This is a genomic window from Kordiimonas lipolytica, assembly GCF_042651265.1.
Lineage (GTDB): Bacteria > Pseudomonadota > Alphaproteobacteria > Sphingomonadales > Kordiimonadaceae > Kordiimonas > Kordiimonas lipolytica.
Window position 1 is genome coordinate 567,743 of the sequence record NZ_JBHSCR010000001.1, and the last position, 55,431, is coordinate 623,173.

The window sequence follows — 55,431 nt, forward strand, 5'->3', positions numbered from 1 at the left end:
CTTGGTCAAAAAACATTGCTGTCAGGCTTTGCCACTTTTTGATTGGGCATTCTGGTGCTGACATGGCGCGAGTCCCCTTTTTATTGTCCCCCCACAGGTAGCTCTTTGTTGCGCAAAAATTCTATTCCCGCAAGTCTGAACGGCCTCACATCGGCGTCAGAACAGAAGTGACAGCGTTGGCAAGCGGGCTGTTAACGAATAATCTACGAAAAAGTCGTCTACTGAGTCCGATCTTCCTTGCCAGCACAGATTTTGGGTGCCATTAGGGAGGGAACGGGCCGCTGCATATTGCAGGCGGTTTACCTTACGGTTTAGCGAATTGTTGGCCATGAACGGCACACGAAACGACATATCCGATAACGAGCCCAGCGATGCTGGCGTCCAAGACGACTTTCATGGTGAAAAGGGAGCCGATGGCGACGAGCGCCGTCTGCACCTCCGGGCGTTTGACTATTGGCATTCGCTGAAAGGCGATAGTGAGTTTCCCCTGTTCTCGCAGCTGACGCCGGAAGGCCTTGCCCCATACCGCAACAACAGTCTGCTTCTGGAATTTACCGAAGGCGGCGCCACCGTGCGCTATATCGGCAATAACGTGGGCCTGCTTTTGGAAGAACCTATCCTGAAGGGCACCAACCTGAACGCCTTCCCGGATTCCGCTTTTGCAAGCGCGCTTCTTGGCCAGTTCGAAACGGAAGAAGGCCGCACCCGCGCTGCTGAGTTTGAGTTCATCGAAGATCTTCTGGACTGCCGCGGCATCATGCTGCCTTTCAGCCATTCCGGCGATGTGGCGCATTTCGCCATGGTGGTGGTGAACTTCCGCCGCCGCGAAGGCGTGGAGCACGGCGAAACCTATGACATGAGCGAAGCTGTGGGTGCATGCGAGCGCGCAGCCAGCAGCGTCGCGCACCTGGATGGTGGCAGCCGTTCCAGCCTTTATGAAGCGCTTGCGGCCGCGCTCAAGCTCTATGAAGAAGGTCAGGCGCATCCGGATGCTTATACTGCCCTTCTGCGAGAGGCGGGCCTGAAGGCGCAGAAACGTGCGCCCTATACGCCGGCGCTCAAGATCACCTTCGGCAAGGACTATGACAAAACCCGGCTGACGGAATATGCTTCTGCGCTGGCTTATGCCGTGCGCCAGGGTGAAACGTCAGAAACCGTCGCAGCGTTCCTTGAGAATGAGCCCGGCGGCATCAAAGGATGTGTGCGGCGGGAACGTTCTGCCCGGCGCGGCCAGGTTGGCAGTGCCGCAGAGCGTAGGCAGGCGGAGGCCGCAGCCCTGGTGAGTAACGTCCGGGGGGTATCGCTTGATGACCTCTCTTCAGATAAAGAATTCAGCCTTGTGATAGCACGCCCAAAAGAAGGCGGCGGTCTAGAGGCGGTGGGCCTGGCGGATGTCGGGCAAAATACGGTGGACGCCATTATCAGGCGTTTTGCCGACAAAATAAAATAAGACCATGAAACCAGGCCCGGTAGGGTTGTGAAGGGACCAATATAGTGACTACGGATGAGCAACGCGCACAAGTCATGGCGGAGATCGGCCGTTTGGCCATGGAAACCATGCCCGGCGAATCCTTTGAAGAGTTTGAGAAATTTCTGACGGGCTTTTATGCCCAGGGTCCCGACGACCTGATGAGCGCGGATCCGGAGACGCTTTTTGCCATTGCCCACAGCATGTGGGACATGGCAGCGAAGCGCCCCTCAGGCACGCCGCTGATCAAGGTTCTGAACCCGCGCGGCAAGAAGGGCTCCTGGTCCAGCCGCAACACGGTGCTACAGATCGTCAATGATGACATGCCTTTCCTTGTGGATTCGATCACCGGTTGCCTTGCGGTTACGCTTCATTACCGCATCCATATGATGCATCACCCGATCCTGCAGGTTGCCCGCGACGATAAGGGCGTGCGCCTAGCGTCTGGCGAAGATGCTGCCAATGAATCCTACATGTTCATTGAGATCGACGCCCAATCGGATAAAGCTGCGCTGCAGGAAATTGAAGATACGCTCAAAGCCACACTCGCGGACGTGCGGGCGGCAGTGAGCGACTGGCGTGCGATGCTGGCGAAAATCGACGAGACGGTCGCCAGCCTGACGGTGAACCCGCCACCGATTGACAATGAAGAGGTCGAGGAAACTATCCGCTTGCTGCGCTGGCTTGGGTCAGACCATTTCACCTTCCTCGGTTTCCGCGAATACCGGTTTGACGGTGACCCTGCCACCTTCGACTTCAACCGGGTGGATGGGTCAGGCCTTGGTATCCTGCGTGACCCGGCGCGGAATGTCCTGCGCGACAAGGACGGCTTGACGCCTATGTCACCGGAAATCCGGCACTTCCTGACGCATCCTGAGCCGCTCATCATCACCAAGGCGAACGTGAAATCCACGGTGCACCGCCAGTCCCATATGGACTATATCGGTGTGAAAATCTTTGACAGCGAAGGCAGGGCCATTGGCGAACGCCGCTTTGTCGGTCTCTTCACTTCGCTCTCCTATAACCAGTTCACCACCGATGTGCCGATCGTGCGCAAGAAGGTTGCGAATGTGCTGGAGCGGTCCAAGTTTGCCCAGCGGTCCTATGCCGGCAAGGCGCTTGCCCATATCCTTGAGACATTCCCGCGGGACGAACTGTTCCAGGTGTCTGAAGACTGGCTGTTTGAAACATCCATGGGCATCCTGCAGCTGACAGAACGCCCCCGCCCGCGCACCTTTGTGCGCCCGGACAGGTTCGAACGCTTTGTCTCGGCGCTCGTCTATGTGCCGCGTGAAAACTATAACTCCGGCCTGAGGATCGCGATCGAGGAAATCCTGTGCAAGGCCTATAACGGTGAAGTCTCGGTTTATTATGCCAACCTCTCTGAGGAAGCACTGGCGCGCTGGCACTTCATTATCCGGACCCGCCCGGGCGAGGTGCTGAAGCCTTCCGAGGAAGACATCAACGCTGCGATCGCAGAGGCAGCACAAGGCTGGATGGACCGCCTTCATTCCGAGCTTGCGAACCGGATCGGTGAAGAGCAAGGGAACAAGCTGCATCACGAATATAAGAACCGCTTCACCGTTGCCTACATCGAGGCCTTCACGCCGGCACAGGCGGCTTATGACGTTCAGAAGCTCGAAGACGTGCGCGGCAAGGATGATGTGCGGGTTGATTTCTACCGTCACCTTGATGACGGCGCCAATCACTACCGACTGAAAATCTATCACGGCAGCCAGTTGATCGCGCTTTCAAGCTGTATGCCGGTGTTGGAAAACATGGGCTTCAAGGTGCTATCCGAGCACTCCTATGAAGTGTCTGGCAAGGTCACGAGCTATATTCATGATTTCGCGCTCGACCGCCCGGAAGGCAGCCCGTTCGGGCTTGAGCGCCTCAAGCCGCTGGTGGAAGACCTGTTCATCAAGGTTTGGCACGGCACCATCGAGGACGACGGCTTCAATGAACTGGTGTTGACCGCCGGCATGCGCTGGGACGAGATTGTGATCCTGCGGGCTTACGGCAAATATCTGCGCCAGCTCGGCATGGGCTATACCCCGGAATATATCGCTGACACGATGGTGGCCAATGCCGAAATTTCGGCTCAGCTAGTGGCGCTTTTCAAGGTGCAGTTCGACCCGGCTTACGAAGGCGCGGACCGCGAAACCATGGCCCAGAATATCGTGACCGACCTCAGGTCTTTGCTAGAGGCCGTCACGAGCCTGGACGCTGACCGCATCCTCAGGGCCTACGGCAATGTGATCCGGGCCACGCAGCGCACCAACTTCTATCAGGAAGGCGTTGTGGACCGTCAGGACGAGCGCGCGCTTGCTTTCAAGATCCGCTCGCGCGAGGTCAATGAGATGCCGAAGCCGAAGCCTTTTGCCGAAATCTGGGTTTATTCGCCCCAGGTGGAAGGGGTGCACTTGCGTGGTGGCCCAGTGGCCCGCGGCGGCCTTCGCTGGTCTGACCGGCGCGAGGATTTCCGCACCGAGGTGCTTGGTCTTGTGAAAGCGCAGCAGGTGAAGAATGCCGTGATCGTGCCGCAGGGCGCGAAGGGTGGCTTCTTCCCGAAACAGTTGCCGCCGATGAGCGACCGGGAAGCCTTCATGGCGGAAGGTGTGGCCTCATACCGGTCCTTCATTTCAAGCCTTCTTTCGGTCACCGACAACCTGAAGGGCGCCAAGGTGAAGCCGCCGAAAAGCGTGGTGCGCCGCGATGGTGACGACCCATACCTGGTGGTGGCGGCCGACAAGGGTACCGCGACTTTCTCTGATATTTCGAACGGCATTTCCGAAGGCCAGGGCTTCTGGCTTGGGGATGCTTTCGCGTCCGGTGGTTCGAACGGCTATGACCACAAGAAGATGGGCATCACCGCCAAGGGGGCCTGGGAAAGCGTGAAACGCCATTTCCGCGAACTGGGTGTCAACACCCAGAAGGATGAGTTCACGGTTATTGGTGTGGGCGATATGGCGGGTGACGTATTCGGCAACGGCATGCTGCTGTCGAAAACCATTCGCCTGCAGGCGGCCTTCAACCATATGCATATCTTCCTGGACCCCAACCCGGGTGACGCGAAGGCCAACTGGAAAGAGCGCAAGCGTCTGTTTGACCTGCCGCGCTCAAGCTGGGCGGATTACGATACGAAGCTTATTTCCAAGGGCGGCGGCATTTTTGAGCGATCGGCCAAGTCCATCTCCCTGTCACCAGAGGTGAAAGAGTGGCTGGGCGTTGAAGCGGACGCCATGACGCCGACCGACCTGATCAACCGTATCCTGAAGGCGGAAGCCGACCTTCTGTGGTTCGGTGGGATCGGCACGTATGTGCGTGCCACGACCGAGAACAACGCCCAGGTGGGCGACCGCGCGAACGACGGGCTCCGCGTTTCAGCGGATGAGCTAAAGGTGCGGGTGATCGGCGAAGGCGGCAACCTGGGCATGACCCAGAAAGCCCGGATCGAATTTGGTCACAAGGGCGGCCGCCTTAACACCGACTTTATCGACAACTCGGCTGGTGTGGACTGTTCGGACAAAGAGGTGAACATCAAGATCCTTCTGGCCGATGCGATCGCCCGCGGCAACCTGACCCGCGAAGATCGTGACGACCTCTTGGTTTCCATGACCGACGAAGTGTCAGACATTGTCCTCTCGGACAACTATTTGCAGACTCAGGCTATTTCGCTTGCGGAAGTGAATGCCCGCAATGCCCGCGAATATCATCTGGGCCTCATTCGGGCGCTTGAGCGCGATGGTGGGTTGGACCGCGAGATCGAAGTGCTGCCGTCCGACGAGGGCTTTGCGGAACTGGCCGCCAACGACCGCGGCCTGACCCGACCCGAGATTTCGACCCTGATGGCTTACGCCAAGATGTCACTCTTCGATATCCTGGTGAAATCCAAGCTGATTGACGACCCAGTGATGCAGCCAGAGCTTGAGTGGGGTTTCCCGACTGTGCTGCGCGACAGGTTCGCCACCGAGCTCAGTGAACATCGCCTGCGCCGCGAGATTATCGCAACCGTGCTGGCAAACGAAGTGGTCAACTGGGCGGGCCTGACCTTCGTTTACGAAGTGAAGGAAGAAACAGGCCTGGGTGTGGAAGATATCGTTGCCGCCTTTGTGGTGGTGCGCGAAATTTTCGGCCTCAGGGATCAGTGGGAAGCCATCAATGACCTGGACTATAAGGTTACGGCAGGCACGCAGTATGACATGCACCAATCGGTGTCCGACAGCCTGAAGACACAGGTAATGTGGGTGCTCAGGAACATGCCGCGGCCAATCAACATCAGCGAAATGGTTGAAGCCTTCAGGGAGCCGGTCAAGGACCTGTTTGCGATCAACCAGTCGATCCTTTCTGAACCTGCACAGGAAGCTTTTGTCTACCGCCGCGATGCCCTGAAGGCCATGAAGGTGGGTCACGATCTGGCGACCTTCGTGTCCGGTTTTGAGGTGCTGGTGTCTGGCCCGGATATCATCCAAGTGGCCAAGAAGGCCAAGAAGCCGGTTGATTATGTGGCTGCGGTTCACTTCGCGCTCGGTGATGAGCTTGGCTTCGATTGGCTTCGCCAGCGGGCTGACCGTATCACGCCGGAAGATCACTGGGACCTCTTGTCCATCCGGTCCGAGCTTGAAGACCTGTCTGACCAGCAGCGTGATCTGGTGAATGCTGTTTGCATGGGTGCGGGCGATATGACAGCCAAGCAGGCCACCAAGGCCTGGGCCAAGGATCAGCAGACCCGGATCATCCGCGCCAAGCGCCTGGTGGAAGATCTCAGCTCATCTGGTGGCCTGACGGTTGCGAAACTCAGCTTCGCGACCCGTCACCTGCGCTCGATCCTCAGGTAACAGGGCACATAGAGAAGCAAGAAAAAGGGGCTGCCGGTTGTTCCGGCGGCCCCTTAGTTTTCAGCGGGGATATCAGCAGCCTTTGAAGGAAGCGGTGCTGACCTGCTGAGGGAAGTGGTATCAATTGGGGTTCAGGAATCGTCCTTTTCCCCAATCCTCCAAAGTATTCAGGATTTCTTCACGCGTGGTCATCACGAACGGGCCATAGCGCGCAATGGGTTCCCCAATGGGGGCGCCTGCAATCATCAGGAAACGGGCACCCGGCCGGCCTTTAACTGTGACGCTGTCGCCGTCCGATAGGATCGCAAGCGTGCGCGTGGGGAACGATTGCCCTTTGACCGACAAACCACCCTGGATGCCATAGAGAAAGGCTGTGTGGCCCTTTGGCACGGGCAGGGTTGCCTCTTCGCCGGTCAGTGTGATGTCCCCGTAAAAAGGCTTAACCGCAATATCGCGCACGGGGCCCTCATGGCCGTTCAGGTCGCCGGCAATCAGGTGGGCTTCATAGCCGTCGCCAGATACAGTCGGGATCTCGTTCTTCGAGACATCCTGATACCGAGGCGGGATCATTTTTTTCGCCCCCGGCAGGTTGACCCACAGCTGGAAGCCGCGCACGTCCTCGCCGCTTGCCACAGGCATCTCCGAATGGACAATGCCGCGACCGGCGGTCATCCATTGGGCATCGCCCGGGCCGATGACGCCGCTGTTACCGCTTGTGTCGCCATGCCTCATCTTGCCCGACAGCATGTAGGTAACTGTCTCGAAACCCCGATGGGGGTGTTCGGGGAAGCCCGCACCCCGCGCGTCTTTCGGCAATTCCATTTCATCAAGCAGAAGGAAAGGGTCCAGGTTCATCAGACCCTTGCGGCCGATGCTCCGGTGAACTGTCACGCCCTGGCCTTCAGCCATGGCCACGGCCTCAAATAGTGTTTTGATCTTGCGATTCATCGCTTGTCTCCCAGGCCTTCGTTATAATCAGGCCTTCGTTATAGCCAGTCACGGCCATGAGGGGCCGAGAGGTCAATTTCGGGGCCCACGGGCACGATGCCAGTGGGGTTGATGGTTTTATGGCTGGCGTAATAGTGGGTCTTGATATGATCCATATGCACGGTCTCGCGCACGCCTGGCATCTGGTAGATCTCCCGTACATAGGCGGACAGCTCCGGGTATTCCTTCAGCGTGCGGATGTTGCATTTGAAATGCCCCACATAGACGGGGTCGAACCTTACCAGCGTGGTAAAGAGGCGAATGTCAGCCTCGGTAAAGCTGTCGCCGGCCAGATAGCGGTTCTCCGCAAGATGGCCTTCAAGCCAGTCCAGTGTCTCAAACAGCGGTACCACAGCCTCTTCATAGGCTTTCTGCGTTGTGGCGAACCCGGCCTTGTAGACGCCGTTGTTGACTGTGTCATAGATGCGGTCGTTGAGGCTGTCGATCTCGGTCCGTAATGCATCTGGGTAATAGTCGCCTTCCGCCGCACCAAGGCCGTCGAACGCGGTTGAGAACATGCGGATGATATCAGCGCTTTCGTTCGATACGATGGTCTCATTCTTCTTGTCCCACAGCACAGGGACCGTCACCCGGCCGCTGTAGGCAGCGTCGGCGCGGGTATAGATCTGGTGCAGGAAGTCTGCGCCATAAAGCGCGTCGCCCGTGCTGCCGTCACTTCCATCAAACGTCCAGCCGTTCTCCAGCATGGTCATGCCCACAACGGACACGTCGATCATGTCTTCAAGGCCTTTGAGTGCGCGAACAATCAGCGTCCTGTGCGCCCACGGGCAGGCGTAGGATACGTAAAGATGATAGCGCCCGGCCTCTGCCTTAAAGCCGCTATCGCCGGTGGGGCCTGCGGCACCGTCGCTGGTGACCCAGTTCCGGAACTGGCTCTCGCTGCGCTTGAATTTGCCGCCCGTTGATTTGGTATCATACCATTTGTCGTGCCATTCGCCGTCGATCAGAAGTCCCATTTTGTGCCTCCATTGTTGTTAGGGCAAAGATAGGGTTTTCGGTGCATGCCTTGTAGGAGGCTATCGCCCAAGGCAGCGTTGCAAAATTGCGAACGCCGCTGAGGTTGAATCACGGGGTTTAATCATGGGGTTTAACCATGTTCAAAGGATTGCCTGTTAGGTTATGCTGCTGTGATCACATGATAGGGAAGGATGCCTGTGGCCGCATTGTGCCGAAATCTGATCCTGGTGCTGTTGGCCTGGGCCTTTTGTATGCCTTTGGCTTCGGGCGCGGCGCAGGCAGACACTTCTTGTCTGCGCATGGGCGTGATCTTCAGGGCGGAAACGGTCTTGCAGGTCAAACAGGCGGCCCAGCGAATTTTCGACAAGGCAGGCCTGTGCCTGGAGCTGGTTGAAATGCCGGTACGGCGTGCCGAACAGATGGTCCTGCATGGAGGACTGGACGGCGAAATACTGCGCACCGCCCTGTGGGTAGAGCAGCACAAGGAAGATGTTATTGCCGTCCCGACACCGTTTTTCGAAGACCATATGATGGCAATAAGCCTTGAGGCGCGGCAGCTTCAAATTCAGGAGATGAATGACCTGCGGCCCTACAAGGTGGTGATTGCGGGTGGTCATCGCTGGGCGGAAGCAAAGCTGGCGGCGCTGGGCATTGAGCCGGTGAAAACAAGTTCCGCCAGCCGGTATCTGGAGCTTTTGCACATTGGCCGTGTAGATGTAGGCTTGATGGAAGAAAGCCTCGTGGCGCTCATTTCCAATAAGCAGGGCATTGCCCTGCAGCGTCTGGAGCGTCTGCCCTACTATACGGTGCTGCGCCGCGACCATGAGGCATTGGTGCCCCGGCTCGATGCGGCGCTCAGGTGGGCGCGGGGGACCTCACAGTCTGATGCGCGGGATCAAACCTCGCAGTGATTTTCAGGGTCGGCGAACCAATCGGCCATGAAGTCGATGAACAGCCGCACCTTGAGCGGTAGCAGGCGGCGTTCGGGGTAGAGTGCGTAAAGGAATGATGGGGCCCTTGGGACGTCCTCAAAGAGTTTGACCACCTTGCCGTCCCGGACGGCGTCTTCAAGGAAGAAATCCGGCAGGGTTGCGATCGCCACACCTTCAATCGCCGCCGCGAGTTGCATGAGGCCGGAATTCGATGTCACCTGCCCGGTAACGCGTACGGCGCGGGCATCACTGCCTGTGCCGAACCGCCACTGTTTGGCCGCCTCCACGTTCGAATAGAAGACACAGTTATGGTCCTTCAGGTCTTCGGGTGTTTTGGGCGTGCCGTGTGCCTCAAGATACGCGGGGCTTGCCACCACATGATGGCGAATATCGCAGATATTGCGGGCGATCAGGCTGGTGTCTGAAAGCTCTGGCGCGATCCTGAGGCCAAGATCAAACCCGCCCCCAATGATATCCACCCGTTCGTCGGTCAGGCTCATCTCAAGCTTCAGGCCCGGATGCTGCCGGGCAAAAGCCATCAGCGGGGAACCCAGCTTGAGGTCGGCGAAACTTCTGGGGGCTGTGAAGCGGAGCGTCCCCACCAGATTGTCGCTGGTGTGCTTCACCGCCTGGGCGGCGTCTTCCACATCATCCAATATTCGGATGCCGCGTTCATAGAACAGAGCGCCCTCGTCTGTGGGCGTCACGCCCTTTGTGTTGCGCGCCAACAGCTTGACGCCAAGCCCGTCCTCAAGCGACTGGATGCGCCGGCTCGCGACCGATTTGGTGATATGCAGCGCCTTGGCGGCGGCCGTCAGGTTACCTGCCTCAACGGCGCGGCAGAAGGTGCGGATGGCTTGCAGGTCCATGATGGTCTCGTTTGTTATTGCGAAACGATTTGCTTCTGATGGTGCAGAAATGTTGCGTACGGCGCAACAACAAACCCGGTTGTCGGGGAAGAATTATTGAGAGGCTTTCTTGCTGCTATAGATCGCAAGACCTGCAAACAGGCCAGCGACCCCAAGTGCCGCGAGGGCCGCACCGATGCCCACCAACATCTGATTGCGGTTGCCGAGCCTCTCCGTGCTCTCGTGGGTGAAATCATATCGCCGTCTGCCACCTTCCACGGGGACTACAAACATCGTGCCGCGCCGCTCGATTGTTTTGATGAAATCATAGTCGAGGCGTGCCGATATTTCCGAAATGTTATAGACGGTTTGGTCTTGATCCCGAAAAGCATAGTCGAACAGATTGAGCGACTCCCCGTCCCGGATAACGCCGTAGGACCGGTAGTGTTGGTAATGATAGGTAATTGTCTCAGGCGCTATCAGTTCATGGGTGATGAGCCCGGTGCCAATGGCTAGTGCTGCAGAGGCTGCAATAGCAACATGCATGGCCAGCTTGGATTTGCGTCTTGTGTGCTGCGCTAATCTGTCCCGTACCTGCTTGATCTCTTTCAGGCGCAACAGCTCTGCATCATCGACCTCACTACACAGGGTGGAAAGATCGATAGCGTAGACCTTTAGGATGGCATCGAAGACATCCTCTGCTGGATAGTTCCGGCCATTCTCCAGTTTAGACAGATAGGACTGTTCCACACCGATCGCTTTGGCAGCCTCCGGCTGGGTCCAGTTCAGCCGATCCCGTGCGACTTTGATATAAGCACCGAATTTCATTGTTTCCCCCAATCGATAACATCATGAAAATACGGCCTTATTCTTCCGCAGTCGTTCCATGAATGCGAGGCGAATATAGACGAATTACCATGCATAATCCAAGAAAGCTGACGGCTATCCGGGGCGGGATACAAAAAAACCGCCCCGGATGAGGGCGGTTTTCTGAATTCTTGGGACTGGAAGGTGCGCTTACTTGGGCGCGATCACCATGATCATCTGACGGCCTTCCATTTTTGGCCGCGCCTCGATCTTGGCTTCTTCTTCCATCTCACCGGCTACCTTGTTGAGGACTTGCATCCCCAACTCCTGGTGCGCCATCTCACGGCCACGGAACCGGATGGTTACTTTCACCTTGTCGCCCTTGGCGATAAACTGGTGAATCTTCTTCATCTTGGTTTCATAGTCATGGACATCGATGCCGGGACGCATCTTGATTTCCTTGACTTCCTGGGTCTTCTGGTTCTTCCGTGCAGCGTTAGCTTTCTTCTGCTGCTCGTACTTGAACTTGCCGTAGTCGAGAACCTTACATACAGGGGGTTCCGCATTTGGCGAGATTTCAACCAGGTCAAGCCCGCTGTCGCGCGCGATATCCATCGCCTGCGCTGTTGAAACAACACCGTGGTTTTCACCTTCTGCTCCGATCAAGCGTACTTCGCGTACCCGGATTTGATCGTTCACGCGCGGCCCTTCCTGTTTGGGTGGCGCCGCAAATTGCCCTCTACGTATGGTCAGTTCTCCTATATCTCGTTAACCATTCATGTAACTTTGGCGAGCCAGGATGACTCGCCAATGTCGCTATTATAGCTCTTCTTTTATGTCCTGCAAAGCCTTGAAACGCTTAGCGTTTGCTAATCAGGCCTTGCCAGACGGCATTTCTGCCTCTGCCGTCAGGCCTGCGACAACTTCCGCAAGCGGTGCAACCGACTGATCGTTCGACCCAAGGCGCCGCACGCTGACGGTCTTCTGTTCCGCCTCGCGGCCACCAACAACAAGGATTGCAGGCACTTTTGCGTGGCTGTGCTCGCGGACCTTATAGTTGATCTTCTCGTTCCTCAGATCCAGCTTTGCGCGGAGACCTGCAGCTTCGAGCGCATCAAACACTTCTTTTGCATAGTCGTCTGCATCGGACGTGATCGGCGTCACTACAGCCTGCGTTGGCGCGAGCCAGAGCGGCATCCGGCCGGCGTAATGCTCGATCATGATGCCGATGAAACGCTCCAGCGTGCCAAGGATCGCGCGGTGCAGCATCACAGGACGGTGCTTGTTGCCGTCTTCGCCAACGAAGCTTGCGTCCAGGCGCTCAGGCAGCACGAAATCAAGCTGCAGCGTGCCGCACTGCCAGGTCCGGCCGATGGCGTCACTGAGGTGGAACTCAAGTTTCGGCCCATAGAAGGCGCCTTCGCCCGGTGCGTAATCATACTCAAGGCCTGCGGCCTTCAGCGCCGCCTCCAGCGCACCTTCGGCCTTGTCCCAGGTTTCGTCTGTGCCGGCGCGGGTTTCAGGCCTTGTCGCCAGCAGCACCTTGAATTCCGGGAAGCCGAGGTCGCGGTACACGCTTGCCAAGAGGTCACAGAAAGCCACGCTTTCAGACGTGATCTGGTCTTCGCGGCAGAAGATGTGCGCGTCATCCTGCGTCATCTGGCGCACGCGCATCAAGCCGTGCAGCGCACCGTGCGCTTCGTTCCGGTGGCAGCAGCCAAACTCGGCGAAGCGGATCGGCAGGTCGCGGTAGCTTTTGATGCCTTGCTTGAACACCTGCACGTGGGCTGGGCAGTTCATCGGCTTCAATGCCATCAGCCGCGCGTTTGCGGATACAACAGGCGCGTCTTCTTCCGTCGACGGGATCTCGTCCGGCACCACGAACATATTCTCGCGGAACTTGGACCAGTGGCCCGACTGTTCCCAGAACTTGCTGTCCAGAAGCTGTGGCGTCTTTATCTCGTTATAGCCCGCGCCCTGAAGGCGACTGCGGATGTATTTCTCCATCTGCAGCCAGATGGTGTAACCCTGCGGATGCCAGAAGACGCTGCCTTGCGCTTCTTCCTGCAGGTGGAACAGGTCCATCTCGCGCCCCAGCTTCCTATGGTCGCGTTTTTCCGCTTCCTCCAGCCTGTGCAGGTAGGCTTTCAGCTCTTTCTTGTCGGTCCAGCAGGTGCCGTAGATGCGTGTCAGCATGGCGTTCTTGCTGTCGCCGCGCCAGTATGCGCCCGCCACCTTCATCAGCTTGAAGGCATCGCCCAGTTTGCCGGTGGACGGCAGGTGCGGGCCACGGCACAGGTCAAGCCATTCGCCCTGGCGGTAAACCGTGATCGGCTCACCTTCCGGCAGGTCGGAAATAATCTCGGCCTTATAGTGCTCGCCAATCTTCTTGAAGTAGGCGATTGCCTCGTCACGGTCCCACACTTCGCGGGTGATGTCTTCATCGCGCGCCACAATCTCGTGCATGCGCTTCTCGATCACCGCCAGATCATCTTCGGTGAAGGGCTTGTCGCGCGCGAAATCATAGAAGAAGCCGTCCTGGATGTTCGGGCCGATGGTGACCTGGGTGCCGGGGAACAGTTCCTGCACGGCTTCGGCCATCACGTGCGCGCAGTCGTGGCGCAGGATGTCGAGCGCGTCTTCCGTGTCGCGCTTGGTCACGATGGAAACATCGGCGTCGGCTTCGATCTCGCGGGTCAGGTCCCACATCTCGCCATTCACTTTGATGGCAAGCGCGGCCTTCAGGAGACCAGGGCCGATATCGGCCGCGAGTGTGGTGCCGGTCACCGGGCCATCAAACGTGCGCACGCTGCCGTCTGGCAGGCGCAGGTTGACCGGGTTTTGGACACTCACATTCTCGTTCATTGTTCTGGTTTCCTTGAGATAAAAAAATAGTGAAGTGGCGAGTTAACTACGGTCCACGCGGAAGTCAAGCAAAGCCTAGGCTTTTGTGTACTTGAGCGCGAAAAAGAGGCCTGCTAGGGTCACCCAAACGTCACAGCGTCTTATCCGGGGGAAATTTTCCATGACACAGCCGTCCTTCCTGAAATCCGATCATGGCACCAGGATCGCCTATCACAAGAGCGCGGGCTTTGGCCCCGGCGTAGTGTTCCTGGGCGGCTTCATGAGCGATATGGAAGGCGGCAAGGCGCTCGAGCTTGAGGCCTACTGCCGCCGTGTGGGGCGGGCGTTCGTGCGCTTCGATTATCAGGGCCACGGCCAGTCGTCCGGCGAGTTTGCTGACGGCACCATCGGCCTGTGGCTCAAGGACGCGCTCGCGGTGATCGACTGGCTCACCGAAGGCCCGCAAATCTTGGTCGGCAGCTCCATGGGGGGCTGGATATCCTTGCTGGCGGCCAAGGCGCGCCCGGGGCGGGTGAAGGGGCTGGTGGGCATTGCCGCCGCACCGGATTTCACCGTCTGGCACTGGGACGCCATGACGGAAGAAGAGCAGAAAACCATCATCGAAGATGGCCGGCTGGAGGTCTATTCCGATTATGGGCCGGACCCCTATGTGTTTACCAAGGAGCTGTTCGACGACGGTTGGCAGAACCGCATCAACAACGGCCCGATCCATCTGGATATCCCCGTGCGGCTCATTCAGGGCACTGATGACGCGGACGTGCCGTGGCAGACAGCCATGAAGATCGCCGACAACATCACCGGCGAGGACACGGAAGTGATCCTGGTGCCGGGCGGTGACCACCGGCTGTCGCGCGACGTGGACCTGAAGCGCCTTGTGCGCGTGGTCGATAGCCTCGCGAGGGACATCTGATGGCCGGGAAATACAGCAAGCTGAATCGTCAGCAGATTTTCGAGTTTTTCGCACGATTGGCGGAAGACAACCCGAACCCTGAGGGCGAGCTTGAGTATGTGAATGACTTCACGCTGCTGGTTGCCGTGGTCTTATCCGCGCAGGCGACCGACGTGGGGGTGAACAAGGCCACGCGCAGCCTGTGGCCGGTGGCCGACACGCCGGAGAAGATGCTGGCGCTTGGCGTTGACGGCCTGAAGGAGCATATCAAGACCATCGGGCTTTATAACTCCAAGGCCGAAAATGTGATCAAGCTGTGCCGTGACCTGATCGACAAGCATGGCGGCAAGGTGCCCCAGACGCGGGAAGAACTGGTCGCGCTCGCGGGCGTGGGCCGCAAAACCGCCAATGTGGTGCTGAATATCGCTTTCGGTCAGCCCACCTGCGCGGTGGACACGCATATTTTCCGCGTGTCGAACCGCACCGGCCTCGCGCCCGGCAAGAATGTTGACAAGGTTGAGGAAGCGCTGATGAAGGTGATCCCCGATCCCTTCAAGCTGCACGCTCACCACTGGCTGATCCTGCTGGGCCGCTACATCTGCAAGGCCCGAAAACCCGACTGCGCCAAATGCAAACTGACGGATATTTGCCTTTATAAGGAGAAGACCCTGTGAGGTGGCTGATTCCAGTTCTGGCGATGCTGCTGTCCAGTTGTGCAGCCAAGCCGGCTTTGCTCTGGCAAGAAGCGATAGACGGCAGGGTAGGAGAGGAAGCAGATGGGCTTGCTCGATACTTCAGCGATGATGGGTATGGAAGTACTGCGGAGTTTCTATTCCCTGGCGGCAGAGGTGTCTCGCAATCCAGTTTTCCAATGCCATCCAAAGTCTGGAAGGCCAAGGATGCAAGCTTGTGGCAGGAAATTGCGGCAATTGTTCGCGAATTTGGCGGACAGAACATTGAAAAAACAGAGACATGTGGGCCGGAATTGCGCATGAGCCACGATTATTCAAACAGTTTGTACATCAAAGTTGGCGAGGGTCGGGGCTTTATCTCCAGTGGAGCATCTGGCGAATGCCATTTTGGCGAAAGCGACGAAGCAGGTCGAAGAGTGCAGGCCTTGCTACGCGAAAAGAAGTGGTAGGATTAGGCGCCACTAATTTGACGGGCGTAGAATGTGCTTTAGCTTCCATATGAAATTCGCAAGGGGGGAACGGTATGCGTATTTTGGGATATCTGGTTGTGGGCCTTGTGGGGCTCGTCATCTATATGGTGGCGAACACGATGGCGATGCTGCCGGCGGGAGAGGCAAAAAGCCTGAAGCCCGCTGAATATGACGCCGCAGACGCCCGGCGCATGGCGGAAAACCTGGCGGGCGCGGTGCGGTTCGAGACCGTGTCCTACAGCCTTGACCGAGCGCCCGATGACGCAGCCTTCAAGGGCTTCCACGATTATCTGGTGACCACTTACCCGAACGCCCATGCGGTGCTCGAGCGCGAAATCGTCTCGGATTACTCGCTGATGTACCGCTGGCCCGCAGCCTCAAGCACGGCCAAAAAGCCCATCGCGCTGGCGGCCCACATGGATGTGGTGCCGGTGCCCGAACGCGGGCTTGCTGATTGGCCGCAACCGCCGTTTGCAGGCGTGATTGACGATAACGGCATCCTGTGGGGGCGCGGTACGCTGGATGACAAGGGCATGCTGATCTCCATCATGGAAGCGGTGGAAAAGCTGGCGCGCGCGGGCTTCGCGCCTGACCGCGACATCTATTTTCTGTTCGGCCATGACGAAGAGCTCGGCGGTGATAACGGCGCTGCTGTTATGGCGGGAATCCTCAAGGATCGCGGCGTACAGCTTTCGTGGCTGATGGACGAAGGCTCCGCCATCCCTGACGGCATCATCCCCGGTGTGAAAAGCCCTGTGGCGCTGATCAGCCTTGGGGAGAAGGGCTCGGTCACGCTCCGCTTCTCCGCCACCGATGATGGCGGGCACTCATCCGCGCCCAAGGATTTCACCGCCGCCTCCCTCGCGGCCAAGGCAGGCGTTGCCGTCACGGAAAACCAGTATCCGCTGGTGCTGGATGAGCATCTGGAGGCCTTCCTCAAGGCCGTGGCACCAGAGCAGCCGTTCCTCAACCGTTTCATGATCGCCAACCTGTGGGCGACAAACGGCGTGATGGCGGGGGAGCTCGCCAAAAGCCCCACGGTGGCGGCCTTCATGCACACCACCACGGCTTTCACCATGATGCAGTCGGGCACCAAGACCAATATCCTGCCGCAGTATGGTGAGGCGGTGGTGAATTACCGCATTCACCCGCGCGATACGGTGCAAGGCGTGATCGACCGCGCGCGGGACGTTGTGGCCGATGACCGGATCAAGATCGAAAACCTGGGCGGCGGGCGCGAAGCCACCAGCCTGTCTGACCCATCGGGCGAAGGCTATCAGGCGATCGCACGCGCCGTGAAAGCCGAGTTCGGCGATATCCCCATCGCCCCCACGCTGACGGTGCAGGGCACCGACGCGCGGCATTATGACGGCGTCGCAGATGGCGTTTACCGCTTTATGCCGCTCGTGGTGGGCAAGGATACCCTCAAACAGATCCACGGCACGGCGGAGCATATTTCCATTGAAGCCCTCGCCCGGCAGGTGAGCTTCTTCGAGACGCTGATCAAAGGGACGGTAGGATGATCGACCAAGTTTGGCTCGTAACATCTCCGAAAAAGAAGACAATTTTCTGGATGTTGGTCGGCAATTTGGCTTTGGTGGTTTTTTTTCTATTCGGGTTTGTCTTCATCAATAGCAGTACTATTCACCATGGGGCACCGATGGGTATAGGTTATTCGCTCTTCTTGCGTTTGATGATGTTTGGGCTGATAAGTTACTTATTGTTTGGTAGTTGGCTTTTGCTGCGGAATTGGTTTCAACAAATTTCCGTTTGCATAACGCCTGAGGCGATCCGGATTAAGTCCCGCTCAGGTACACAGGTATTTCCATTTGATCAGATTGCCCGGATACATATTTACAGAGTTGGAAACCTTTTCTGGTCAGGGGCGCAGGTTTCGGACATGCGGTGTTTCGACCACTCAGGGATAAGGCTGACACTAAGGCACATGTGTTTAGCTTGTGGTACACCAATAGATGACGCACTCGCAGCTTCGGAAAAAGTGAAGCAGAGGTATCCTCATATCGAAGTTAAAGAGCCACTTATTTAGCGCGGCTGGTGACACTCCATGATTACCAGCCGTTCGCCGGGCACTTTCGCGAGGTCTTCGCCGACCTCTAGGAAGCCGAGCGTCCGGTAAACATGCCGGGCGCGGTCGTTCTTCTCGTAAACATCCAGCCACACCACCTCGGCCTTGTGCACAGTGAAGAAATAGTCGAGCACAGCGGCCATGAAGGCTTTGCCGATGCCATCGCCCCGGCGCGCCACGATGATGCGCCGCCACTCAACGCGGCCCGGTGTGTTGTCCATCAGGATCGCATAACCAAGCTGGTGGTCTTCAATGTCCACTGCGATGAAATAATGAAAGGCGGGGTCGGCAATATTCCGCCGGTGCGTGGCCTCGTCCCAGCTGTGCACGAAGGTGTTGGCTGGGTCCATCTCCAGCGAGCGGATGAAAAAGATGTCATCCTCGGTCGCTTTGCGAATATGATCGAACCTATAGATGGCCATGTCCCCCATAACCCAAGCTTGAGGCACCGAGTATGACAGACTTCACCCTGCACCCGCAACTGGCAAAGGACACGGTGTTCGTGACCAAGCTCAAGCTCTGCCGCGTGCTTCTGATCACAGATGCCACCTACCCCTGGCTGGTGCTGGTGCCAGAACGCAAAGATATCCGCGAAATCCACCAGCTGGATGACGACGACCAGCAAAACCTGATGCGGGAAATCACCCGTGTGGCCGAATGCCTGGAGGCGCTTGTGGGCGCCGACAAGATGAATGTGGCGGCGCTCGGGAACATGGTGCCGCAGCTGCATGTGCATATCATCGCGCGGTTCGAAGGCGACCCTGCCTGGCCCGGCCCCGTGTGGGGTGCGGTGCCCGCCACGCCTTATGAGCCACACCAGCTGGACGCCACCGTCTCCAGCATACGGGACGCGCTTGAGCACGGCTGATTGGGTTTGCAGCAGGGAAGTAAAAAGGCCGGAGCGGATGCCCTGGCCTTTTTTGGGCTGCAGCAGTCCGCGAGTTTGGCCGGCCTTGGAGGGTTACATAAACCCTGGCTTGCGCTATTCTGGGGGCACATCCTTGAAAGGGAGAAGCCTATATGATCTTGCGCAGGCTGGCGGAAGCCATAAGGGGGCAGAACTGGTTCACGGTTCTGATTGAGGTCGCCATCGTGGTTGTCGGTATCTTCATTGGTCTACAGGTCGACGACTGGAACGAGAACCGGAAGCAAAAAAATATCGAAGCTGAAGCATTGGCGCGGCTCCATTCAGAGGCCGTCGCCACGGTCGACTATTTCAAGCAACATGTAAGTTACCGCATGAAAGCCATTATGCGGGCCGACAAGGTTTTTCAGGTGTTGTTTTCAGGTGAGCCTATGGAATCATCGGAAGATACATCTGATGCCATAGCGAGCCTTAGGTTTTATCCGACCATTGCGCCACCCGTGACAGAATATGCAGATTTGCGTAGTGCCGGCGTTTTGTCCAAGATCACATCGCGGCCTGTTCGGCAGGCGATATCCGAATATCACCAAAGGCTGGCATACATCCAAGGGCAACTGCCAGGCTTCAAGGCTGATACCGACCAATTTCAACTGACGCCCGAAGAAGGGGAATATCGTGTCTATGATCCAACGTCTGCGGTGCGGTCAAGAATCGTGCTTGAAATCGAGAAGGCGTTTGGGAACAAGGCTTACCAGTCCGATATTCTTAGCGAGTACCGAAACTTTATACGCTTCACCCAATATTTCTTGAGAGTTTTGCAACATGCACACGAAATGTGCGTGGCATTGGAGCCATTCGGCACCGAAAAATGCCCGGGCATTGATGAAGAGTGGGCACTGTACCGCCAGTTTAATCCTGAGCGCACACAGCCTGCGGCGGCACCGAGAGATTAGGATAGCTGAAGGCAAAGAAGAAAAGGCCGGAGCAGATGCCCCGGCCTTTAAAGTGTCAGGTGTTCGCCTGCCTTAGTGGCGGAAGTGGCGCATGCCGGTGAAGACCATGGCAAGGCCTGCTTCATCGGCGGCTTTGATCACTTCATCGTCGCGCATGCTGCCGCCCGGCTGGATCACTGCCGTCGCACCCGCTTCGGCTGCGGCCAGCAGACCGTCCGCAAACGGGAAGAAGGCGTCACTTGCGACCACGCTGCCTTTCGCGAGGCTCTCGGCATCACCGGCCATTTCAGCCGCTTCACCCGCGCGGATCGCGGCGATCCGGCTGCTGTCCCGGCGGTTCATCTGCCCCGCGCCAATGCCCACGGTCATGCCGTCGCGCACATAAACAATGGCGTTTGATTTCACGTGCTTGCCAACCTGGAAGGCGAACAGCATGTCTTTGAGCTCCGCGTCGGATGGCGCGCGCTTGGTGACAACCTTCAGGTCATCCATTGTGATGCGACCGGTGTCGCGGTTCTGCACAAGGAAACCGCCCGCGACGGTTTTCACCATCTTGGCTGGCTGGCTTGGGTCAGCGAGGCCGCCGGTGGTCAGAAGGCGCAGGTTCTTCTTGGCGCCGATGATGGCTTTCGCCTCATCCGTCACGCTTGGGGCGATGATCACCTCAGTAAACACCTTGATGATCTCTTCCGCTGTCTCTGCGTCCACGGTGCCATTGAGGGCCACAATGCCGCCGAACGCGGAAACCGGGTCACACTTCAGCGCTTTTTCATACGCTTCCTTGAGCGTCGCGCCCTTGGCCACGCCGCACGGGTTGGCGTGCTTGATGATGGCAACGGTCGGAACCGATGGGTCGAACTCACTCACCAGCTCAAACGCTGCGTCAGTGTCGTTGAGGTTATTGTAGGAAAGTTCCTTGCCCTGGTGTTGCACGGCGGTGGCGATGCCCGGACGGTCCTCACCGTTTTTGTAGAAAGCGGCAACCTGGTGTGGGTTTTCGCCGTACCGGCACTCCTGAACCTTGGTGCCCGCGAACGTGCTGCGGTCAGCAAAGGTTACGCCGTTTTGTTCGGCGTACCACTGGCTGATCGCCGTGTCGTAAGCGGCGGTGCGGGCGTAGGCTTTTGCCGCCAGCTTCTTGCGCATCTCATGCGTGGTACCGCCTTCAGATTTGATCTGCTCGATAATTTCTCCATAATCGGCAGGGTCGGTCACGATGGTGACGAACGCGTGGTTCTTGGCTGCAGAGCGCACCATGGCGGGGCCGCCGATGTCGATATTCTCGATGCATGTGTCGAAGTCAGCGCCAGACGCCACGGTTGCTTCGAACGGATAGAGGTTCACTGCCACCAGGTCGATGCCGCCGATCTCATGCTCTTCCATTGCCTTCAAGTGCTCAGGGTTGTCGCGCAGCGCCAGGAAGCCGCCGTGGATTTTCGGGTGCAGCGTTTTCACGCGCCCGTCCATCATCTCGGGGAAGCCTGTGTGGTCTGCCACTTCCTTAACCGGGATGCCGGCGTCGCGGATTACCTTGGCGGAGCCGCCGGTTGACAGGATTTCAACGCCCTGATCCGCAAGCGCCTTTGCGAGATCAACCAGCCCGGCCTTGTCGGAAACCGACAGAAGGGCGCGTTTGATGGTGACTTTGGTCATAGTTCACTAGCCTTCAATTCGAAGCTTCCGCGCCCGCAACCCAACAGCAGGCTGGTCAGAAGCTCATTTCACTCAAAACCCAGTTTAAAGTGGGTTGCTCGTTCCCCTCCCGTGCCATCGTCACCACAATCTGGCGTGACGGCACCGGATGATCGGGGCGGCTGAGATAGAGGCTTTCCTCAATCTCGGCTTCCCCGCCATCAACATCGAAAATCCAGGTCTTGCCCGCCCGTGTCTCAAGCGTGATGCGGCCGTCCGAGGCCTTCAGCGCACTGATGTTCGGATGCAGGTGGAACCTGAGAAGTATTTCCTTGCCCGCAAGCTTCTTCATCTTGGGGCCAAACAGTTTGTCGCTGCCCTTCAGGCGCGTACCGTCGGCTGACAGATCAAGCGACCGCTCGTGCTTCACGCCGAAACGCTTCAGGTATCCGTTATGGCTGTGGCGAATGCGCGTGCCGTCTTCCGTTTTTTCACGGATGGTCAGCGTTTCCGATACGCCGGGGCCCATGCGGCCACCTTCAAGAAGGCGGCTTGAGTTGCGGTCAGCGATAATCAGGGTCGAATGCGCGGCTGTGGTGCGGGCCAGTTCCGCCAGCGCCGGGATAGGCCCGCGCTTTGAGGCGTGCCCCACATTGACGATCAGCCGCTCAAGCCCGGTGGAGAATTCAAAAGCCGCCGTGCCCGCGTGCGCCTTGCGGCTGTAGGCGGTGGGCGGCGGTGCGCCCGCATCCATGATCAGCACAGAACGGCCTGTTTCTATGCGCTGGAAGCCGCTGTGGGCAGCATTCTCGATCGGTTTTCCCTTGGCTTCGCTGGCGGCAAGGACGGCATTGGAGCCATGGCCGCCTTCGGCAGACGTGCCCCCGAACTGGGCGAAATTGCCGTCGCCGTGGCGCATGGCGCGCACGAACGGACCGATTTTGTCGAGCGTGATCTGTACCCAACCGGGCAGCTCTTCGCCGCGGGTGGTATAGGCGTCGCGCACCAGCACCAGAAGCTGCATGGTGCGGATGGCGTCAGACGTGTTGCGGCTTACTGGGCCGCCGTCAGCCAGAATGAAGGTGGAAAGCGTGCGTTCAAGCGCGCGCGATCCTTTGGCCAGCAGGGTATCGGACGACGGCAGCAAGAGGCCCGCGAGCGTCAGTGCCGCAGCGGTGTAGACGCGCGGCAGGCCTTCATCCGTATCGTTCAGAACACGGCTCAGGTGACGGGCCTGCTTGGCCAGCGAAGTCAAAACCTTGGACCGGTAAACCAGATCAGACGACGACAGGATGAGCGGTGCATGGGTAAACCAGTTGATGATGCGCCGCGCCAGCGTTTCAGCCGCCCAGACATCCTTGAACCAGTCTTCGCCAAAAGGCAGCCACCAGGAAAGAATAGTCTCTGCAGCATCGCGCGCCTTGGCCTGGTCATTCACCTGTGCCAGGTCCTGCAGCCAGTGGAAGCTGTGGGCATAGGCCTGAAACTCAGGGGACGCGTTCTCAAGCCGAACCCAGAAATCCTCGCTCAGGGCATGTTGTTCGCCTTCAAACAGCATGTCACCGCCAAAGATGGCGGATCCCATTGTTGCATTGCCGGGGGCAGGGTCGTCCGGGCTTCCCAGAAGCTGCATCGGGTGCCGACCCTTCAGCCGGTGCGCATAAAGCGGCGAGGCATAGCCCCACTCGCGGACTGTGCGACCCATTTTCCGGAGCGTGCGGCTCACAAGATGGCTGCTTTGATCGCGCCTCAGCGTTGAGCGCGACGTCGGCGCCGTGGCTGCATATTCGGCAATTTGATCAAAGGCCGCGTTCATCGCCGCCTGCTCCCTTGTGGTCTATAGGTTTTTCAGTGCCGCGATGTTCGGTGCGTACATGTCCGGGCCGCCTTTGAAGGTGGCGCTACCGGCCACCAGAAGGTCTGCGCCCGCGTCCACCACCCGGCGAACAGTTGCTGCATTCACGCCGCCGTCGACTTCAAGGTCGATATCAAGGCCCAGTGCATCAATGCGCTTGCGGATATTCTCGATTTTCTTCAGCTGGCTTTCGATAAAGCTCTGGCCGCCGAAGCCCGGGTTCACGGACATGACGAGGATCAGGTCCAGGTCTTCATAGAGATAGTCGATAACCGTCTCGGGCGTTGCCGGATTGAGCGAGATACCGGCCTTCACGCCTTGCGCGCGGATCGCCTGCAGCGTGCGGTGGATGTGCTTGCCCGCTTCGGCATGCGCCGTGATGATATCGGCACCAGCAGCGGCGAAAGCCTCAATATAGGGATCAACCGGGTCGATCATCAGGTGCACATCGAACGGCTTTTTTGTGTGGGGGCGAAGCGCCTTCACCACATCGGGGCCGATCGTGATATTGGGCACGAAATGACCATCCATCACATCAATATGGATCATGTCGGCGCCTGCGGCGTCAACGGCTCTGACTTCCTCACCCAGTTTGCTGAAATCTGCAGACAGGATTGAGGGGGCTATTCTGACTGGCTTTTGCATGGGGCCTCCATATCAGGTTGCCCCTTGTCCCGCAAGCGCCAGATGGCGCGGCATGCGAGGGAAGCGGGGCTTATTTTGTCTTTTTCAATCGGGCGGCGAAAAATCCGTCTATCCCGCCTTCATTTGCCCGTTTTGAGGGCAGGCACAGAAGGTCGCCTTTGTCGGTTACAAGTTCACTCATGCCGCCGACCTCTGTCGCATCCACGGGCACCCGTTCAGCAGTAGCTTCGCGGCTCAGGAAGGCTTCGACCTGATCAACCCCTTCACTGGCTTCAAGGGAGCATACACAGTAAACCATCACGCCGCCAGCAGGCAGTAATGAGAAAGCGTGGTCAAGAATGCGGGCCTGCAGGTTCGCGAGCTTTACCACGTCCTCGGGCGCTTTGGTCCAGGTGACATCCGGGTTGCGGCGGAGCGTGCCGGTGGCTGAGCACGGCGCGTCCAGAAGAATGGCATTCACAGGTTTGTCCGGCGTATAGGTCGCAGCGTCTGCCGTGATGACTGTGGCGTCAAGGCCCGTGCGCTCAAGGTTGGCGCTCAGGCGCTTTAACCGGTTCTTGTTGCGGTCAACGGCGGTCACCAGCGCGCCCCTTGAGGCCAGCTGCATGGTCTTGCCACCCGGGGCCGCGCACAGGTCAAGCACATGCTTGCCCTGAATGTCGCCCAGAAGCGCGACAGGCAGGCTGGCGGCGATATCCTGCACCCACCAGATGCCGTCCTCGTAGCCCGGAAGCTTGGTCACATCCGTGAGGCCGCGCCTCAGCGTGCCATTGGGCATGATTTTGGCGTCCAGACGGTCAGCCCACAGGTCGGGGTCTTCCCCCGGCTTGAGCGTGATATCAAGCGGCGGGCTCGACTGCAGCGCGCGGGCGATATGCTGCATCTCGTCATGACCATAGGTTTTGGTCCAGCTTTCAGCGAGCCAGGCGGGCAGGTCATCCTGCGGGGTGCTGTTCAGCCGCTCAAGGAGCGCGCCCTGTTCGCGCGCCGCGCGCCTCAGCACTGCGTTCACGAGGCCCGCGAACCCCTTTTCCTTGCCCGGCAGGTCCTTGATGAGCGTGACTGTCTCATTGACTGCGGCATGGTCTGCCGTGCGCATCAGGAGTATTTGTGCAAGCCCTGTCAGGATGGCAGCTTCGGTCCAGGTGGCGTTCCTGGGCAGGCCGCGGTCCAGGAGGCGGCCCATAAGCGCCTTCAGGCTGCCGAACCGGCGGAGCGTCAGCATCACCAGATTCATGACGAAGGCACGGTCGCGTACGTCAAGGTCTGCACCTTTGGTGATCTCATCCAGCGCCGCATCGAACGGTCGGTTTTTCAGCGTTACGGCCATCAGAATCCGGATGGCTGCCTTGCGGGCCTTGAGGCCTGTATTTTCGCTCTCGTTGCTCATGCCGCTTCATAGCCTTGTTCCTGCCCCAAAGGGAAGGGAAAACCATTCTTGGCCAACCAATGATGCGCTTGCGCGGGCGCCCATTGCCGCCTACTAAGGAATGAAACAAGGGGAGCAGAAGAGACATGATCGAGCAAGTAACGATCGACGCCCGCTATAAAGGCCCGCCAAACAGCGGTAACGGCGGCTATTCATGCGGTGTGATGGCGCGCCATCTGGATGGTATTGTTGAGGCCAGCCTGAGGTTGCCGCCACCCCTTGATACACCGCTTGAGATTGTCGCGACTGACGAGGGTGTTGTGATGCAGCACGGCGAGACGCTGGTGGGCATTGCAAAACCCGCGACGCTTGATCTGGACGTGCCTGTGCTTCCCGACCCGCTGGTGCTGGGGGGTGATCCGGTTGACGCGCCGGGCAGGCCCAAGAAATTCACGCCTTTCGGCACCTGTTTCGTTTGCGGCCATGACCGCACGCACCCTGACGGCCTGTGCATCCATTCCAAGCTTGTGGAGGGGCATGAGGGCCTGGTCGCGAGCCAGTGGGGCCTTGATGGGGATTATGCGGACGAGAGCGGCAATGTGGCACCGGAATTTATCTGGTCCGCCCTTGATTGCCCCGGCTACTTCGCTTGCGCGGCTGGGGAGGCGGCGCTCCTTGGCCGCCTGACGGCTGAAGTTTTGGCGCCTCTCAAGGCTGAAGGCGAAGCAACCGTGATCGCCTGGGATCTGGGCGGTACAGGGCGCAAGCGCAAGTGCGGCACGGCGATTTATGCATCTGATGGCACGCTTGTGGCCAAGGCCGAAGGGCTGTGGATCATTGTCGACCCAGAGAAGATCAAGGCATGACGGAAACCGTGCCAGCGCAGGCGCTGCCAATTGGCCAGCGAATTGGCCGTTTGTTTCTGACTTTTCTCAAGAAGCCGCTTCTTGGCGCTTTTCTTCTGGGCATGACGTCGGGGTTTCCGCTGACCATCATTCTCGGAATCATGACTACATGGCTCCGTGAATATGACATCGATAAGTCGACAATCGGCATCTTCACCTGGGCTACGCTGCCTTATGCGCTGAAGGTGCTTTGGGCACCGCTTCTGGACCGGTTGCAGCTTGGCGCTCTCTCGTCCCGTTTCGGTCGCAGACGTAGCTGGATTCTGTTGGTTTGTGCTGCAATGGCGCTTGCGATCTGGGGGATGTCACAGTTGACGCCCGAGAGCCATCTGGCCGCGATTGGGACTTTGTCTGTATCCATCGGTTTTCTGTCGGCCAGCCTCGATATCCTGATTGACGCCTACCGAATTGAAGTGACGGAAGAGAAAGACCTGGCGCACAGCGCGGGCATGTATCAATGGGGATACCGCATCGCAAACCTGATTGCGGGCGCTGGGGTGTTCCTGGTTGCCGATCAATTGGGCTGGTCTTTTGCTCTCTCGCTGTTGCCGCTTCTCGTGATACCGGGGCTGCTGGCGATCTTGTGGCTTGGCGAACCCAAAGTCTATGAAGATGAGTTCCTGCGCGACGAGCGTGCGGCCCACAGTCATTTGTCTCCCTATCAGCTGCAAATATATGAAGCTGTGGTTTTGCCGCTTAAGGAATTTATCCTGCGCCAGAACTGGTACTGGATTTTGCTGTTTGTCGTTCTGGTGAAATTCGGTGATGTGATGGCGTCGGTGATGACAGGGCCGTTCCTTGTTGATCTCGGGTTTACGCTGACAGAAATGGCCATCGCGAACAAGACAGTCGGTGCGATTGCCGCAGCTGCCGGTGGCGGCGCGGGGATTTTTGTCTGGTGGTGGTTTGATACCTTCAGGGCCCTTCTGATCAGTGTGATTTTCATGATGGTCACCAACCTTGGGTTTGTGGTGCTTAGCATGATTGGGCCGGACACTACTGCCCTTGCCGTAACCGTTGGACTGGAGAACTTCGCCACTGGTGTGGGTGGCACGGTCATGATCGCCTACTTCGGTAGTCTGTGTAACCTCTCGTTCACAGCGACCCAGTACGCGCTGTTGTCCACGCTTTCGAGTCTGGCGCGCGGCTTCTTTGGCGGCTTCACCGGCTTCGTCGCGGACGCGATGAATTGGACCGAATTTTTTCTGGTATCGACAGCAATGGCAGCACCAGGTCTGATTGCGCTTCTCATTCTGTGGAAAAAGGATATAAGGGCGCGAAATCTTGAAAATGTTACCAGAAATGGCGACATGTGATGTCATGATGTGGTCAGATTGTTGTAATAGAGCTGCAACCTACCGCATCTATTAGGATGGTCTTATGAAAAGATATGCTCGCATTCGCCCCCGTGTCGCCGCGGCCCAAGCCATGGCTGGCGCTCCATCATATGTCCGACAAGGCAGCCTTGAGGTGCGTCTGGCGCGGTCCTTCAAGGAAATCAAAGCGGCGCAAAAACTGCGCTACAAGATTTTCTATGAAGAAATGCACGCCAAGCCCGACTGGCGCATGCGCATGACAAAACGCGACATCGACCCGTATGATACGGTCTGTGACCATCTGCTGGTGATCGACCATGACCGTCCGAAGTCGAAGCGGATCGTGGGCACATACCGCCTTCTCCGTCAGGAGGTAGCCGAGCGCAACAACGGTTTCTATTCGGCGGGCGAGTTCGATATCACCCCACTGATGAGCGACAGCTTCAAAGAGCAGATGGGCGAAGGCCGCCAACTTCTGGAACTTGGCCGCTCCTGCGTGCACAAGGATTACCGCGCCAACAGCACCATCAACATGTTGTGGAAGGGCATCGCCGAATATCTGAAAGAACACAAGATTGCTTACATGTTCGGCTGCGCGAGCTTCGAGGGCACGAACCCTGAAGAGTTCAAGGAAGCCTTCTCGTATCTCTACCATAATCATCTTGTGCCAGACGACTTCCATGTGAAGGCGCTCGATGGCCAGTATATCGAGATGAACAATATCGGCGAGAGCGATTTGGATGTACGCATGGCGCGCCGCGCGCTGCCGCCGCTTGTGAAAGGCTACCTGCGGATCGGTTGCTTCATCGGTGACGGTGCGGTGGTGGACGAACAGTTCGGTACTACTGACGTGTTTATCCTGTTGCCGGTTGAGCGGATCGCCAAGCGCTATTCCAAGCATTATGATGTAGGCGAGCTTGCGAACGACAGCACAGAGACAGAAGCAGCCAAAGCAGCCGCCAATTAACCGGCCTTCTATGTGTGACAGACCGAACGCCCTGCAGCCTGCGGGGCGTTTATTTTTTGAATACCAGCGAGAAATTGTTGGCGGGCATTGGGATGATGTCCGGTGCGCCAAATCCTGCGTCCCTGGCCAATTCCACGACCGCTTCCATATCCCTGACGCCCCATGACGGGTCACGTTCCTTGAGTGACGTGTCGAAGGCCTCATTGGATTCGGACGTATGGGCGCCTTCCCGTTTGTAGGGGCCATAAAGATACAGGGTGCCGCCCGTATCCAAGACCTGCCCAGCGCCGGACACCAGTGCTTCCGACACTTCCCATGGGCTGATGTGAATAAGGTTCGCTGCCATCACGGCTATCAGGGGCTCGGGCAGATGGTCAATCGGCCAATCGCCTTCCAGAAGGTTGAAATGCCTGGCTCGCAGAATGTTGCCCCGCCCAACATGCTCGCGCCAGGCGTCGATGCTATCCAGATGGCGCGGGTCGATATCGGTTGGTTGCCAGTGAAGGTTTGGGAACTGCGGAGCAATATGGGCCGCATGCTCGCCTGTACCCGCCGCGATCTCAAGAAGGCTGCCGGTTTCCGGCAGGTGAGCCTTGAGCACATCCAGGATCACATCCCTGTTACGGGCTGTGGCAGGCGCGTGGAGGCGCGCATCGGACGCCGCGTCCTCATGTTTGCCTGGGTTGAAAAAGCGCGTCATCCGCCTCGCCGCCGGTTCTTGAACTGCATAATGAAATATATGGGCACGACGATGGTGGCGCCGAGAAGCACATACTGAAGACCGCTGCCGACCAGCCAATCCCAGAGCGTGGCAACTTTATTGGCGATCCAGCCATATACGTCGCCTGGGCTCCACTCGAGCCAGTACAGCAAAAGCCCGACCAGGAAGCTCCAGATCAGCAGTTTGATGATGACGCCGGCATTGAACTGCATGTGTGTCTCCCTTCGAGCCGCTTTCTGATCACCTTATTTGTCAGGCCATTGGCCATTCGGCAAGACTTTCATAAGGCAGGCCTGTGTATCTGTGGTCCTGCCGTCCCGACCTCGCGCAGCTATATGATGTGCCTGGAAATATTCGTTTTGGCTGGGTTCGCGGAAAACCACCTCAAACACGCAAGTCTCATTTTCAAACAGCATGACCTGTATGGCCCCGTCCCGGCGAACAAGCGATGGATCACCAAGAAGCGCCATTACTTCACCAGGGTTCATGCCCTGCAGTCGCTCAGGTTCAGGCGGTGGCGGGGCAGGTTGTTGGATATCTTGGGGCAGGGTTTGTTTGGCCTCAATAGGTGGTTCAGGGGCCTGCGGCTGTGGCGGTTCCACACCGGTGGGGCCGCAGGCGGCCAAGAGGCCGCTGGCGGCAATAAACAGAAAGCTTTTGCTGAAACTCTTAACGGTCAAAGACACGGCCATCCTCATGCGCAAGGAAATGGAAGATATGGGTCATCATCGCGGCACCAAGGATAGGCGCCAATAGATTAAGGAAAGGTACAGCAAAAAGTGCTGCAATCATGGCACCGCCCACAAAAATTTTGCCCCCATAAAGGCGGCGCATGCGGTTGACTTCGCGCATGGGCATGTGTCGGATGGCAACCATTTCGAAATATTCCCGGCCCAACAGGAAGCCGTTGACCGCAACAAACAGCAAGAGTGTTCCAATACCGGTGAACAGCAGCACCACATAAGGCACAAAGGCGATGATATTCACCAGAATCACCAGAAGGGTCAGCTTGAGCGCCCCGAAAATGACATCGGCCAGGGATACCTTCCGCATGCCTTTTCGGTTCGGGTAATATTCCTCTTCGACCGCATCGGCGATCGTGTCGACCAGGAAACCCATCACCATGGTCACAAGACCAGGGAACAGGATGTAGGACCCGATGATGGACATGGTCCAGAAACCAGACTGGTCCAGCCAGTCGATGCCGGTGGTCCAGTCTTCGGGCCAATAGATATAGAGCGCATAGTTCAATCCGATCAGCGTTAGTGTCGCTGCAATCAAGGATATCAGGAACACGCTCCTGAATTTTGGGTGTAAGAGTTGCTGCCAACTTCGATTAATGGCCTGCCCGATCATGATCTATCCCCTCGCGTCTGTATTTCTGGCAACTGAAGTGCCTGTTGTTATCCTAAAAAGATAGGGACAAGCATCAAGGCTTGCAATGCTGCACATGTTTTCTATGGTGCGCCTAAGGAAAAAATCCGGGGCCAGGCCCCGCCCGCAAGGAATTACATATGTCGGAAAAATTTCAGGTATTGTGCATCGGGAACGCGATTGTTGACATCATCGCACGCGTGGATGACGCTTTTCTCGAAAAGCATGATCGGATCAAGGGCTCGATGATGCTCGTGGATGCAGACACCAGCGCGCGCATCTATGACGACATGCCGCCCGCGGTAGAACGGTCCGGCGGTTCGGCTGGTAACACGGCGGCGGGTATCGCGTCTCTGGGCGGCAAGGCAGCCTACATCGGCCGGGTTCATGATGACCAGCTGGGTATGGTGTTCCGCCATGACATTCGCGCCGTCGGCGTGTCATACGAGACCGCGCCCGCGTCTGAAGGCGCCCCAACCGCTACCAGCATGATCCTGGTGACACCCGATGCCCAGCGCACCATGAGCACCTACCTGGGTGCCTGTGGCGAGTTGAGCCTGAGCGATATTGATGAAGACGTCGTGGCGAATTCAGCCGTGACTTATATCGAAGGCTATATGTGGGACCGTGATCACCAGAAAGAAGCGGTGCTTCATGCCATGGATGTGGCGCGCGATAACGGCAAGCTGGTTTCGATTTCGCTGTCTGACAGTTTCTGCGTAGACCGGTTCCGCAGTGAATTTGTGGACCTGGTTGAAAACAAGGTTGATATCCTGTTTGCAAATGAAGCCGAGATCACGTCGCTCTATCAGGTGGATACCTTCGAAGAAGCCATGGAACGCCTACGCCCCCATGTGAAGCTGGCGGCCTTGACGCGGTCCGAAAAAGGATCTGTGATCCTGACGGCTGACGAGATGGTGACGGTTCCAGCCCATCCGACCACCGTTGAAGATACAACGGGCGCCGGTGACCTGTATGCTGCTGGGTTCCTGCATGGCTACACAAGCGGCAAGGACCTGGAGACCTGCGCCAAGCTTGGCGGTCTGGCGGCTGCGGAAGTCATTTCGCACCTGGGCGCGCGCCCGGAAACCAACCTCGCAGACCTGGCGGCAAAAGAGGGGCTGTAAGTCAGCCCCTTAATCCCTTAACCCCAAGGCCCCCGGCGGGATGACCCACTGTCAGGGATGCCGGAAGCACCGGGTGATGCTGCAGGCGGCCTATGGTTGGCCAGCGCCTGAAGCCGCGCTATGCGCTCTTCCATGCGCGGGTGCGTGGAAAAGAGGCTGTCAAACGCCCGGCCATGCAGCGGGTTCACAATGAACATATGGGCGGTGGCTGGGTTGTCCTCGGCCGCTTCATTGATTGTTCGGCTGGCACCAAAGTGCAGTTTCTCAAGGGCGCTGGCGAGCGCGAGCGGCTCGCCGCTGATTTCTGCTCCGGTCTTGTCGGCTGCAAATTCCCGTGTGCGGGAGATGGCCATCTGCACGAGCATAGCGGCCATGGGCGCAAAAATCATCACCAGGATCGTACCGATCAGCCCAAGCGGGTTATCGCGCCGGCCCCCAAAGAACAGGGCAAAATTGGCCAGCATGGAAATGGCACCGGCAATGGTGGCTGTGATGGTCATGGTCAGCGTATCGCGGTTTTTCACATGCGCCAGCTCATGCGCCATCACGCCTTCAATCTCGGCGCGGTTCAGTGTTTTCAGAAGCCCTGTTGTGGCGGCAACAGCCGCATTCTCCGGGTTGCGGCCTGTCGCGAATGCGTTGGGCTGTGGATTGTCGATGATATAGACCCTTGGCATCGGCAGGTCTGCGCGGCGCGCCAGTGTGGCCACCACCGATACAAGTTCCGGCGCCGTGCGGGCATCCACTTCGCGCGCCCGGTGCATGGAAAGCACCATCTTGTCGGAATTCCAGTAGGCGAAAAAATTCATGACTGCTGCGATCATAAAAGCGATCGTCACGCCGTCTGTCCCGCCAAGCATATAGCCAATGGCGAGGAACAGGCCGGTCATTGTGGCCATCAAAAGGGCAGTTCTGGCAAAACTCATCATAGCTCACTCAAACGTCGTTCCGTCGCAACCATATTGCGCATCCCTTAATATTTGGGCAGCGTGAACTTTGGTTCAAGATGTGCGCCTTTCACTTATAAAGGCGACCAAAATTCGCTAAGACAGATGTAGGGCGAACGGGAAAAGGGAAGTTTCATGTCTGAAAACAGGCAGATAAATGTTCCGTCAGCGGATATGGTATCGAAAGCTATCGCGCTGTTTCTGGTGCTGACGGCCATATTGTCTGCAGGCGCATCCCTTCTGGTAATCGAAATGGGGTTCAAGCGTCACTATGTGGCCATCATGATGTGGACCCCAGGCATTTCGGCGCTTCTTGCCTATAAATTCCTGAAACTGGATATTGCCTCCTTTGGTTGGGCCTGGGGGCGGCCGAAATGGCAGATATTGTCATTCGTAACGCCCATCATATACGGCCTGGTGGCATATGGCATCATCTGGGGCTTCGGCTTTGGCGGTGTGCTGGACCCGAAGTTTGTTGAAGAAGCCGGGTATCACCTTGGGCTGGTCGGCTGGTCGCCTACAGCCACTGTGGCCATGGGGGTCTTGATCTTTGGTGCCGTGGGCATGATCTGGCACATGGCGACATCCCTGGGTGAGGAAATCGGCTGGCGCGGCCTGCTGACGCCGCTCCTTCTCCGGAAGACTAGTTTCCCGGTTGCTTCCCTTGTGACTGGCCTTGTCTGGGCCGCCTGGCACATGCCGCTTATCTATTTCACCAAATATAATGCCGGGCCGGTGGATCTTCATGTCCAGTTTGCCAACTTTGCCCTGATGACGGTGGGTATTTCCTTTATCATGACCTATTACCGGATCAAGTCCGGGAACCTGTGGACAGCGACCGTTTTGCATGCCGCGCACAATGCTTATATCCTGTCGATCCTGCAGCCGATGACCGTGCAGTATGAAGAAACCTGGCGGTATGCCAATGAATTCGGTTTCATTCTGCCTCTTGTTATTGCGTCGTTCGGCCTCTATTTCTGGTATCGTGCCCACCGCGAAGGGCTGACGAAAGCTGGGTAAGCTATGGCCTGGGAGCCTGGTGAAAGAAAGACTGGCGAAGGAATGTGTGATGAGTGAAAAGACAGAGACCGGCGCTGGAAAAGCCAAACCTGAATCTGTTGCCGAACAGGCAACAACCGATAACCAGAAGCCGCCCAAAGAACTTGGCGGCCGCAAAGGGCCTGAGCCAACGCGCTACGGCGACTGGGAAAAGAACGGCCTTATTTCCGATTTCTAGAAAGCAGTGTTCAAGCGGTGATCAGGCGGTCCCCGTCTGATTACTGTCGTCTGACGCCGCAGCATCTTCGTCATTAATGTCGGTTTCTTCGATGCTTTCCTCTTCGGAGGCGGTTTCTTGCGGTGGCTTGGTAATCCCGGCCTGCTCCAGAAGCAGCCGGAATGACATCAGTTCCATTTCAGCGGCCTTGCGGTCGAGGCCCGCGATCAGGCCTTCGGTAAAGCCCGGCTGCTTCATGTAAATGCGCACCTGATGCTCGGCCCTGTCCCGGCAGTCCCCGGTCGTGAAGAAATCGTCCGCCAACATGTTCAGGATTTTCTTCGACTTTTCCTGCAGGCTGATGTCCAGGCCGTGGAGCTTCTTAAGCACCTGTGTATTGTCCAGGATGGCACGGCAGAAGGCATCCAGCTTTTCGGCAATCTTGCGCCTGTGCATTTCCGTGAGGTCGGCTTCGTTGATCCGCTTTTGAAGCTTGGTCAAATCCCCCATGCGCTGGATCGGCTGGTGGTTGTCCAGCCCGACGAAAACGGATTCATACTCGGGCCGGGTCAGGATCGGTAGCATGAAGTTGGCTACCATCCTCTTGTTGCCGTGCCCGATGGTATATTTCTCCAGATCCAACAGCGCGTTCATCTGGTCGATCGGGCTTTTCATCTCAAACAGTGTTTCGCCAACGGCCTGGCTGTTGAGAAGCCGCGCAGACCTTTTGGACAGGGCTTCTTCCAGCCCTTCAAACTGGCTCATGTCGCTCACCAGCGATTCAAGGGTATCCCGAATGTCGTTCAACCGCTTCAGCTGGTCTACCAGTCCCTGGTCGCTGATCGGCTTGGCGGCCTCGATTTCTTCCTGTAGGCGCGCAAGCAGAACGCGGGCCGTCTGGGGCATCTGGCCTTGCGACAGGAAACCATTCAGCCGCAGCACTTCATCGCTGAAGCAGGGCGAGTGTTCATTTTCGCCCATCATGCTCAGTTGGCCGGCCTGCAGGTGGGCGAGCCAGATAATGAATTGTGCCCTGTCTTCAGGTTCGCCAAGAAGCTGGAAGGGTACAGATTTGTGCTGCATCAATTCCGCGATGAACTGGTCCAGAATTTCGATCACCCAGGCTGGTCTGTCCGCAGCCAGAAGGATGATAGTCCGGCCGATCTTGTCGCTGAGCGTGACCGCCGGGCGCAGGTATTCTGTGATCGCGGAAATCAGGAGAAATCGCTTGTTGGACTTTTCCTTGAGCTGTTCGATGATTGGCTTCAGACGTCCCATCTCCAGCGATGGAATTTTTTCCGCATTGCCTTTCATGATCTCGATCGACTGATCGATGATCTTGTAGATCTTGCGCATCCGCTCCTGGATGGAGCCCTGCTCTTCCTCAAAGGACACAGCGGTCCGCTGCACCGCGTTCTGAAGCTTGGTGCCGGCGTTATAGAGCTTGTAATAATGCTCCAGGCTGTGCAGGAGCTCTGTGGGCGTGATCATCCAGTCGGCAAGAGTGTTGCCAAGGAGTTCCCAGATCGAACGCCTGCCATCCGGGCTATAGAGATCGTCAGGGGTCAGGCACGGTGAGATAGTGCCGCTCTGGTCATACTTCGACTGTTTGCGCTGGGCACCCCGTGAATAAATCTCGATCGACGAGAATTCATTGTTGGCTTTGTCGTAGCTCTCCTTGGAGACTTTGATTCCGGTGTACCTGCGGCTGCCCCAAAGCTCCTCGGCTTTTTCAACGGCAACTTTCCGGTCTTTGATTACTTCCAGAATGGTCCAACTGCTGCCGCGTCGCCCCACAATCTCGTAATGGACGCTCTGGCCTAAGGACATTGTGCCTCCTATCTCACTCCACGCCTCCAATTGTTGATCGTATCGTTCACCAATTCCTCAAGGCAGTCAACATCTTGCCGCCAGCTTTCGTGAAACTCCGGATCATTACTTGCAGGTCTGCGGTGTTCATCAAGAAAATCGAGCCGCACCCGGATCGGGCACCCGACCCCTTCGCCGGCGACGACGCATTCCCTGTTCTGGAGACTCGGCAGAGCCGCCAGGAAGCTCTCACCGCCCTCGGGCATGGCGTCAGCCACATAGGAGCGGTCCTTCTCGTTGTTCATGCGCATTGACACAATGGTGCCGCACTGGCTGAGCACCGCTTCAGACAGGTCGGAAGGGCGCTGGGACACGAGCCCTAGTGACACGCCATATTTCCGGCCCTCCTTGGCAATGCGCTCGAGCGACTTGCGCGCTGCGTGAATGCGGGTATCGCTTGATGCGTGGGGTACGTACCGGTGGGCTTCTTCGCACACCAACAGGATTGGGGTGGCGCCTGCGTGTCGCCGGCTCCACATGGCGAAATCGAACACAAGGCGGCTCAGGAGAGAGACTACCACATCGACGATGTCAGACGGCACGCCAGAGAGATCAAGCGTGGTCACAGGGCGCCCGTCAACAGGGAAGCGCAAAAGCTGGGATACCAGGCTGGTCAGGTTGTCCTGCATCAGCATGCCGGAAAACATGAAAGCGAAGCGCTGGTCGCCCCGAAGTTCCTCGATCTTGTTCCTCAATCTCAGGAACGGGCGAACTTCTTCTGCCTTTTCAAAGCTTCCAAGCTCGTCATCGATGGTTTTAAGGAGGTCAGTCAGCTTATAGGGGATGGGTGTATCCACCGTCAGTTTTGTAAGTTGGTAGCTTGGCCCAGATATCTTGCGCGCGGCCAGCAGGCACCGTTTCAGGATATCGACTTCCGCTTGCCGGTTGTGGGCATCGCGGCCGACAAAAACCTCCACATGCTCTTCGAAATTCATAAGCCAATAGGGCAGCTTAAGATTGTCGGTAGAGACATGAACACCGTTGCCGGAAAATGCACGGGCATATTCATTGTGGGGGTCCAGGATCACGATATGAGCGTTTGGGCACCGCTCCACCAGCCGGTGGATCATCAGGGAAACCGTGCTTGATTTCCCCGTGCCAGTACTGCCCAGAACGGCGAAATGTTTGGACAGCAGCTTTTCCACCAAAAGATTGGCCGGGATCGTGCCGCTCGGGTGCACCGTCCCGACACGGATAGAACCGCCGCTTCTGGGGGCATATATTTTTTCCAGATCGGATTCCGTTGCCGCATAAGCCGGGTTGCCGGGAAGCGGGAATGTCCGCACCCCCCGGGAGAACTGCTTTTCGCTATATTGGCCCAGAAGATCGACTGTCAGGTTCAGGGCGCCAGACTGACCGGCCGTGACCTTGCGGATCACACCAAATAGCTGGTCCTCCCCGACGGGGAGCCTGAGCGTTGCACCGATGCGAAGAAAATCCGATAGGGACCCATCGCGGGCGAGGGTAGGTTCGACTGCCAGCGTGAAACCCGCAGCATCAACGGCCGCTACATGCCCGAGAAGTCGGGCTTGACGGCTATTATCCTGCACGCCGGGGCCTGTACCGGTGGGCAGGGGAGATGGGAGAGGCATGAAGACCTCCTATGTTGCCTGATCGACTCAATTCATTTGAGTTTTTTCCAGCCTGCGCCTATCTGCTTAACAAGGTTTTAAATTTCCAATTTGCTTAAAATCCGCACTAGCGTGACCTTCTGGAGCCCGACATATGCCCTTCGCGAAAAATGACCTGAAACTCCTTGCCTTTGGCTTTGCGGTGGCGGTCTTTTCAAGCTTCGGGCAGACCTATTTTATCGGTGTTTACCGGGAGCCGATCTCTGTGGCCTTTGGCCTGTCTAACAGTGACTTCGGCCTATACTATATGATGGTCACCATCGGCAGTGCCGTGGGCCTGAACCAGTTTGGTCACCTGATAGACCACATGCCGCTCAGGCGCTATGCCGCCTGGCTTGTCATGTTGCTGGCGCTGGCATGCTTGTTCATGGGGCTGGCAGGGCCTGTTTTCTTGCTGTTTGGTGCGATGGTGCTGGTGCGGCTTCTGGGACAAGGCATGATGGTGCATGCGGCCATGACCACCATGTCCCGCTATTTTGACCGAAACAGGGGGCGTGCGGTTGCTATCGCAGGCCTTGGCATGCCCGTGGGGCAGGCTGTCTTTCCGCCGCTTGCGGTGTTCCTGATGACACTCATGACATGGCAGTCCAGCTGGTTGGTTTTTTCCGGCATTTGCCTGGCGGTCGCCTTGCCGCTGGTTCTTTACCTTCTGCGGCATCATGAAAAGCATCATGCAGATTGGTTGACAGCTACAACGGCCGCCGGGCAAACGGATGGGGCTGTCGGCGGCAAGGTCTGGCGCCGCCGCGATGTTGTCCGGGATTATCGCTTTTATCTGATGCTGCCAGCGCTGATCGTCACGCCTTTCTGGATTACCGCAGTGTTCTTCTTTGCGGCAGAGATAGCGGACTCCAAGGGCTGGACCATGCAGGCCTTTACGGGATTTTACTGGCTGTATGCCTTGGGGGCGGGGGTAACGCCTCTTCTGGGTGGGGCGCTTGTTGACCATTTCGGAGGGCGCCGGTTGCTGCCGTGGTATCCGCCGGTGATGGCACTGGGTCTCTATGTGGGGCTGATCAGCACCGGCAGCGCTGGTATCGGGCTTTTTCTTGCGCTCATGGGTCTTGTGCTTGGGGCTGCTGGGCCGGTGAACAATGCCATGTGGGCGGAGATTTACGGCACCCGTTATCTGGGTGAAATCAAGGCGCTGGCCACATCCCTTCTTGTGCTCTCAACGGCGCTGGCGCCCTACCTTATTGGGCTTTTTCTCGACAGTGGCGTGGCGTTCGAGACGCTTCTGGTGGCAGGTATCATCCACAGCCTTGTCAGCAGCCTTCTGGTGCTGCCTGTCGCAAAGGGGCGCTAGCCTATAGCCGCCCCTGCTCGCGCAAGTATTCGATGCTTTCCTTCACCGACTGTTCCAGCGGCACTTCGCGGTAGTCCAGTTCTGCGACTGCTTTCTCGCAGCTTGCCGCCACGGTCTCTGCCGCGAAATAGGCTTCTTCCGGTGTGATCATCGGCCGTTTGCCGGTAATAGCTGAAACCACCGACAGCAGGCGGGAGAGAACCTTCAGCATAATGGCGGGTGTGGGCTTTCCTGGTGCAGGTTTGCCAAGTTCCTGCGCGGCGAGGGACAGGAATTCGCGCATCGTCGCATAGGGTCCGCCCAGGATGTAGTTTTCGCCCTTTTGCCCTTTCGTAAAGGCTGTGACGATGGCTTCTGCGACGGCCCGCCCATTGGCGAAATTCCCGGCCCCGGGAGGCACGCCCGGCAGCGTGCCCTCATTCAGCATCTGTATCATGCGCGACCAATTATGATCGTCATAGCGGCCAACGATATGGGTGGGGTTCAGGATCACGGCGTCAATACCACGGCTGACAGCGTCAAGCACGCGCCGCTCGGCAATGGCCTTGGTGCGAGCATAGGAAACCCAGCTGTAGATGCCTTTTCTCTCACTTGCCTCTGTCACGGTGTCTTCGTGGATGCCGTAGACGGATGTGGAGGATACATGGACGAAGCGGTCCGCCTTCAGTTCCTGGCATAGCTGCAGCATGGATTCTGTGCCGCCAATATTGATGGCGGCCTGTTGGCTTGCATCCTTTTTCCAGGTGCTGGTGTCGGCGGCGACATGGAAAATGCAGTTGATGCCAGCAGGAAGTTGGTTTTTGCAGGCGGTTACATGCAGCAGGTCACCCTGCACGAAGGTGATGCCGTCCCCGATCAGTTTACGAGCCCGATCCTCATTGCGGACCAGGGCATAAATTGTCCAGCCCTGTTCGCGCAGGACATCAACGATATGTCGCCCAAGGAATCCTGTGGCGCCGGTAATGAATGCTGCAGGCATGATTATTCCCCCTTTTAGGCCGTTGAAGGCTTGTCTTTTTCCCGCTGTAGGGCTAAGTGACTGCCCAAATATCCCCGATTACCGAAGGACTATGGCCTTGATGACGACGTTTGGCAAACACACACTCCGACTGGCGGCGCAAATTCTTTTTGCCAGCACCCTTCTTACCGCTTCTGTGTCTGCAGACGGATCGAAGGGGTATGACAAACTTCTGGAGACGGCTGTAACCAGTGGCGACAAGGCTACCTTCGATGTGATCCTGAATACTGCGCTGACAACCTGGCCCGATGACCGGGAAGCTATCCTTGCTTTTGCCAAAGGCCTGAAGGCCGACTGGATGGAGCCAGCACAAATCGAGGAAGTGGAAGAAGCTGAAGCGCGGAAGATTGCAGCTGAAGAGGCGTCCAAGGCGCGCGGCATCATCTATTATCTCGACCCGGCCTTGTGGAACGGGCAGGCCGAACTGGGTGCGACATCCTCTACTGGTGATTCTGACGAGCAATCCATTTCCATGGGCCTCAGCTTCCGCCGTGATTTCGGCAAACGCTGGTCTCATGACCTTGATCTGAATTTTGATCTGGCCCGCAGCAGCGGCGCGACCACCCGCGAGCGCTTTCTGGCCAAATATGAAACAATCTGGCGTCCGTGGAACGGAACCTATGCGGTGAACTATACAGAATTCGAGATGGACAAATTCTCAGGCTATGATTACCGCATCATTGAGAATATCGGTATCGGTTACCAGCTGTTGGATACTGAGCGGCACAAGCTCCGGATTCAGGGTGGTCCGGGCATCCGGATCAGTCGGGTGGAGGCAACATTCGACGATGTGGGCGCGATGCTGTCGCCAGCCACGACAGAGAGCGAATTTCTTGGCCGCATTTCCAGCACCTATGAGCTGAAGCTGAGCGATAGCCTCACCTTCAGGGACCGGGCATCTGTCCTTGTGGGCGTTGACATGACGACGGTGGAGAATTGGATGGAAATGACTTCCCGCATCAATGCGCATCTTGCGGCACGTGTGTCGTTTGAAGTGCGCTATGAATCTGCCCCACCGGTTGGTACAGCGGCCTGGGATACCATTACCCGTGCGGCGTTGGTTTACGACTTCTAGGAAACCGCAGTTTCTTTATTTGCCTGTCAGGTGGCACACAACACGGCGCGTGTGACCCATGCGCCGGTGTTCCAGGACATAAATACCTTGCCAGGTACCAAGGGCGGGCCTGCCGCCCGTAACCGGAATGGTCAGCGACACATCTGTCAGTGCTGCTTTGACGTGCGCGGGCATATCGTCCGGGCCTTCACAGGTGTGGCGGTATAGCCGCGTGTCCTCTGGCGCAAGGCGCTCAAGCGCATCGGTCAGGTCTGCCTGGACATCTGGGTCGGCATTTTCCTGAATGGTAAGTGATGCACTTGTATGCTGGATAAAAAGCGTTAGCAGGCCGGTCTCAATCCCGCTTGCCGCGACAAATGCCCCAACGTCCCGCGTGATCTCGAAGCACCCTTGCCCAGAAGTGGAAACCTGAATTGTCGTTTGATCCTGCCGCATCAGTATCAGCTGATCTTGATGGTGCGGATGGTTTCCTGTTGCTCGGGTCGCGTCAGGTCGATGTGCAGGAGCCCGTGTTCCATCGATGCATCGCTGACTTCCATGCCGTCTGCCAGCACGAATTTGCGTACAAACTGGCGGGCTGCGATACCCCGGTGCAGATAGGCCCTGTCGCTGCTGTCGTCGGTCTGTTTGCCGCGAATGATCAGCTGATTTGCTTCAAGGGTGATCGAAAGGTCGTCACGAGTGAAGCCTGCAACCGCGAGTGTAATGCGGATGGCAGTGTCACCGATATGCTCGATATTATAGGGGGGATAACCCTCGCCTGAATTTTTCGAAACACTGTCCAAAAGTTCCTCCAGTTGGTCAAAGCCCAAAAGGAACGGACTGTTGAAAATCGACATGCGGGACATGAGCCTCTCCTTGATCAAGCGAATGGCACTATCATACCGCCCAAGTCCCCTCTGACGTCTTCGGCGCCCTTCCCGGAAGCGGCGCGGGGCTCAATGGCGCCTTAGGCGGATACAGAAAAAGGATGCCATGGTCTGGCATCCTTTCTAATTCTGGGTATTGCGGCGCATCCGTTCAAGAGGAAAAGCGCAACTGACAGACTTTATTGGCTGACTTTGATCAGCCCAAGCTGGCTGTCTGGGTTGTTGTTGCCGATGGCTTCTTGGTGGCGCTGGTTTCTTCAGGCAAGCTGCCTTCGGTTTTCTCCGGCGGCCTGATCCAGCAGGACGTGCCGCGGGCCCGCAATTCCTTGCACAGGTCTTTCGCCTGTTTCAGGGTCTTGAGCGGCCCGGCGTTAAGCCGGTAATAGAAGCCTTTCGGGTCTGTGTCCCGGTCTCCGAAATCCACTTCGGACCGACGTGGCGGAATATCCTGCAGCAAGTCGCCGCTTTGGCGGTACAGGATGGTCCAGCCGCGCATCAGGTTTTCGATCGTGCGATACGCGCCGATCTGCAGCGCCCAGCCCTCCGGTTCTACCAGGGGCGGAATTTCCGTCAGCTCATAATCGGCCTGTGCGACGACAGGTTCTGTTTCTGGCTCTGGCTCAGGTTCTGGTGCCTTGGCCATCATGACCGGCTTTTCCATAAGCCGTTTGGCGGCTTCCTGACGGTCGGTCGAATCGGCTATCTGCAGGTTTGCAGCCTCGTCACGCGTCCAGGACGGGTCGATGGTGCCGGTGACCAGCGCCTGCATGCGCTCGCTTGGCGCCAGGCTTGAAAGTGACCGGTAAAAGGTAAAGGTGTCACCAATGGTCTCAGGGTCAAGGTCCAGGCGTGCAATCTTGAATGCGTCCGATTCGCGGCCATCAAGGAGATAGGCCATTGCCAGGTTTTGTCGGCCCTGAGGGCCCAGCATGCCGGCCTTTACCATCGGTTCCAGGATGCTTACCGCAACTTCTGGATGACCGGTGGTGGCATAAAGGAGCGCCCGGTTCGATAGCCCTGTTGGGTCTGCGACCACGGCCAGCGTGTTCATGGCGTCACCGGTGCGGCCCAAGGCAGCTTCCGAGATGGCAAGACCAGACAGAATCTTGGTGTCGCCTGGTGCATAGGCGCGGGCCTGGTCAAACGCGCTCAGCGCGTCTTCGAATTGGCCTAACGCCAAATTAGTCTTGCCGAGAGTATACCAGCTGTTGCCGTCCATCTGGCCGCGTGCCCCGAGGGTCGTTAGAATGCGGACCGCTTCTTCGTGCGCACCGCGGGCAGAAAGGCTGTTCGCCAATGCGGACAGCACTGCAGGGTCGCCTGATCTGGCACCTAGGTGCCGATACAGCGGTATGGCTGCTTCATGCTGCCCGTTGGTCGCCAGATCATCCGCGATAGCCTTAAGTCCGCCGGCTGATTGGGCACGGCTTGCGGAAAAATCCGATGCGACAGGGGGCATATCGGATGCGCTTTGGTAGCTGCAGCCCATCAAAGCGATGGTGCTGGCGCACATAAGAAGTGGCCTGATATATTTGTAACTGTTCATATAACGCTCACTTGTAAGCGTGGTTTTGCCTGATAAATTCAGGTCATACCCTATGATAAAGACGTGAAAGAAGGTTTAATCTTCCAAAATGCTTTTAGGCGTTTTTTCGCTTAATTTTATCTAAAATCCCGTTAGGTTCAGGGCATGAGAATGTTGCGAATATGGTTAATCACTGGGCTGTTGCTCGGCTACATCGCGGGCGGGGGAAATGTCGTGTCCGGTTTGCAGGAGACGCCATCCGAAGATGACCGGTTGGGCGACGGCATCAGAAATGCGCTGGAGCTGATCCGGGAAGACCAGGTAAGCGCTGCGATTGATATGCTGCGCCGCCTTGGCGAGCTTGGTAACGCAGAGGCTTTTTTCCACCTCGCTGAAATCCACCGGATTGGTGTGGGGCGCGAGCCAGCACCCAAAATCGCATTGATGTATTACCGGCTTGGTGCCCAGATGGGCAGCAAGCAGGCGGCTCTTAATCTGGCAAATATCCTGTTTTTCGAAGGTGACCGAGATGAAGCATTGGTCCAGGAGGCCATGGCCATCTGGCAGCAATATGCGCTTCTGGGTGACGTTGAAGCCATGTACCTTCTGGGCATGGTGTACTGGAACGGCGAAGGCGGTTTGGTGCCTGACCCGATCAGGGGCTATGGGCTTGTGTGGCGGGCCGCAGGCGCAGGGTATGACCCCGCGACAGAGACAGAGCCGGCAATGCAGCAGCAGCTGAAGCCTGAGGCCATCCAGGCTGCGCATGACTATGCAGGGGACCTTGAAGTCAAGGGCTTCGACCGCAAGCCGCTGGATCTGCATCTGGTGACCGACGCCGAAATAGATCTGCCTGACGACGATCCCGCGTCACTGAAACCTGAAAATTGGGAGGCAGTCTGGCGGCTGGAGGTCGGGTTTGCCATGGGCGAAGAGGACACGCGCCTCTTGGAAACGGAAATCCTTGCCAAAAAGGCGGATACAGTGGGCGACCTTTATCATGAAGTGATTGAAGCGCCCAATAGGCCGGGCCTTTACCGGCTGTTGTTTGGTCCGGTTGGCACGATGCAGGATGCGGTCAGGCGCTGCGTGTCTTTGAAGCGGTCTGGATACGACTGTTTCGCCAAACCGCCGCGCTAGAGCATAGGGAAAACGGTGCACGGGGGAACAGCCGTTTCAGCTGCTCCCCCGCTTGCTCCTCCCAAAGAGCCAGGACTTGGGAGGTGCATCCCCATAACCCTGGTAATCAGGCAAAGCTTATTTTTTTGAGCCGCAAATGCAGCTATTGCCGCGTGTTTCTGACTTCAACAGGTCCCGGATCGCTTCTTCCATCAGGGCTTGTTGGCTGGTGCCTTTTCGGGCGGCCAGAAGACGAAGCTGCATGTCCATGTCTTCGTTCAGCCTGAGCGTCTTGTGCTTGCGCGTGTCGCAGGCCGTCTTCACCTTCGTGGCTTTCGAGGTTCGTACCACCCCGTCCGTTTGCGCCATCAGTGTATGCCGTGCCTCAACGGGGGCTAACAAAGGACGAGGTGGTGTCTGCTCGGGTGCCTTGTGAGGAGGGGCCGAGCAAATCGGTTCATTTACAGCTTCAGGCTTGGCCTTCAGTGATGGTGTGTTTTCCAGTGCCGTCGGCTTTTTCCTGGCCGGCGATTGCCAGCCCTTTTCCGCCGGCATGTCCGGGGCAAAAATATCCCGCGCCGAGGCGGAAGGTTGCGCATGGCCCTTTCTGGCAAGCAATGATGCGGTCAAAGATGCCATTGTCATGGTGCGTTCCTTTCTTGTCTCGGCGACTTAGCTGATGTGCTGCACGTTGCCAAAGCTTGGGCGATTGCCAAACGGTGACCGTCCCGATGCAACAGTCTTGAATGTTGCCCGAAGCGGCAAGCGGGCGATACGGTCTGCCACATAGGCCCAAAGTTCTGAAATCTCAGTGTGCGACTTGCCGCCTGTTGCGGCTTCCATCACGGTTCGGCCGTCAATCATGCTGGCGGCAAAATCCTGCCGGTTGTGGACGACAGTGGGTGCCACGGTACCGTGCTGTGACAGCGCAATGGCTGCCTCGCCAGTCAGCCGTGCGCGCGCTGTGGCGCCGTTTACGACAAACATCAGCGGTTTGCCTGCGCGCTCAACAAGGTCCACGGTGGCACCTGCCGCCCGCAGGTCATGGGGGCTTGGGCGTGTCGGAATGATGACAAGGTCCGACCGGCTCACGACAGCCTGGATCGACCGGGTGATGGCCGGGGGCGTATCGATGATGGCCAGGCGGAACCCCTGTTCCCTCAGGAGATTGAGGTCCTGCTCCAGTGAGCCGATAGCTGTTTGGGCGAAAGCGGGGGCTGTTGCTTCCCGTTCGTTCCACCATTCGGCAAGGCTGCCTTGGGGATCCGTGTCGATGAGGGCGACGGGGCCCGCGCCAGCGCGTTCTGCTTCTACTGCGAGGTGGCCTGAAAGCGTGGTTTTGCCTGAACCGCCCTTTTGCGAGGTAACGGCGATAATACGCATTATATGTCTCCATTGTGCCTGATGGGGTTTTCCCCATTAAAGACTCACCCTAGAGACGCGGCGTAAAAATGACCTTAAGGATTGCAGCAAGTTCGATTATAAATGATTGATAATATTGATAAAATTTTATCGTATGTAGTTGGTGGTGTTGGTAAGCATCTGTAGAAAATGAATTTTTTGTTGTTGTCTTGATCGCGTTTGCGATTGTCCCTAAAGACAGTCGGATGTCGCCAAGGGGGCGAAAAAAGGGTGAATCGGTGAAATATCTGATCGTACATGACGCGGCTCCGGGTCAGTTTGTTCATATTTACAAGCATCTCCTGAAAGCGGGCGGGCATGACATTATCGTTGCCAGCCGCAAGGGATCGACGCTTCGTCTGCCGGTCAAGCAGGTGGTCTATGACTTGCCAAAGGATGTCGCCGGGCCGGATGTTGGCATTATGGACAAGGCGGTCGCGCTTGGCCTCAACCTTTATCGTGAGCTGAAGCCGTTGGCGATTGGGGGGTGGGCGCCTGATGTGATCCTGTCGCATGCGTCGCGCGGGGCCTCTTTCTTCCTTAAGGACCTTTTCCCAGGCGCCCGCATGATCAGCCTGTTCGAATGGTATTATGGAATGCCTACTCCAACAGACGTCAGGACCGGCGCAGAGCTACGCCAGAAGTGCCGCAATGCGGCGGCGACCAATCTGCCCATACTGAGGGATTTCGAGCAGATGGACGCAGGTTATGTGCCGACTGAGTTCCAGCGGGCCCAGTTCCCTAAAGGATGGCAGGGCCGACTGGAGGTGCTTCATGACGGCGTCGATACCAGCTTTTATCGCCCTGCCACCAGCCTGACACTGGAGGTTTCCGGCAAGCGTTTCAAGAAGGGCGACGAGATCGTCACCTACGCTGGGCGCGGCATGGAGCCGACCCGTGGATTTATGGAATTCATGGCCGCCGCCGCCCGCGTGCAAAAGGTGCGGCCTAACCTTCATGTACTGATCGCTGGCGCAGACCGCATCTGTTATGGCGGCAAGAAGGGCCCGGGGCTGAAAGCGCGGGCTGAGGAAGAAATCCCGTTTGATAAAGACCGTATCCATTTCGTTGGGCTGTTGCCTGAGGCCAAGTTTGTCAGCTTCCTTCAGGTCTCCAGCCTGCATGTCTATCTGACGCGCCCGTTTGTGCTGTCATGGTCGATGCTGAACGCCATGAGCGTTGGTGTACCGGTACTGGGCTCCGACACTGAACCCGTGCGCGAGGTTATCCGCGACGGCGAGAATGGCCGCCTTGTAGATATGGACGATGCCGATGCCCTTGCAGACACAATGGACCGCATGCTTGGCGACCGGGCTGGGTCAGCAGCACTCGGCAAGGCTGGGCGGGCCACAATTCTGGAAAAATACGACCTGAAGAAATGCCTGAAACGCCAGCTTCAGTTGATGCACGAGGGCTAGCTGCTGCTAAGCCTTTTCCCCAATTTGCCGATCTGTGCTATTGAGGCTGTCATAAAGATAAGACAGCGTAACCAAGACAGATAGCGAGGAATAACATGAAAGCTTTATTGGTCGCACTCCTGCTGGCAGGGGTGCCTTCTGCTGCGCATGCGCAGGAATCCACGGAAAGTGATCTTTTCAAGGCACTGAAGGAACTTGATGATATTCTGTTCGAACGGTCTTTCAACCGGTGTGAATATTCGGTGCTCAACCAGATTGTGTCAGACGATTTCGAATTCTACCATGACAGCGGCGGGTTTGAGAATTCTAAGGCTTCCTTCATTCAGACGGTTCAGAAAAACATCTGCGGCAACCCCGCCATAAAGCCGATCAGGAAATTGGTGGCCGGTAGCCTGGAAGTGTTTCCGCTATATGAGAACGGTGCACTCTACGGCGCCATCCAAAGGGGCGAGCATGAATTTTTCCTTCGGCAGGAAGGGGTGCCGCTCAGGCACACGTCGACTGCCCGTTTCACCCATGTGTGGATAAAAGAAGGCGACAGCTGGTTGCTGAAAAGGGTGCTCAGTTATGATCATCATTCGCCGGACGAGGGTGGCCGCTAAGGCTTGTCCTGGAGACGACAAAACCCCGCCCGGTCAGGCGGGGGTTTTCATGGGTAGGAGCCGAACGGGCCAAATGGCGCATCGCCGAAGGCGTCGCCGGAATCGATCCTGCTGAAAAGACAAAACCCCGCCCGGTTAGGCGAGGGTTTTCATGGGTAGGAGCCGAACGGGCCAAATGGCGCATCGCCGAAGGCGTCGCCGGAATCGATCCTGCTGAAAAGACAAAACCCTCGCCCGGTCAGGCGAGGGTTTTCATGGTGGAGCCGAACGGGATCGAACCGTCGACCTCTACACTGCCAGTGTAAACCGATCTAAAGATGTGATTTGGTGAGACGAGATATTAATCGGCATTATAAGACTAAAATATTGAAAAACAACAAATATAGTGAATATCTATGTTGCCCCAATGACATCGACTGACACCGGTTGAAGTGGGGCCAAATAAAAAACTTATCCAAAATGGTCTCAAATTTTTATAATAAAAGTCTGAAAATTTTTCGACACATGACACCTATCTGAAGCGTGTTTTAGAGCCGTATTTCTACGTATTCAGATGTCGATTTCGCAGATTTTGAAGTACGCGCCCGACAGCTCGCTGAACCTCCTCGCTGCCGCTTGTAGCTCTTTCGGGGACATCGAATAGTGGGCGGCAAAAGCTAGTTGATGCGGGATTGGCACTTCGCCGAAAAAGCCCCACACTTGCCCGGTGAATTTCTTTACTTCGCCAACGTTGCGAATGCATTTGGCCAACTGTTCGGCATCAATATGCTCTCGATACGGCGCATTCACTGTCGAAAGTATGGTGTAAAATGGGTACCGGACGGTGTTCATTTTGTTGGCCCCTTTGGACATGGGAACACATTGCCTCCACCTTAAAGTTTCTAGGCAAACCCTTGGACGGTTCGAGCTGTTCGCAGTACCATAAACCAAAACCCAAACATGACGGAGGCGACAATACTAACATTTTGCATGTTTTCCTGCATGCCAACCAAGGATGTAAAAAATGGTGCCATGTCATATATTGGGTACAGCATCACCGCTATCCCTGGCAGGTATGGCCAGCGAACGTCTCTCGCAGGTATTATGCTGCCGCAATAGAAGATTGCAAACCCCACTAACCAGCCGATCCCCGGGAAGTCGAGAAATGCCAAGCTTTCATGTTGGCCAATACTGCTGTAGGCGATGCCCCCCATGACTAAATAGAAAAAGAAAAACGGCACGATGCCTTTGGCGTCTGCTTTCGCTCTCTTTCTTTGTCTGGCAACTGCGGGGTTGGCCTGTTCTAGAACCGCATCCTCTACCGCTTCCTGAACTAGCTTTTCAGTTTTTGCCTGCTGTTCCGCTTCCCAATGGCGCCGCCTGGTGTTTTCGACGGCCTGTTCAGCGGCTAAGCCAACTGCAGTTTTCCTGATCATCCTGCTCCTCCTCGCGCCTATTTGTTACTTATAGTATGCAATTCGAAGTGAGTATCAATACCTAATGTGACTCATAGTCTGTAGACCAATAATCTACGATGGCCGAACAGTTGCTGCATGGATATTAAGCAGCAAGTCGGCGCTAACATTGCGAAAATTCGGCGGGAGCAGAACATCTCGCAGGAGGAGTTGGCTTTTCGGTCAGGGCTGCATCGCACCTATATAAGTGGTGTTGAAAGGGGTGTTCGGAACCCCACGATTACCGTGCTCAGTGAAATTGCGACGGCATTGAAGGTGTCTATTGCTGACCTTGTATGCTGAAATGCGAGGCGCATCTCTTCGACAGGACTATCGCCCATAAGCAAAGTGTGGTGTCCAGCTTTCTACTAAACTATCTTCTTCCTCGTCATCAGGATCATCAAGTTCGGGCACTTCTTCCGACGATAAGACCGTCAGCGTAAATCCGTATTGGCCGAGGCCAAGAATTTCCTCGTCCATCACGAAGGAATGTTCCCCTCCAAACCAATCTGAAAACGTTGTCTGCGCACATGTGCGAGTTGCAGAAAGTGCCTGATTTAGGGTCTTATTGAACTGAGCAGTCGCTGAGTTTGGAAGTGCCGAACCTTTTCTCAAGAAGCGTGGTCTAAAGTCTTTGAGCCTTTCTGACATAAATGCGTAAGCAATGGTATCAGCGGAGCTAACAATAATTGCGATGGGATCTCGGCTGCATTCAGCCGTACGAATTGCTGCGGCAGTAACAGAACATTCTGCAATAGAACTTAACTCCAGTATGGAGTCCAGGCCGGGAGGATTCCGATTTATATGTGTTCTCACCAGATGTTCGGGCATCAGAAGGCCCGCAGCAAAGTGATCCGCTTCAAGTTCGATGGAGGAATCCCCTTGGGTGAAGCCAGCTTTAGAGGCGTGTGCCCCACCTTGCTCTTGAATTGCTTCAGGGTGTCCGGGCAAAAAGAAATGCCCTAGCTCGTGAGATATGGTGAAATTTATGAAGCCTTCATTTTCAATATTTGTAGCGTAAAAAATAATGGCCTGGTTGTTCACAAAAATGATCCCGCCACTTACCCCCGCGATGTCGGGCGGTTTAGCTTCAATAGGGATATTGTGTTTACTTGCTATGGTACGCGGGCAGATGGGAAAGCTGTCGAAGCCTGCCTCCTTTGCAATCCGTTCACCTTCCTGTCTCGCCATCCTTAGCTGGAAGCGCTCGGCCATTACTCTTCCTCAGTTTTCTGAATACGAGCATTGATGATTGACTGAATAAAATCTCTATCATTAGCCGTAAGTTTTTCCTCGTTTCGAAAGGCGGTTGTGGCTCCCTGAATATTGTCTGCTTTTCCAATCAAATAATCTGACGAAACACCGAGAGCATTTGCCAGCGCCAGAATGTTGGCGAACGAGGGTTTACGCCTTTTCCCTTCGAAATGGGCAATAGCAGAGGGCTGTAGCCCTGCTTTGCGGGCAAGTTCGGATTGATTAAGACGCCTTAGCTCTCTTACTTCCGCTAGTCGGGTTGCAAAGATTTCACCTGGACTGGATGGGCTTGACATGACTACTCCGTATTTGTTACAATGACGAAATCGTCACAATTGTGTGGCGATATTTTTTAGTCGCACCTATGACAAATCGTCACAAACCATATGACGACAGGGCGTATTTGTCAACGCGCCATGCAAAAAGAGATAACTAAAATGTCTAAGAATCAACATGTTACGCCAAGGCAAGGCCAGTGGGCTGTCCAGGGCGAAGGAAATTCCCGGGCAACGTCCATTCACGACACTCAGGCTGAAGCTATTGATGCCGCCCGAGAAATTGCCCGCAACCAGCAAAGTGAATTGCTGATTCACGGTCGCGATGGACGTATCCGCGCTCGCGACTCGTATGGCAACGACCCCTTTCCGCCCAAAGGATAATAGGAGGCCTGACATGGTACGCATTGATATGAAGTTTAACGGTAAACGCATTACAAGCTCGCAGCAGCTTGAACGCGAAATGAAACGATCGTTTGAAAAAACGATTGAGCAGGGAATCCGTAGGGCTGCGGGTCCGGGCGTTAGAATGAAGAAAACCCGGAATGGCTTTGACGCTGAAGGCTCTCCCGAACAGATCGAACGGATGAAACGGCGCTTGCGTTAGGTCGGGCGTGTGATCAATTCACTTAACTGATGGAAAGCCAAATAGCAGGAAAAGTCAAAATGACAAAAATTGTTGGCAAAAATGACGGCCCTGGAGGTCGTAATGAACACTATGATATTGGTGCACGAAAAGATGTACCGCGCAGGAATGTTGTCGCTGAAATCAAACGCGGCGAACATCCAGATGCACATGTTGTCAAAATCAACGGCCGTGAGTATGCGCGCGACAATCCGGATCGTTCCACCAAGGATAATGTAAACAGGCGGCGTTAAACCGCCTGTTTACTAAATCGCTCTTTTTGATGTGGGTGTTCTTGTCAACCATCCTCACCGGCTGTCTGTTTTCATGGCATAATGTAGCTAGGGATCTCTCGTCCTTTGGGCGATGCTAAAAGCATAGAGCTGTCTTATAATTCATAGGCCAATAAAGTGGCCAATTTTTCTGACATAAACGCCTATCTAAAAATATAACATAATGATATATATGTACTTATTGCTCATTTGAAACCGGACAGATAAGCGGCCAAAAATATGGACAAGGAAAATCCAGCAGATCGAGGTGAAGCTGTTACAAGCATGGAGCCGATGCTTGTGCCTGAAAGCTCCAAACACAGAGGGGAATTGGCTGATCTCGCTTTGGAACTGACCGCTAAATCGACAGGCCTGCGGCGGAGCCTACCCGACGGCGTGGTTACCGCCTTGTCCGATCTCGTACGCGCGATGAACTGCTATTACAGCAATCTGATTGAGGGACATGATACGCACCCGATCGATATCGAACGCGCAATGAACAAAGATTATAGCGCCGACCCTCAACAGCGTGATTTGCAGCTTGAGGCGGAAGCCCACATTGCTGTGCAGAAATGGATTGATGAAGGTGGCCTTAAGGGCAAGGCGACTTCAGCTGCAGGCATTTTGGAAATCCATCGTCGCTTCTGTGAATTGCTCCCGAAGGAACTGTTGTGGGTGGAAGACCCAGTCACTAAAGGTAAGATTGAGGTCGTGCCGGGGCAAATTCGTGATCGAGATGTAGAGGTCGGACGGCATATCCCAATCAGCCCAGGGGCCCTGCCTCGTTTCATGAAGCGTTTTGAGGCTTCATACGAAAAACTGGGTAGGTTGGATTCCATCATTGCCGCTGCTGCCGCACACCATCGGCTTGCTTGGCTTCACCCGTTCTTGGATGGTAACGGACGTGTATCACGTTTGATGTCCTATGCCATGCTGCGTGATGCGCTCGATACAGGCGGCATCTGGTCAATTGCGCGCGGACTTGCCCGCAACGTAGAAACCTACAAGGCGCATCTGGCAGCTTGCGATCAACCCCGACGCAATGACCTAGATGGGGCCACGACAAGAATAGTGCCAATCTGTACGCTAAATTGGACAAATCGTGAACATTGGGATTTATAGATCACGCAGCCCAGTTTATTCCTGACGTTGCTTTCCTTAATTCCCGGAACAGGCCTGGTTCCGGATAGTCATCCCGCCATGTATATATACCCGTCAGGTTGATATGTTCCCAGGATATCGGCGATACGTGCTTCAGGAGTTCGTCGGGAATATCTACACCATCCATCCTGAGCTGTGTCACGCACCGCGCCAGATAGACTGTGTTCCAATACACGATGGCGCTCACCACAAGATTCAGGCCAGACGCCCTGAAGGCCTGGCTGTCGAATGAGCGGTCCCGGATTTCTCCGCGTTCATGGAAGAAGACGGCCCGTTTAAGTTTATGAGCCGCTTCTCCCTTGTTCAATCCACCCTGGCACCGGCGCCGCAGCGCGGGGTCACTGTACCATTCGATCATGAACAGGGTGCGTTCCAATCTCCCCAGGTCTCTGAGCGCTCGCGCCAGTTGGCTTGCCCTCGGAGATGCCGACAGCTTTTTGAGGATACTGGACGGTGCGACGACCCTCTCGTTCAACGACGCCGCCAGATGCAGGAGATCGCTCCAGTTGTCCCTGATCAGCGGGATATTGACCCTGTGTCCGATATGGTGCCTGAGGTACGGATAGCCGCCCGCATCTTCGATAGTGTGAAACTTCCTGCCCTTCAAATCTCTCAAACGTGGTGCAAACCGCTTGTCCGGCAGCAGGCAGAACAGACCAAAAACATGGTCGCTGGCGCCGCCCGTATCCGTATAATGCTCACCGATCTGCAAATTGGTTTCATGATCCAACAGGCCATCCAGCACATAGGGCGCTTCGCTTTCGGCGGGGCTGATTGGCAGGATGCTATAGTAGCCATACTGATCGGATAAATGGCTGTAGAATTTTCCTCCAGGTTCCCTGCCATAATGCATATTCACATCGCTGCGCAGGCGGGCCCGATCTCCCGCCCGGTAAAACTGACCGTCCGAAGAGGAGGTCGTACCGGTACCCCATACGCGGCTGTGAGGGTGGGCCGCATGCGCATTGGTGATAACGGCTTGTGCGCTCCGGTAGGTTTCCGGTCGCATATGAAACAGTCTGGCCCATGCAATCTGGCGCTCGGTGACGTTGGAGGACGCGCCGGCCATGCGAAGCATGCCCATGTTGGTGGCGTCTGCCAGCACGGCGGCCTGTATCGCGGGCGTTTGCCTGACGGGTTGTTGCGTCCGCAGATGGGTAAAAGCATCTGAAAACCGCACCCAGCCATTAACTTCGGCAAGCAAGTCTGTGATATGGATACGAGGCAGCATCTGGTTGAGCCGCCATTTGAGTTCATCTGCCGCCGCCGGTACATCGCTGGTAAGCGGGGAGACAATCAGTTCACCGCCCGCCAAGCGCACACCTTCCAATTTATTGCTACGCGCCCTGTAGGCGAGGCGTTTCAGCCGGAAATCCAGCACCCGCCTGGTTTCGCCATACCATGCTTCAAAATCTGTTGGCACACCGAGCTGTAAACTACCCGTTTCTTTTTTCGTGTCAAACTCGGGCTTGGGTATGAAATCATCCCCAACGGGCCGAAACTGTGTGCTGCCATTGACCCATATATCGCCGGAACGCAAGCGATCCCGGAGGGCCGAAAGCGTAGCGATTTCATACAGGTGCCTATCCCGCTTGTCAGTTGCCATGATCAGCGCGCGTTCTTTCCTACCGAGATGATTCAGGGGAAAAAACTCAGGCAAGTATCTGCGGCCCTTTCGGTTTAACTGCTTCAGGAGGTTAATGGCGCTCAAGAGCGGGTCGCGGGAACGGCCGGATCGGAAGGTGAAGGTCTCCAGAAACTGGGGCCCATACTTCCTCATGGTATAATATCGCTCTGCGGCGATGACGAGGGCAGGCTGTTCCGCTTCCGTCACCATGGCATCCAGACTTGGCTTGGCGCTGACCAGCCGTTGCCAGCCCACTGTTTCTTCCAGAACTGTAAAAGCATCGAGTTTGTGTTCGCTCGCTGCAATGAGGGCATTCAACGTATCCCGGAAAAGCAGGAGGGTCTGGTTCGTTTCCTTGCGCTTGTCGATATGACGCTGCCGGCCTTTGGCGACCGCACGAGAGAATAATCGTCCGATCAGTTTGGTAAACATGCTGACGGCTTCGTCGGTGAGCGTTTCAGAAAGAGAGATGATTTGTGCTGCTATTGTGGCTCGTCTCCGGTTGGCATTAAAATCCGCCGCGAGCCAACTGGGGGTCACCTTGCCTTCGAGCACGATCTGTTTCCAGCGATCTGGATGGATGCGCGCCTTGCATGACATATCGATCTCAAGCGACCGCACAAAATCAAGCCGCTCCAGGAGCGCGACAAGATTGTCGGCTCCCGATGCTTCCGGGTGGGACCTGAGCCAGCCGAACCGTGTCTGCCGGATTTGCGGATCGTAATCCAAAAGCCTGTCGACCCTGAGTAATTGGGCTTCATTCAACCCTTCCAACACGGCCGCATTGGTACGAGCCCTCGCAATAGCACGGGCTGCACGGCCCAGGCGATCGAGCTTTCGAAAGCTTGGCAGCAAAACCGACTGTTCCCGGAGAGCCTGAACCATTGCTTGAGCAATTGCCGAACCATTGTCCGATTTCTCCGCGGCGGCAAGTCCGGCCACAAGGGCAATGCGTTGATTGGTGCGGGTTGCCGGAGACAGTTTAAGGTATTCCTGAATCTGTACGGCGTGCTCTCTGCGTGTTTCATCACGGCGGGCATAGTTCGCGAATGCTGCTGGATCGATACCAAGCTGGCTTGCGATGAACGCGACGGTTTCTCTTGGGGGTTTCTCACCCGATTGCAAAGCCCTGCCAGGAAAACGCATCAGACATAGCTGCACAGCAAAACCAAGCTGGTTTTCTGGCCGACGTTTTGAAT

At 56.6% G+C, this 55,431-nt stretch carries 55 protein-coding genes and 1 pseudogene (2 of these 56 only partly in view); 26 read left to right on the forward strand and 30 right to left on the reverse strand.

The window, feature by feature from the left end:
- On the reverse strand, positions 1-64 hold the start of the coding sequence (locus tag ACFO5Q_RS02695) for an AMP-dependent synthetase/ligase (RefSeq protein WP_068148442.1). The gene continues 1,739 nt to the left of window position 1, outside the view; 64 of the gene's 1,803 nt are visible here — the first part of the coding sequence; it begins with the start codon at positions 62-64; its stop codon lies beyond the left edge, outside the window.
- A gap of 264 nt (positions 65-328) precedes the next feature.
- On the opposite strand from ACFO5Q_RS02695, the gene ACFO5Q_RS02700 reads away from it, so the two are divergent.
- A complete protein-coding gene (locus tag ACFO5Q_RS02700; protein ID WP_068148445.1) occupies positions 329-1,450 on the forward strand; it encodes a PAS domain-containing protein in 1,122 nt (373 codons plus the stop codon).
- 44 nt (positions 1,451-1,494) lie between these two features.
- A complete protein-coding gene (locus ACFO5Q_RS02705) occupies positions 1,495-6,306 on the forward strand; it encodes an NAD-glutamate dehydrogenase (protein ID WP_156431973.1) in 4,812 nt (1,603 codons plus the stop codon).
- Positions 6,307-6,426: 120 nt separating this feature from the next.
- On the opposite strand, the gene ACFO5Q_RS02710 is transcribed toward ACFO5Q_RS02705, so the two are convergent.
- Complete coding sequence (locus ACFO5Q_RS02710) at positions 6,427-7,254, reverse strand: pirin family protein (protein ID WP_068148450.1); 828 nt, start codon at positions 7,252-7,254, stop codon at positions 6,427-6,429.
- Positions 7,255-7,292: 38 nt separating this feature from the next.
- The gene (locus ACFO5Q_RS02715; RefSeq protein WP_068148453.1) at positions 7,293-8,270 is read right to left on the reverse strand and encodes a glutathione S-transferase family protein; all 978 of its coding nucleotides are present in this window, start codon (positions 8,268-8,270) and stop codon (positions 7,293-7,295) included.
- 198 nt (positions 8,271-8,468) lie between these two features.
- Between ACFO5Q_RS02715 and ACFO5Q_RS02720 the strand changes: the two genes are divergently transcribed.
- Positions 8,469-9,182: a substrate-binding periplasmic protein gene (locus tag ACFO5Q_RS02720; RefSeq protein WP_231727260.1), complete on the forward strand. Its 714-nt coding sequence runs from the start codon at positions 8,469-8,471 to the stop codon at positions 9,180-9,182.
- Here ACFO5Q_RS02720 and ACFO5Q_RS02725 read toward each other — a convergent pair.
- From ACFO5Q_RS02725 to thrS, 4 genes are all read right to left on the reverse strand, one after another.
- Complete coding sequence (locus ACFO5Q_RS02725) at positions 9,167-10,072, reverse strand: LysR family transcriptional regulator (protein ID WP_068148460.1); 906 nt, start codon at positions 10,070-10,072, stop codon at positions 9,167-9,169. The two genes, ACFO5Q_RS02720 and ACFO5Q_RS02725, sit on opposite strands and share 16 nt — an antisense overlap.
- Positions 10,073-10,165: 93 nt before the next feature.
- Entirely contained in the window at positions 10,166-10,879 is a 714-nt protein-coding gene (locus ACFO5Q_RS02730; protein ID WP_068148462.1) for a helix-turn-helix domain-containing protein, read from the reverse strand.
- A gap of 189 nt (positions 10,880-11,068) precedes the next feature.
- A complete protein-coding gene (infC, locus tag ACFO5Q_RS02735) occupies positions 11,069-11,557 on the reverse strand; it encodes a translation initiation factor IF-3 (RefSeq protein ID WP_231727261.1) in 489 nt (162 codons plus the stop codon).
- Between the two features lie 174 nt (positions 11,558-11,731).
- On the reverse strand, positions 11,732-13,723 hold the full coding sequence (thrS, locus tag ACFO5Q_RS02740; protein WP_068148467.1) for a threonine--tRNA ligase: 1,992 nt from the start codon (positions 13,721-13,723) through the stop codon (positions 11,732-11,734).
- A 160-nt stretch (positions 13,724-13,883) separates the two neighbouring features.
- On the opposite strand from thrS, the gene ACFO5Q_RS02745 reads away from it, so the two are divergent.
- The 5 genes from ACFO5Q_RS02745 (at position 13,884) to ACFO5Q_RS02765 (ending at position 17,821) form a co-directional block, all read left to right on the forward strand.
- A complete protein-coding gene (locus ACFO5Q_RS02745) occupies positions 13,884-14,633 on the forward strand; it encodes an alpha/beta fold hydrolase (protein WP_068148469.1) in 750 nt (249 codons plus the stop codon).
- A 20-nt stretch (positions 14,634-14,653) separates the two neighbouring features.
- On the forward strand, positions 14,654-15,286 hold the full coding sequence (nth, locus tag ACFO5Q_RS02750) for an endonuclease III (protein WP_068148651.1): 633 nt from the start codon (positions 14,654-14,656) through the stop codon (positions 15,284-15,286).
- Positions 15,283-15,753, forward strand: coding sequence for a hypothetical protein (locus ACFO5Q_RS02755; protein ID WP_068148471.1), 471 nt, complete (start codon positions 15,283-15,285; stop codon positions 15,751-15,753). Before nth ends, ACFO5Q_RS02755 begins: the two co-directional genes overlap by 4 nt.
- A gap of 74 nt (positions 15,754-15,827) precedes the next feature.
- Positions 15,828-17,297: a M20/M25/M40 family metallo-hydrolase gene (locus ACFO5Q_RS02760; RefSeq protein WP_068148473.1), complete on the forward strand. Its 1,470-nt coding sequence runs from the start codon at positions 15,828-15,830 to the stop codon at positions 17,295-17,297.
- Positions 17,294-17,821, forward strand: a complete 528-nt coding sequence (locus ACFO5Q_RS02765) for a hypothetical protein (RefSeq protein WP_068148477.1) — start codon at positions 17,294-17,296, stop codon at positions 17,819-17,821. Before ACFO5Q_RS02760 ends, ACFO5Q_RS02765 begins: the two co-directional genes overlap by 4 nt.
- Here the strand turns inward: ACFO5Q_RS02765 and ACFO5Q_RS02770 are convergent.
- The gene (locus ACFO5Q_RS02770; RefSeq protein ID WP_068148480.1) at positions 17,818-18,282 is read right to left on the reverse strand and encodes a GNAT family N-acetyltransferase; all 465 of its coding nucleotides are present in this window, start codon (positions 18,280-18,282) and stop codon (positions 17,818-17,820) included. The two genes, ACFO5Q_RS02765 and ACFO5Q_RS02770, sit on opposite strands and share 4 nt — an antisense overlap.
- Before the next feature lie 32 nt (positions 18,283-18,314).
- Here ACFO5Q_RS02770 and ACFO5Q_RS02775 point away from each other — a divergent pair, with 32 nt between their 5' ends.
- Both ACFO5Q_RS02775 and ACFO5Q_RS02780 read left to right on the forward strand, forming a co-directional pair.
- Positions 18,315-18,728, forward strand: a complete 414-nt coding sequence (locus ACFO5Q_RS02775) for an HIT domain-containing protein (RefSeq protein ID WP_068148482.1) — start codon at positions 18,315-18,317, stop codon at positions 18,726-18,728.
- Between the two features lie 158 nt (positions 18,729-18,886).
- Entirely contained in the window at positions 18,887-19,678 is a 792-nt protein-coding gene (locus tag ACFO5Q_RS02780) for a hypothetical protein (protein ID WP_380084280.1), read from the forward strand.
- Between the two features lie 72 nt (positions 19,679-19,750).
- On the opposite strand, the gene purH is transcribed toward ACFO5Q_RS02780, so the two are convergent.
- From purH to ACFO5Q_RS02800, 4 genes are all read right to left on the reverse strand, one after another.
- Positions 19,751-21,331, reverse strand: coding sequence for a bifunctional phosphoribosylaminoimidazolecarboxamide formyltransferase/IMP cyclohydrolase (purH, locus tag ACFO5Q_RS02785; RefSeq protein WP_068148488.1), 1,581 nt, complete (start codon positions 21,329-21,331; stop codon positions 19,751-19,753).
- A 55-nt stretch (positions 21,332-21,386) separates the two neighbouring features.
- A complete protein-coding gene (locus tag ACFO5Q_RS02790; RefSeq protein ID WP_068148492.1) occupies positions 21,387-23,126 on the reverse strand; it encodes a heparinase II/III family protein in 1,740 nt (579 codons plus the stop codon).
- Positions 23,127-23,147: 21 nt separating this feature from the next.
- Positions 23,148-23,810: a ribulose-phosphate 3-epimerase gene (gene rpe, locus ACFO5Q_RS02795; RefSeq protein ID WP_068148495.1), complete on the reverse strand. Its 663-nt coding sequence runs from the start codon at positions 23,808-23,810 to the stop codon at positions 23,148-23,150.
- Positions 23,811-23,880: 70 nt separating this feature from the next.
- Positions 23,881-25,200, reverse strand: coding sequence for an RsmB/NOP family class I SAM-dependent RNA methyltransferase (locus ACFO5Q_RS02800; protein ID WP_068148498.1), 1,320 nt, complete (start codon positions 25,198-25,200; stop codon positions 23,881-23,883).
- Between the two features lie 125 nt (positions 25,201-25,325).
- Here ACFO5Q_RS02800 and ACFO5Q_RS02805 point away from each other — a divergent pair, with 125 nt between their 5' ends.
- The 3 genes from ACFO5Q_RS02805 to ACFO5Q_RS02815 all read left to right on the forward strand — a co-directional run bounded on the left by ACFO5Q_RS02805 (position 25,326) and on the right by ACFO5Q_RS02815 (position 28,367).
- Positions 25,326-26,045 carry a hypothetical protein gene (locus ACFO5Q_RS02805; RefSeq protein WP_068148502.1) on the forward strand — a complete coding sequence of 240 codons (720 nt, stop codon included), beginning with the start codon at positions 25,326-25,328 and terminating at the stop codon, positions 26,043-26,045.
- A complete protein-coding gene (locus tag ACFO5Q_RS02810; protein ID WP_068148505.1) occupies positions 26,042-27,400 on the forward strand; it encodes an AmpG family muropeptide MFS transporter in 1,359 nt (452 codons plus the stop codon). The genes ACFO5Q_RS02805 and ACFO5Q_RS02810 overlap by 4 nt, the downstream gene beginning before the upstream one ends.
- A gap of 64 nt (positions 27,401-27,464) precedes the next feature.
- Complete coding sequence (locus tag ACFO5Q_RS02815) at positions 27,465-28,367, forward strand: GNAT family N-acetyltransferase (RefSeq protein WP_068148508.1); 903 nt, start codon at positions 27,465-27,467, stop codon at positions 28,365-28,367.
- Positions 28,368-28,416: 49 nt separating this feature from the next.
- Here ACFO5Q_RS02815 and ACFO5Q_RS02820 read toward each other — a convergent pair whose 3' ends face one another.
- Genes ACFO5Q_RS02820 through ACFO5Q_RS02835 form a run of 4 tightly spaced genes read right to left on the reverse strand, consistent with a single transcriptional unit; the run spans position 28,417 to position 30,444 of the window.
- The gene (locus ACFO5Q_RS02820; RefSeq protein ID WP_068148511.1) at positions 28,417-29,067 is read right to left on the reverse strand and encodes a DUF938 domain-containing protein; all 651 of its coding nucleotides are present in this window, start codon (positions 29,065-29,067) and stop codon (positions 28,417-28,419) included.
- On the reverse strand, positions 29,064-29,300 hold the full coding sequence (locus ACFO5Q_RS02825) for a DUF6460 domain-containing protein (protein ID WP_068148514.1): 237 nt from the start codon (positions 29,298-29,300) through the stop codon (positions 29,064-29,066). Before ACFO5Q_RS02825 ends, ACFO5Q_RS02820 begins: the two co-directional genes overlap by 4 nt.
- Positions 29,301-29,333: 33 nt before the next feature.
- Complete coding sequence (locus ACFO5Q_RS02830; protein ID WP_156431974.1) at positions 29,334-29,774, reverse strand: hypothetical protein; 441 nt, start codon at positions 29,772-29,774, stop codon at positions 29,334-29,336.
- On the reverse strand, positions 29,758-30,444 hold the full coding sequence (locus ACFO5Q_RS02835; RefSeq protein ID WP_082719907.1) for an EI24 domain-containing protein: 687 nt from the start codon (positions 30,442-30,444) through the stop codon (positions 29,758-29,760). The genes ACFO5Q_RS02830 and ACFO5Q_RS02835 overlap by 17 nt, the downstream gene beginning before the upstream one ends.
- Before the next feature lie 158 nt (positions 30,445-30,602).
- On the opposite strand from ACFO5Q_RS02835, the gene ACFO5Q_RS02840 reads away from it, so the two are divergent.
- A complete protein-coding gene (locus ACFO5Q_RS02840; RefSeq protein ID WP_068148524.1) occupies positions 30,603-31,589 on the forward strand; it encodes an adenosine kinase in 987 nt (328 codons plus the stop codon).
- A gap of 17 nt (positions 31,590-31,606) precedes the next feature.
- Here the strand turns inward: ACFO5Q_RS02840 and htpX are convergent, their stop codons facing one another.
- A complete protein-coding gene (htpX, locus tag ACFO5Q_RS02845) occupies positions 31,607-32,515 on the reverse strand; it encodes a zinc metalloprotease HtpX (protein WP_068148527.1) in 909 nt (302 codons plus the stop codon).
- 156 nt (positions 32,516-32,671) lie between these two features.
- On the opposite strand from htpX, the gene ACFO5Q_RS02850 reads away from it, so the two are divergent.
- Positions 32,672-33,556, forward strand: a complete 885-nt coding sequence (locus tag ACFO5Q_RS02850; RefSeq protein WP_068148531.1) for a CPBP family intramembrane glutamic endopeptidase — start codon at positions 32,672-32,674, stop codon at positions 33,554-33,556.
- A 49-nt stretch (positions 33,557-33,605) separates the two neighbouring features.
- Entirely contained in the window at positions 33,606-33,773 is a 168-nt protein-coding gene (locus ACFO5Q_RS02855) for a DUF1674 domain-containing protein (RefSeq protein ID WP_082719916.1), read from the forward strand.
- A gap of 21 nt (positions 33,774-33,794) precedes the next feature.
- Here ACFO5Q_RS02855 and ACFO5Q_RS02860 read toward each other — a convergent pair whose 3' ends face one another.
- A complete protein-coding gene (locus tag ACFO5Q_RS02860) occupies positions 33,795-35,582 on the reverse strand; it encodes a hypothetical protein (protein WP_068148537.1) in 1,788 nt (595 codons plus the stop codon).
- An 8-nt stretch (positions 35,583-35,590) separates the two neighbouring features.
- Complete coding sequence (locus ACFO5Q_RS02865; protein ID WP_068148540.1) at positions 35,591-37,213, reverse strand: ATP-binding protein; 1,623 nt, start codon at positions 37,211-37,213, stop codon at positions 35,591-35,593.
- A gap of 133 nt (positions 37,214-37,346) precedes the next feature.
- On the opposite strand from ACFO5Q_RS02865, the gene ACFO5Q_RS02870 reads away from it, so the two are divergent.
- Positions 37,347-38,558 (forward strand): MFS transporter, encoded by a 1,212-nt coding sequence (locus ACFO5Q_RS02870; RefSeq protein WP_068148543.1) that lies wholly within the window; start codon positions 37,347-37,349, stop codon positions 38,556-38,558.
- A gap of 1 nt (position 38,559) precedes the next feature.
- On the opposite strand, the gene ACFO5Q_RS02875 is transcribed toward ACFO5Q_RS02870, so the two are convergent.
- On the reverse strand, positions 38,560-39,537 hold the full coding sequence (locus ACFO5Q_RS02875; protein WP_068148546.1) for an NAD-dependent epimerase/dehydratase family protein: 978 nt from the start codon (positions 39,535-39,537) through the stop codon (positions 38,560-38,562).
- Between the two features lie 100 nt (positions 39,538-39,637).
- Here ACFO5Q_RS02875 and ACFO5Q_RS02880 point away from each other — a divergent pair, with 100 nt between their 5' ends.
- On the forward strand, positions 39,638-40,651 hold the full coding sequence (locus ACFO5Q_RS02880) for a DUF481 domain-containing protein (protein WP_231727266.1): 1,014 nt from the start codon (positions 39,638-39,640) through the stop codon (positions 40,649-40,651).
- A gap of 15 nt (positions 40,652-40,666) precedes the next feature.
- Here the strand turns inward: ACFO5Q_RS02880 and ACFO5Q_RS02885 are convergent, their stop codons facing one another.
- The 3 genes from ACFO5Q_RS02885 to ACFO5Q_RS02895 form a co-directional block, all read right to left on the reverse strand.
- Complete coding sequence (locus ACFO5Q_RS02885) at positions 40,667-41,086, reverse strand: secondary thiamine-phosphate synthase enzyme YjbQ (RefSeq protein ID WP_197421120.1); 420 nt, start codon at positions 41,084-41,086, stop codon at positions 40,667-40,669.
- 5 nt (positions 41,087-41,091) lie between these two features.
- Complete coding sequence (locus tag ACFO5Q_RS02890; protein ID WP_068148555.1) at positions 41,092-41,499, reverse strand: Hsp20 family protein; 408 nt, start codon at positions 41,497-41,499, stop codon at positions 41,092-41,094.
- A gap of 217 nt (positions 41,500-41,716) precedes the next feature.
- Positions 41,717-43,066, reverse strand: a complete 1,350-nt coding sequence (locus tag ACFO5Q_RS02895; protein ID WP_068148558.1) for an SPOR domain-containing protein — start codon at positions 43,064-43,066, stop codon at positions 41,717-41,719.
- A gap of 213 nt (positions 43,067-43,279) precedes the next feature.
- Here ACFO5Q_RS02895 and ACFO5Q_RS02900 point away from each other — a divergent pair, with 213 nt between their 5' ends.
- A complete protein-coding gene (locus ACFO5Q_RS02900) occupies positions 43,280-44,185 on the forward strand; it encodes a tetratricopeptide repeat protein (protein WP_156431975.1) in 906 nt (301 codons plus the stop codon).
- A gap of 117 nt (positions 44,186-44,302) precedes the next feature.
- On the opposite strand, the gene ACFO5Q_RS02905 is transcribed toward ACFO5Q_RS02900, so the two are convergent.
- On the reverse strand, positions 44,303-44,809 hold the full coding sequence (locus ACFO5Q_RS02905; RefSeq protein ID WP_156431976.1) for a ribbon-helix-helix domain-containing protein: 507 nt from the start codon (positions 44,807-44,809) through the stop codon (positions 44,303-44,305).
- 27 nt (positions 44,810-44,836) lie between these two features.
- Complete coding sequence (locus tag ACFO5Q_RS02910) at positions 44,837-45,547, reverse strand: ParA family protein (RefSeq protein ID WP_068148568.1); 711 nt, start codon at positions 45,545-45,547, stop codon at positions 44,837-44,839.
- 257 nt (positions 45,548-45,804) lie between these two features.
- Between ACFO5Q_RS02910 and ACFO5Q_RS02915 the strand changes: the two genes are divergently transcribed.
- Both ACFO5Q_RS02915 and ACFO5Q_RS02920 read left to right on the forward strand, forming a co-directional pair.
- Complete coding sequence (locus ACFO5Q_RS02915; RefSeq protein ID WP_197421122.1) at positions 45,805-46,983, forward strand: glycosyltransferase; 1,179 nt, start codon at positions 45,805-45,807, stop codon at positions 46,981-46,983.
- A 95-nt stretch (positions 46,984-47,078) separates the two neighbouring features.
- A complete protein-coding gene (locus ACFO5Q_RS02920) occupies positions 47,079-47,585 on the forward strand; it encodes a nuclear transport factor 2 family protein (protein WP_068148572.1) in 507 nt (168 codons plus the stop codon).
- 549 nt (positions 47,586-48,134) lie between these two features.
- Here the strand turns inward: ACFO5Q_RS02920 and ACFO5Q_RS02925 are convergent.
- Entirely contained in the window at positions 48,135-48,416 is a 282-nt protein-coding gene (locus ACFO5Q_RS02925) for a hypothetical protein (protein ID WP_156431977.1), read from the reverse strand.
- Between the two features lie 50 nt (positions 48,417-48,466).
- Positions 48,467-49,000: a hypothetical protein gene (locus ACFO5Q_RS02930; RefSeq protein WP_068148580.1), complete on the reverse strand. Its 534-nt coding sequence runs from the start codon at positions 48,998-49,000 to the stop codon at positions 48,467-48,469.
- A gap of 117 nt (positions 49,001-49,117) precedes the next feature.
- Here ACFO5Q_RS02930 and ACFO5Q_RS02935 point away from each other — a divergent pair, with 117 nt between their 5' ends.
- The gene (locus ACFO5Q_RS02935) at positions 49,118-49,321 is read left to right on the forward strand and encodes a helix-turn-helix domain-containing protein (RefSeq protein WP_068148582.1); all 204 of its coding nucleotides are present in this window, start codon (positions 49,118-49,120) and stop codon (positions 49,319-49,321) included.
- Between the two features lie 27 nt (positions 49,322-49,348).
- Here ACFO5Q_RS02935 and ACFO5Q_RS02940 read toward each other — a convergent pair whose 3' ends face one another.
- Together ACFO5Q_RS02940 and ACFO5Q_RS02945 are read right to left on the reverse strand one after the other, a co-directional pair.
- The gene (locus ACFO5Q_RS02940) at positions 49,349-50,233 is read right to left on the reverse strand and encodes an ImmA/IrrE family metallo-endopeptidase (RefSeq protein WP_068148585.1); all 885 of its coding nucleotides are present in this window, start codon (positions 50,231-50,233) and stop codon (positions 49,349-49,351) included.
- Positions 50,233-50,568, reverse strand: coding sequence for a helix-turn-helix domain-containing protein (locus tag ACFO5Q_RS02945; RefSeq protein ID WP_068148590.1), 336 nt, complete (start codon positions 50,566-50,568; stop codon positions 50,233-50,235). The genes ACFO5Q_RS02940 and ACFO5Q_RS02945 overlap by 1 nt, the downstream gene beginning before the upstream one ends.
- A 141-nt stretch (positions 50,569-50,709) precedes the next feature.
- Here ACFO5Q_RS02945 and ACFO5Q_RS02950 point away from each other — a divergent pair, with 141 nt between their 5' ends.
- The 4 genes and pseudogenes from ACFO5Q_RS02950 to ACFO5Q_RS02965 form a co-directional block, all read left to right on the forward strand.
- Complete coding sequence (locus tag ACFO5Q_RS02950) at positions 50,710-50,931, forward strand: DUF2188 domain-containing protein (RefSeq protein WP_068148654.1); 222 nt, start codon at positions 50,710-50,712, stop codon at positions 50,929-50,931.
- 13 nt (positions 50,932-50,944) lie between these two features.
- The gene (locus tag ACFO5Q_RS02955; RefSeq protein WP_068147979.1) at positions 50,945-51,154 is read left to right on the forward strand and encodes a hypothetical protein; all 210 of its coding nucleotides are present in this window, start codon (positions 50,945-50,947) and stop codon (positions 51,152-51,154) included.
- A 59-nt stretch (positions 51,155-51,213) separates the two neighbouring features.
- On the forward strand, positions 51,214-51,426 hold the full coding sequence (locus tag ACFO5Q_RS02960) for a hypothetical protein (protein ID WP_068147794.1): 213 nt from the start codon (positions 51,214-51,216) through the stop codon (positions 51,424-51,426).
- 303 nt (positions 51,427-51,729) lie between these two features.
- Positions 51,730-52,500: pseudogene (locus tag ACFO5Q_RS02965) on the forward strand (Fic family protein); the annotation flags it as partial.
- Between the two features lie 67 nt (positions 52,501-52,567).
- Here the strand turns inward: ACFO5Q_RS02965 and ACFO5Q_RS02970 are convergent.
- Positions 52,568-55,431, reverse strand: partial view of a Tn3 family transposase gene (locus ACFO5Q_RS02970; RefSeq protein WP_068147798.1) — the 3' portion only. It continues 118 nt past the right edge of the window; only the last 2,864 of its 2,982 coding nucleotides appear in the window; its start codon lies off the right edge, out of view; its stop codon occupies positions 52,568-52,570.

What these genes read in the sequence shown, in the direction of transcription:
- ACFO5Q_RS02700 (WP_068148445.1), top strand. Translation starts at nt 329, where the DNA reads ATGAACGGCACACGAAACGACATATCCGATAACGAGCCCAGCGATGCT.
- ACFO5Q_RS02710 (WP_068148450.1), bottom strand. Translation starts at nt 7,254, where the DNA reads ATGAATCGCAAGATCAAAACACTATTTGAGGCCGTGGCCATGGCTGAA.
- ACFO5Q_RS02715 (WP_068148453.1), bottom strand. Translation starts at nt 8,270, where the DNA reads ATGGGACTTCTGATCGACGGCGAATGGCACGACAAATGGTATGATACC.
- ACFO5Q_RS02725 (WP_068148460.1), bottom strand. Translation starts at nt 10,072, where the DNA reads ATGGACCTGCAAGCCATCCGCACCTTCTGCCGCGCCGTTGAGGCAGGT.
- ACFO5Q_RS02730 (WP_068148462.1), bottom strand. Translation starts at nt 10,879, where the DNA reads ATGAAATTCGGTGCTTATATCAAAGTCGCACGGGATCGGCTGAACTGG.
- thrS (WP_068148467.1), bottom strand. Translation starts at nt 13,723, where the DNA reads ATGAACGAGAATGTGAGTGTCCAAAACCCGGTCAACCTGCGCCTGCCA.
- ACFO5Q_RS02745 (WP_068148469.1), top strand. Translation starts at nt 13,884, where the DNA reads ATGACACAGCCGTCCTTCCTGAAATCCGATCATGGCACCAGGATCGCC.
- ACFO5Q_RS02760 (WP_068148473.1), top strand. Translation starts at nt 15,828, where the DNA reads ATGCGTATTTTGGGATATCTGGTTGTGGGCCTTGTGGGGCTCGTCATC.
- ACFO5Q_RS02765 (WP_068148477.1), top strand. Translation starts at nt 17,294, where the DNA reads ATGATCGACCAAGTTTGGCTCGTAACATCTCCGAAAAAGAAGACAATT.
- ACFO5Q_RS02770 (WP_068148480.1), bottom strand. Translation starts at nt 18,282, where the DNA reads ATGGCCATCTATAGGTTCGATCATATTCGCAAAGCGACCGAGGATGAC.
- ACFO5Q_RS02775 (WP_068148482.1), top strand. Translation starts at nt 18,315, where the DNA reads ATGACAGACTTCACCCTGCACCCGCAACTGGCAAAGGACACGGTGTTC.
- purH (WP_068148488.1), bottom strand. Translation starts at nt 21,331, where the DNA reads ATGACCAAAGTCACCATCAAACGCGCCCTTCTGTCGGTTTCCGACAAG.
- ACFO5Q_RS02790 (WP_068148492.1), bottom strand. Translation starts at nt 23,126, where the DNA reads ATGAACGCGGCCTTTGATCAAATTGCCGAATATGCAGCCACGGCGCCG.
- rpe (WP_068148495.1), bottom strand. Translation starts at nt 23,810, where the DNA reads ATGCAAAAGCCAGTCAGAATAGCCCCCTCAATCCTGTCTGCAGATTTC.
- ACFO5Q_RS02800 (WP_068148498.1), bottom strand. Translation starts at nt 25,200, where the DNA reads ATGAGCAACGAGAGCGAAAATACAGGCCTCAAGGCCCGCAAGGCAGCC.
- ACFO5Q_RS02805 (WP_068148502.1), top strand. Translation starts at nt 25,326, where the DNA reads ATGATCGAGCAAGTAACGATCGACGCCCGCTATAAAGGCCCGCCAAAC.
- ACFO5Q_RS02810 (WP_068148505.1), top strand. Translation starts at nt 26,042, where the DNA reads ATGACGGAAACCGTGCCAGCGCAGGCGCTGCCAATTGGCCAGCGAATT.
- ACFO5Q_RS02815 (WP_068148508.1), top strand. Translation starts at nt 27,465, where the DNA reads ATGAAAAGATATGCTCGCATTCGCCCCCGTGTCGCCGCGGCCCAAGCC.
- ACFO5Q_RS02820 (WP_068148511.1), bottom strand. Translation starts at nt 29,067, where the DNA reads ATGACGCGCTTTTTCAACCCAGGCAAACATGAGGACGCGGCGTCCGAT.
- ACFO5Q_RS02825 (WP_068148514.1), bottom strand. Translation starts at nt 29,300, where the DNA reads ATGCAGTTCAATGCCGGCGTCATCATCAAACTGCTGATCTGGAGCTTC.
- ACFO5Q_RS02835 (WP_082719907.1), bottom strand. Translation starts at nt 30,444, where the DNA reads ATGATCGGGCAGGCCATTAATCGAAGTTGGCAGCAACTCTTACACCCA.
- ACFO5Q_RS02840 (WP_068148524.1), top strand. Translation starts at nt 30,603, where the DNA reads ATGTCGGAAAAATTTCAGGTATTGTGCATCGGGAACGCGATTGTTGAC.
- htpX (WP_068148527.1), bottom strand. Translation starts at nt 32,515, where the DNA reads ATGAGTTTTGCCAGAACTGCCCTTTTGATGGCCACAATGACCGGCCTG.
- ACFO5Q_RS02850 (WP_068148531.1), top strand. Translation starts at nt 32,672, where the DNA reads ATGTCTGAAAACAGGCAGATAAATGTTCCGTCAGCGGATATGGTATCG.
- ACFO5Q_RS02855 (WP_082719916.1), top strand. Translation starts at nt 33,606, where the DNA reads ATGAGTGAAAAGACAGAGACCGGCGCTGGAAAAGCCAAACCTGAATCT.
- ACFO5Q_RS02860 (WP_068148537.1), bottom strand. Translation starts at nt 35,582, where the DNA reads ATGTCCTTAGGCCAGAGCGTCCATTACGAGATTGTGGGGCGACGCGGC.
- ACFO5Q_RS02865 (WP_068148540.1), bottom strand. Translation starts at nt 37,213, where the DNA reads ATGCCTCTCCCATCTCCCCTGCCCACCGGTACAGGCCCCGGCGTGCAG.
- ACFO5Q_RS02870 (WP_068148543.1), top strand. Translation starts at nt 37,347, where the DNA reads ATGCCCTTCGCGAAAAATGACCTGAAACTCCTTGCCTTTGGCTTTGCG.
- ACFO5Q_RS02875 (WP_068148546.1), bottom strand. Translation starts at nt 39,537, where the DNA reads ATGCCTGCAGCATTCATTACCGGCGCCACAGGATTCCTTGGGCGACAT.
- ACFO5Q_RS02880 (WP_231727266.1), top strand. Translation starts at nt 39,638, where the DNA reads ATGACGACGTTTGGCAAACACACACTCCGACTGGCGGCGCAAATTCTT.
- ACFO5Q_RS02885 (WP_197421120.1), bottom strand. Translation starts at nt 41,086, where the DNA reads ATGCGGCAGGATCAAACGACAATTCAGGTTTCCACTTCTGGGCAAGGG.
- ACFO5Q_RS02890 (WP_068148555.1), bottom strand. Translation starts at nt 41,499, where the DNA reads ATGTCCCGCATGTCGATTTTCAACAGTCCGTTCCTTTTGGGCTTTGAC.
- ACFO5Q_RS02895 (WP_068148558.1), bottom strand. Translation starts at nt 43,066, where the DNA reads ATGAACAGTTACAAATATATCAGGCCACTTCTTATGTGCGCCAGCACC.
- ACFO5Q_RS02905 (WP_156431976.1), bottom strand. Translation starts at nt 44,809, where the DNA reads ATGACAATGGCATCTTTGACCGCATCATTGCTTGCCAGAAAGGGCCAT.
- ACFO5Q_RS02910 (WP_068148568.1), bottom strand. Translation starts at nt 45,547, where the DNA reads ATGCGTATTATCGCCGTTACCTCGCAAAAGGGCGGTTCAGGCAAAACC.
- ACFO5Q_RS02920 (WP_068148572.1), top strand. Translation starts at nt 47,079, where the DNA reads ATGAAAGCTTTATTGGTCGCACTCCTGCTGGCAGGGGTGCCTTCTGCT.
- ACFO5Q_RS02925 (WP_156431977.1), bottom strand. Translation starts at nt 48,416, where the DNA reads ATGAACACCGTCCGGTACCCATTTTACACCATACTTTCGACAGTGAAT.
- ACFO5Q_RS02930 (WP_068148580.1), bottom strand. Translation starts at nt 49,000, where the DNA reads ATGATCAGGAAAACTGCAGTTGGCTTAGCCGCTGAACAGGCCGTCGAA.
- ACFO5Q_RS02935 (WP_068148582.1), top strand. Translation starts at nt 49,118, where the DNA reads ATGGATATTAAGCAGCAAGTCGGCGCTAACATTGCGAAAATTCGGCGG.
- ACFO5Q_RS02940 (WP_068148585.1), bottom strand. Translation starts at nt 50,233, where the DNA reads ATGGCCGAGCGCTTCCAGCTAAGGATGGCGAGACAGGAAGGTGAACGG.
- ACFO5Q_RS02945 (WP_068148590.1), bottom strand. Translation starts at nt 50,568, where the DNA reads ATGTCAAGCCCATCCAGTCCAGGTGAAATCTTTGCAACCCGACTAGCG.
- ACFO5Q_RS02950 (WP_068148654.1), top strand. Translation starts at nt 50,710, where the DNA reads ATGTCTAAGAATCAACATGTTACGCCAAGGCAAGGCCAGTGGGCTGTC.
- ACFO5Q_RS02955 (WP_068147979.1), top strand. Translation starts at nt 50,945, where the DNA reads ATGGTACGCATTGATATGAAGTTTAACGGTAAACGCATTACAAGCTCG.
- ACFO5Q_RS02960 (WP_068147794.1), top strand. Translation starts at nt 51,214, where the DNA reads ATGACAAAAATTGTTGGCAAAAATGACGGCCCTGGAGGTCGTAATGAA.